Origin of the sequence: Anaerobutyricum soehngenii, assembly GCF_009697165.1 — a bacterium.
Classification (GTDB): Bacteria; Bacillota; Clostridia; order Lachnospirales; family Lachnospiraceae; genus Anaerobutyricum; species Anaerobutyricum soehngenii.
Genome location: NZ_VULP01000006.1, coordinates 1 through 57,671, shown reverse-complemented (window position 1 = coordinate 57,671; position 57,671 = coordinate 1). Strand labels below are relative to the sequence as shown.

Sequence of the window (57,671 nt, the reverse complement as noted above, 5' to 3'; positions counted from 1 at the left end):
AATTCTTGTTCTTTCTGTTTTTTCTTATCATCTAATTCTAAAAGTTGTGATTGAAGAATTGTTTTTTCCTGTTTTAAAGAACTATTTACCTGAATAAGAGAAGTCTGTTCGGATGTAAGACGTTCCGTTTCCTCTTTCATTAAATCACTGTCTAAAGTCAGTCCTTCATTTTCAAGAGATAAAGTAGTATTTTGAGATTTAAGAATCTCAGTACGTTCCATTTCTTTTTGAGTATCCTGTTCTGCCACTCTAAGTTGCTGTACAATCGCTTTTCTTTTATCAAGATTATGTTGTACATCGATTCTTGGTGTATCTTCGATTTCAATACCATGCGAACGGACAATTTCAATCCATTTTTCTCTTGCCAAGGAATCAAAAGTCATTTTTCGATTGTTGTATCTTTTGGGAATAGATGTAAGGGGCTTGTTATCTTCTCCAAGAATCAGATTACCCTCAATATCATGAATATATTGTTCGGGAAGTTCTACACCTGCCATTGCAAGAGCTTTTTCCTGTCCAAGTCTTCTGTTACCATTTTCATCTACATAAGACCAAACACGGCGAATGTGTGCTTGCGGCACTTCCTCGGCAAAATGTTCAGCAACATCTAAAATTGTAAATGGATTTCCATGAGAATCGTTCCATTCATTTTGCCATGTAAGCCATTCCGTAAAACATTCATGAAATGTTTCCATATCAGGGTGTCCAAAGGAATCCCCAATCTGCACATAACATTCCTCTGGGGCATTTTGCCGGAGATACATCCATTCTTCCATAGATTTTACCTTTTCGGGATGTCTGTTTTTTACATATTTTGCGTTGGTTTCGGCAAGTTGGTGACCGTAATTTTCTTTATAATGCTGTAATTCAGCATCCGCAAAGCTGGTATAACCTTTGTCATAGTAGCCATAAAATTTTTTATCTACACAGTTCCAATAGCGTTCATGTTTCAATTTAGACATGATAATATTATTTGCGTGAGCTACATTGAATTTTCTATCATTATGTTTTGGGTCAAATGTTTTGCCATCAGAATGTGCCCGACCTGAGTGCATAGTCAATTTATTGCTCATTGGCTTTCGTCTCCTTTCTTCCAAAATTCAATGTAATGTTATTGCTGCCACAGGGTAACAAATATTATCCCCAAATATTTGTTACTTGCGTCAGGCAATAACACCGTATGGCATAGCGAAACGCTATACCCGGTGCTCTTGCCAGAGGGGCTGCCTTCGGCACGAGTCCTGTGGACGCTTGCTGCCATTTTTGTTTATAATTCGATATACATTCTTTATATTATAATTGTACTAGATATTGAAAATAACGCAAATCTTGCAAAATTATGGCAGTGTGAAGACAGTACCCAGTAAGGGTTTTATGGAGATGCAAATAATTAATAAAAATTTAATATTTTTATAAATATGATATGACACTATAGATAAAAATGGTGTTGCAGACATGCCATAATATTGATATAATGGCAGAAGAAAATAACACTATGTTTGTTCGCAAACCTTATTATTCAGTTTTTTGTAAAAATGAATAATCTATACACTTTAAGGTTCTGAATCTACATAGTAGGTTCGGAGCCTTTTTTTGTGGGAGAAAAGAGGTTTTGTGGGGGGAAAGTAGTTCACTTTTACTGGATAATAGAAAGTGCGAAAAAGTGGATAATGGAGTGTGTTAATGAACAGAAAAATCGCGGAAAAGCCCATAAATAAAGGCTTTGCGGGGTGTCGAAAAGACCAAATGGAGTGCAAATGGAGTTTAAAAATTATTTTTTTCTCTTGTTTATATTCCAGATTCACCTGCAAATTTCGTGAAATCGGTTATTCTCATAAAATAAAATTAGAGTAAATATGAAGAACAGTTTGTTTTGATTGAAGTGATTTTCGTCAAGGCAGACTGTTTTTTTGTTGCCTGCATTTAGAAAACAGATACCACAGAAAGGTTCTTTACTTTCGATGAGCTTAAACTCCATGACACAGTAATCACACTGATGGAGAATTAAAAAACAAGAAAATTTGATAAATTTCGGAAAATGATGTCCGATTTTGCATCTGCCAGTACAGAGTATATGAAGAGATAAATATTCAAAACACAGGAGGTACTGATTATGCAGAATAAATTATTTTTAAAGGCAGCCGATATATGTGAACTTCTGGAAGTAAAACAGACATCGGCTTATGAAATCATCGGAAATCTGAACAAGGAACTGGAAGAACAGGGCTACCTGACGCTTAGAGGAAAAGTTCCGACAAAGTATTTTGTGAAGCGTTTCTACGGAGTAGAAGATACTTGTGAGATTCCACAGGAAGAGGGAAAGGAATGGTTTCATGCGTAAGAGAAAAATGTATTTATCAGTGGAAGACATTGCAGAACTCTTTGGATTATCAGTTTCGTTTGCTTACCGGGTAGTGGAAAGAATGAATGCCGATCTGGCAAGCAAGAACTATTATGTGATTCTCGGTCGGGTGCCAACCCGCTATGTAGAGGACAAGATCTATGGTCTGGAACATGTTGAGCAGTATTTGAAGGAGGATAAAGCGGTATGAGTATGATGCAGGAAAAAATGTATATGGATGTGGATGATGTGTGTGCAATTCTTGGAGTTTCAAAAACTTATGCATATAGTCTGATGCGAGAATACAACAAAGAATTGAAGGCAAAAGGCTATATTGTAGTAGCTGGAAAAATCTCTACGAAATTCCTGGCAGAAAAGATTTATGGCATGAAAGTCGAGGATTAGCAATGGGGGTTTACAAAGAAGGAAAAAACTGGAAAGTACAGGTCTATTACAAAGACTGGCAGGGAAATCGGAAAAGAAAACAGAAAAGAGGATTCAGGACCAAGGGTGAAGCTAAGGAATGGGAAAGAGATTTCCTGCAACAGCAGAGCCAGGGTGTGGATATTGAATTTGGAAATTTTCTGGAGATTTATTACAAAGATATGGATGTCCGTCTCAGAGAAAACACTATGTACACGAAGCGATATATTATTGACCTGAAAATCAAGCCTTATTTTGAAAAGAAGATTCTCAGTGAAATTACGGTGGCAGACGTCCGTGCATGGCAGAATGAGTTGCTGACGTATAAGGATAAGAATGGAAAAGGATATTCTCCTACTTATCTGAAAACAGTGAACTGCCAGCTGACTGCAATCTTCAATTATGCAATGCGGTATTATAACCTGCAGGATAATCCCTGCAGGAAGGCAGGAGCGATTGGCAAGAGTAAAGGAGAACCGAAGGACTTCTGGATGCAGGAAGAGTTCAATGCTTTTCTGGAAACAGTAAGTGATAAGCCGGAGACAAGAATGGCGTTTCTTTTGTTGTACTGGACCGGAATGCGTATCGGTGAATTGCTTGCACTTACTTATAATGACATCAATCTTGAAGAGAAAACCATATCAATCAATAAATCTTATCAGAGACTGAAAGGAAAGGATATGATCACGCAGCCGAAAACTCCAAAGAGTATCCGTGTGATTACGATGCCGGATTTTCTTGCAGAGGAATTTAGGGAGTATTGCAGTCATTTGTATGGAATTATGAAAAAGGAAAGACTTTTTCGGTTTACCAAATCGCATATGGAACATTGTATGGCTACCGGAATCGAGCGGTCTGGTGTAAAGCGGATACGACTTCATGATCTCCGCCATTCCCATGCCAGTATGCTGGTTGATATGGGGGTGGCTCCATTGGAGATTGCAGAACGCCTTGGACATGAAAAGGTGGAAACCACGTTGAACACTTATTCACATCTGTATCCGTCTACACAGAGTAAATTAGCAGGTTTGCTAGATAAGAAACATGAGGAAGAGGAGGAATAAGCGATGGCTGGTGACAGACATGGAAAACACAACACAACGACCATTTCTTTTCGGGTGAATTCTTATGAAAAAGCAACAATTGAAGAACGAGTGAAAGTGAGCGGAATGAAAAAACAGGATTATATCGTCCGATCATGCATTTACAATCATGTATGTGTTGTTGGAAAGAAAGAAACAATTGAGATTATCCGGTCAGAAATGAAGGAAATGAGTTTGGTTTTGGAGGATGTGGCAAAAGATTTGAAGTCTGAAAAACCAGTTATTTCAGAATCGGTTCTTGATAGTATGACAGAACGGTATCTTGCATTTTTGGAAGCAGCATTATGGATGCTGAAAGGTTCAAGTTATTTATGGGAGGATAAAAAGGATGGAAGAGAAAGTAATGAAGGATTGTAAAGTGCTGGCATTGTGTTCACAAAAAGGCGGGGTTGGCAAGACAACAAGTTGCGTGAATCTGGCAGTCGGACTTGCAAAAGCAGGGAAGAAAGTGCTTGTGATTGACAATGATCCGCAGGGAAGTATGACAGCAAGTCTTGGGTATCATAACCCAGATGAATTACCAATCACACTGGCTACTATTCTGACAAAGATTGTAGAAGATGAACTATTTGAAAATACACTGGGAATTTTACATCACCAGGAAGGAATTGATTTGATTCCGGCAAACATCGAACTCTCTGGAATGGAAGTTTCACTTGTAAATATTATGAGCAGGGAACTTGTCTTAAAACAATATATAGAAAGAATGAGAGAAGAATACGACTATATATTGATTGACTGTATGCCATCACTTGGAATGCTGACGATCAATGCACTTGCCAGTGTCGATGCAGTTATTATACCTGTCCAGGCGGCTTATCTTCCTGTAAAGGGTCTAGAACAGCTGATACGGACGATAGGAAAGGTGCGAAGACAGCTTAACAAACAACTGAAAATTGGAGGTATATTGATCACAATGGTGGATAACCGAACGAACTATGCAAGAGATATATCTGATCTGATTTTTGATACATATGGAAACCAGATTAAGATTTTTCCACAGAGTATTCCATTTTCAGTACGAGCAGCTGAAATCAGTGCGGAAGGAATCAGCATATTTGAGCATGATCCAAAAGGAAAAGTAGCGGCTGCATATTGGCAGATGACACAGGAGGTGCTTTTGGATGAAAGGTAGAAGTGCATCGAAGATAAAACTGACATCTTATGATGAATTACTTGGAGGAGGAGAAGAAACGAACGATATCCAGCAGGTTTCACTTGAGCATTTACATTCTTTCGAGAACCATCCATTTCAAGTAAATGATGATGAGGCAATGGCGGAACTGGTGGAAAGTGTGAAAGAAGAGGGAATTCTTACAGCATTACTGGTACGACCGCTGGGTGATGGTGAATATGAAATCATCGCCGGTCACAGAAGGAGACATGCGGCACAACTTGCTGGTCTTAAAGAGGTTCCGGTTATTATCAGAAATATGGATCAAGATACAGCTGTCCGTGCGATGGTAGACAGCAATCTGCAGAGACCTAATATACTCCCAAGTGAAAAGGCATTTGCTTACCGTATGAAGATGGAAGCAATGAATCATCAGGGAACATCAGGCGGTATCAGTGCGAAAGACATTGGAAAGAACGCAAATGACAGTGCAAGGCAGGTGTATCGCTATATCCGGCTTACTTATCTGATGAATGACCTATTAAACGCAGTAGATCGTGATGTGATCGGATTGCAGGTAGGTGTAGAGCTTTCCTACCTTACGGTTCCAGAACAGGAGATGGTGGAGGAAGTGCATGAGAGTACCGGAAAATATCCAAGTCTGGAACAGGCAAAAAAAATAAGGCAACATCGAGAAGAAAAAACGCTGACAAAAGAGATTGTGCGGCTCCTGGTTATAGGAGAGCGTAAAAAGAAAACAACGGTAACATTAAAACAGGATGAAATTAAGAAGTATTTTCCTCCAGAGTATGATGAACAGAAGATACGGACTGTTATATGTCAGCTTTTGGAGGAATGGAGCAATCAGAATCATTGATAAGTACGAAGGGAGGGATGTGTCATGAGTATAAGAGCAACATTCCATTATTTTCAAGGAATGGAATGCGATATGTACAGTTTTTATCGTATTCCCAAACTGCTGTTTACAAGTGAATATTTTAAAAATCTCTCCTGCGAAGCAAAGGTGCTGTACGGACTGATGTTAGACCGGATGTCACTGTCCATCAAGAACCGGTGGTTTGATGAAGAGGACAGGGCATATATTTTCTTTTCGGTGGAAGAGATTATGGAAATGCTTAACTGTGGCAGGAATAAGGCTGTGAATTGTCTAAAAGAGCTGGATCAGGAAAAAGGGATTGGATTGATTGAGAAGAGGCGAATCGGACTTGGAAAAACAAATGTTATTTACGTGAAAAATTTCAGCCTGACAGAATATCCAGATGAGCCAGCAATCTTTGATTCGGAAGAAACACCGGAAAATGTAGCAGAGAGAAAAGAAAATACAGAGACAGAAATAGAAGAATATGCGAAAAAAGAGCCGGAAAAGCCCGTAAATACACAGAAGTTTGAAAAACAAACTTCAGGAAGTTTGAAAAATAAACTTCAAGAAGTTTCAAAAACAAACTTCAAGGAGTTTGAAAAACAAACTTCAAGAAGTTTAGAAAACAAACTTCAAGAAGTTTCAAAAACAAACTGTAATAATACTGAATATAATTATACTGAATTTAGTGAGAATGAATCTTATCAATATCTATCTGAACAAGAGAAAGGGAGAGATAGGATACAGGAGAGAAATGAGTATCGACAGTTAATTCATGATAATATCGAATATGAGATCCTTTGTCAGAGCTATGGAACTGGACGAGTAGAAGAGCTGGTAGAGCTGATGCTGGATGCAATATGTTCGACAAAGACATATCAACAGATCAATGGGGAAGCTGTGCCTACACAAGTGGTCAAGAGCCGTTTGCTCAAAGTCGGGTATGAACACATCCAGTATGTGTTTTTCAGTCTTGACAGGAGTACAAGCAAAGTGAAGAATATCCGGCAGTATATGCTGACGGTATTGTATAACGCTCCTGCAACAATCAATCAGTTTTATGATGCTGAAGTTCGACATGACATGTACTGGGGGAAGGATATTCCAGACAGGTAAGAACTTTGTGCCCACTGGGCACGAAGTTTAAAAAGAGATAGTCATATCTGGCAGATATGCTAAAATAACCTTGTGTCCACTGGGCACAAAGTAGGAGGAAGAATTATGTTGAGATTTATGATAAAACTGCCATTTCGAATTATTGCAGCTCCTGTTTGGCTGGTACTTGCAGCGGTGAATATTGTGCTGGTGTTCCTGGTTGGGTTATCTGCTGGATTCTGCTATCTGATAGCCGGAATCTCTGTTGTGACAGAAGTTTTGAGTATTGGGTTTGGAATCAGTACGGACTGGACAATGAAATCAGCGATTATTACGACAGTAGTGTTTGTTCTACTCCCACATATCGGTATGGGGATAGTTGCAGTAATTGAAGTTGTGAAATGTGGATTACAGGAATTTATTTTTGGATGATTGTGGAAAATATAGTGGCGCTATATGGAAAGGCAGAAATAAACAATGGAAGAATTATATAAAGTGATGGATGATTTGCTTGAGGTGGAATTTCAGATGAAAGCAGGGATGGATATTCTGAAAGAACTGGAAGAGTTTTATATGCTGGAAAAAGAAACCGAAAAATCGGATGCTAGAAAAGTAGCTGTGCTGATGAAAGGATATCTGCAGTCGATGAAGTCAAATATTCGAGAAATCATTCGTTATATTGATGACACGACACTTGAAAAATCAAATGATAAAAAGAAAGATAAACAGGAATCTGCGAGCACCATATCCGAGGAAGTGCAGGAATTTGTGAATCTGACAATTACAGAGCATATGGGGAAAGCATATTCAGAATGGAAGTTAAAGCAGGATAAAGAGCCAGTAAGTGAGATTGATAAGAAATACCAGAAATTACTGGAAACGTTATCCCAAGAACAGGAAGAAGTGATTACGGAATACTGTAATGCAATTTTTAGCAGTGGAGCAGAAACAGAAGAATTTTTCTATCGAATGGGATTAAAAGATGGACTGAATCTGAAAAATACGGTAAAATCTGTATTAGAAATGATATCATGAAATCGGAAGTTGGAGGATACACGCATGAAAATTGTAATCATTAATGGAAGTGCCAGAAAAGGAAACACGCTGACAGCAATCAATGCATTTATAAAAGGAGCATCAGAAAAGAATGAAATTGAAATCATTGAACCTGACAAACTCAACATTGCACCATGCAAGGGATGTGGTGTCTGTCAATGCTCTAAGGGATGCGTCGATAAGGATGATACAAATCCTACAATTGATAAAATTGCTGCCGCAGATATGATTCTTTTTGCTACACCAGTTTATTGGTGGGGAATGTCAGCACAATTGAAACTTATCATTGATAAGTGCTACTGCCGTGGATTGCAGTTAAAAAATAAAAAAGTTGGCACGATTGTTGTAGGCGGTTCTCCCGTAGACAGTATCCAGTATGAGCTGATTGATAAGCAGTTTGACTGTATGGCAAAATATCTTTCATGGGATATGCTTTTCAAAAAATCATATTATGCAACAGCCAGAGATGAACTTGAAAAAAACAAGGATTCCATGAACGAACTTGAGGGGATCGGAAAAAATTTATAAAGCACGTTCCAAATTCCTGTTTGCATATTTCATCAAACGGTACATATTAAAATTAACACAAAGGGAGATGTTAGAATGAAAGCTCATGAATATTGGTCTGTCGGAGCATTGATAACGATGCTAGGAACTTTTTATAGCGGATATAAAGGTTCAAAATCAAGCCATAAATATTTTGCGGCAAGTTCTTTGCTTTGTATGATTATGGCTATTTACACAGGTCATAAGATGATATCTAAAAACAAGAAAACAAAGAAAGAACCAATATCATTAGGAAATGAAGAATAATACAATCAACCTTGTGCCCAGTGGGCACGAAGTTGGCATAGTCACTATGGTGTCAGGAGAAATCCTGGCATCTTTTTTTTATATCTTTTTACACTTCAAAAAATAATTTCAAAAAATTTCTAAAATCATGTCCGATTTTGTCGCTCCCAATACAGAGTATATGGAAGGCAAATTGAAAATCCTCTGATTTCCAAAAATCACAAACGTAAAAGAGGTTCAGACAGTTCTTCCGATTGCACCTTGACAATTGAAGGAGCTGATACATCTTGAGGAACATGCTTACCGGAGATAATCCGGCTCGTGCAGGCGAAGACTCCTACGGGAAGAGCGAAGCAATAATGATACCACCGAAGGGTACAGGACCTCTGCTGAAACAGAGACTGTGACTGTATTTTTACAGCCGGGTTATCTGGAATGATAACGATCAGATGTATATGTACAGACAAAGCCCAAATGTGAATACTTAGATTTTCTTATTTATATTACAGGAGAAATCCTGTAGCAAGTGGGGAATGGTTCGAATCCATTCCTCATTTTTTCGTGCAGAAAATGCACAGATTATTATCCTGTTTGAAATACCAGGGAAGGGTGTTGCAGGAAGAAAGGGAGGACAAAAAGAATGAATACGATTGTTTTAATGGGTAGACTTGCCAGAGATCCAGAAACTAAGCTGACATCTACGCAAAAGGGACAAACCAAAGTATCTAGGTTTCCACTGGTAGTAAAAAGAAATCGCACAAGCAAAGCATTTGTAGTGATGATCACAGCTTATGGAAATAATGCAGAATTTGTGGAGAAATATCTTGAAAAAGGAATTAAGATTGCTCTTTCCGGAGAGTTGGTAATCTCTCAGATCAAAGATGAACAGACTGGAACTGCATCCTATTATACCGAAGTCATTATGGATAATGTAGAGTTTGCAGAAGCCAAAACAAAAAAAGAAGAATCTGACGGATTTCAACCAGCAGAGAAGAGGAAGATTCCATTCGATATACCAGAAGAACTTGAACAAGAAATGCCATTTCGATAGGAGGACAAGATTTATGAGAAAATACTTTTTAGAATTATTTGCAATAGGATTGGTTGATTCAGAAGGAAGAATCAATACAGAACATATGACAAGCGATGCACTTATGACTTCCATGAAAACAATGGAAGAGCTGACAAAAATGAAAATGGATCGTTTAGTTTTGGAAACAACAATGGAGATGATCTTATGTATGTTTGAGTCATGTGACACAGAGGAATTTACAGAAATATTAGGCAAGCTGCTTGGCGGAAAGCAGACTTCTAAAGTGACAGCTCATTTGGAAGCACTGGAGGAATTGTTGACAGAAGAGGAATATAGTAGTTTCCTTGCAGAATATCTTGGTTATTTAACCGTGAATGTAGCAGAGTTTATTAGGAGCACAATCATTGAAAATGGTTTGATGTTACTTGCCGGTTCAGGAGGAGAAGAGGATGGAGAAGAGGATGGAGAAGACGGATTATAAAATCACAGAGTTTCACAATTCGGAGTTTGGTTCCATCCGTATGATTGAAGATGGAGGCAGACTTTTATTTTCTGGAATGGATGTAGCATTTGCTTTGGGATATGCAAAACCAAGAAATGCGATAAATGTTCATTGCAAGGGGGCCCTGAAACGGGGCGTCCTTACATCAGGTGGGGTACAGCCAATGATTTTTATTCCAGAGGGAGATGTATATCGGCTGATTACAAAAAGTCGTTTAAAGTCAGCACAGAATTTTGAGAAGTGGGTATTTGATGAGGTACTTCCGGCTATTAGGAAAACAGGCGGATATTTAGAGACCGATCTTTTAGACAGGGTAAAAGATAACCCGGAACTTCTTTTGGAATTTGCCGAGAGACTTTTGGCAGAAAACAATCGAAATCGAGAATTGCAAAATCGTGTAAAGGATATGCAGCCAAAAGCAGATTATTATGATCATTTCATGATTACAGGAGAATGCACCAATATTCGAACGACGGCAAAAGAGATTGAATTTCCAGAAAGAAAATTTGTGAAACTTCTTTTAAATAGAGGATTTCTATATAGGAGTCCATCCGGCACGCTGTTACCCTATGCGGTGGAGAAGAACAATGATCTGTTTATTGTAAAAGACTATTTTAACAATGGACATCTTGGTTCACAGACATTGGTTACACCAAAAGGAAAAGAATTTTTTAAAGCGTTGTGTGCGGAGGAAGAGTAAAGAATGAAGGAGGTGGTTGCCATGATTACAGATCTGGACAGCAGTTAAATCGCTGAAAGGAGGGAAAATCATGCAGGAAGAGGTAACTCAGAAAACGGTCACGTTCTGCATTCGGACTACCAAAGTAACAGCAGATTTATTGAAAAAGGTTCTTGCTGCTTATCTGCGTCATCAGAAGCAGAAATCGGTAGAGAAGAAAGCGAAGAAGAATCAGCCGAAACAGGGAAAGGTCACGGTAAAAGAGCTGGCAAAACAAAATGCCGGGATGGTCAATATCGAGATCACAAATAAGAATATCAAGTCCTTTGAACGTTATGCCAGAAAATACGGGATCAATTATGCTTTGAAAAAAGATAAGAGTAAAGATCCACCGATGTATCTGGTGTTTTTTAAAGGACGTGATCAGGATGCCCTCAATGCTGCTTTCCGTGAGTTTTCCCAGAAACAGATTCAAAAAGCGAATAAGCCTTCTATTCACAAGCGTCTTGCAACTTACAGAGCAATGATGCCAAAGAAATCGAAGGACAAAGTAAAGAACCGGCATCAGGAGCAGAGCCGATGAAAAAGCAAATCGGTAAAAATCTGATGCAAAAATGGAAGAATAAGATCAGGGTCAGGCTGTCCGCCCTGGATAAAAAGAAACTGGTTCTTACCAATATCCCATATATCTTAACTGCTTTTTATACAAATCGGGCATCATTTCTTTACAGAAACAGTCTGGGAGAAGATATTGGGAACAAGCTATTATATGCGATGGAACATGCAGACAGGATTCTTACTGGATTGCAGCCAAGTTTTAACTGGCGTGATATGCTGACAGGAATTGTAGCAGCTGTCATTCTGAAATTACTGGTATGGCAGAAACAGTCAGATGCAAAGAAACTCCGGAAAGGAATCGAGTATGGTTCAGCCAGATGGGGAAACGCTGAGGATATTAAACCTTATATGTCGGAAGATCCCTGGATGAATATTCCATTAACAGCAACAGAAGCATTGACTATGGAAAGTAGACCTAAACAGCCAAAGTATGCAAGAAATAAAAATATAGTGGTCATTGGCGGCAGTGGTTCCGGAAAAACTCGATTTTTCGTTAAGCCGTCAGTCATGCAGATGAACTGTTCCATGGTCATTACAGATCCGAAAGGCACTCTGATCGAGGAGTGCGGGAAGATGTTAGCAAAGGGACCACCTAAGAAAGATAAGAATGGAAATATTATGAAAGATAAATCAGGAAAAGTGGTACACGAACCATATGTGATTAAGGTTCTGAATACTATCAACTTTTCCAAATCGCTTCATTACAATCCATTTGCTTATGCGCGACACGAGGTCGCGTAATTAAACTGTTCGGCTCTGACCGAACCTGTTATTCCATTAGCAGTAGTCTATCGTCACCGAAGCGGCTGGCAACGGTCGTGAGGAAGCATGGCGAGAAAAGGTAGCCCTCCCGAAAGGGTCAAGCCGAAGTCGCGAGGCAGAGGCGAAAAGCTGGAAGCAACGTCTGGCTGGGGAGCTTGGCTTGTGTAGCATGGTGAATGTAAGTAAATCGCTGTTAAACGTCGTTAATGGGAACCAGGCTAAAGTTGCTGATAAGCCTGAACCAAAAGGTGTGCAGTCGGATGTTCCCCTGTATGCTGGGAACACATGGACAAACAGGACTGCCGGCGGATAGGCGGCACCTAACCTACACGGTTGATTACGTGAAACGTGGTAAGCCCGCGCTCTCTCCGATATTCGGAAAGCTGACCGCAAGGAAAGCCGACAGAAACGCGGGTAAGGAACGCTGGAAAAAGCGAACGCCGACCTTGTAATGAGGACGGATAGGGATTGAAACAGTATCCCACGCGAAAGCGGGCTGACTTCCAGCAGGTCTATCTTTACGAGAGAATTTATAGAACTTTTGAAAGGAGGAATCGCAAATGAACAGGAAACTGTGTGCGCCTGCTTACAGGGCACAAAGCTGGGAAACCATTGATTGGAAGAAAGCGGAGGCCTATGTTAAAAAGCTGCAAATGCGTATCGTAAAGGCTCAAAAAGACGGTCATTACAACAAGGTGAAATCCCTGCAATGGCTGTTGACACATTCTTTCTACGCCAAAGCATTGGCAGTGAAGCGTGTGACAAGTAATAAAGGCAAAAATACCGCTGGTGTAGACCATGAATTATGGAAAACGCCAAAAGGCAAATTCGAGGCGATTGATAAACTCAAGCGCCGGGGCTATAAGCCTCAACCTCTCAGACGGGTGTATATCCCGAAGAAAAACGGGAAAATGCGTCCCCTGAGTATCCCAACGATGACAGACCGTGCCATGCAGACATTATATAAGTTTGCACTGGAACCATTGGCAGAAACTCTGGCAGACCCGAACTCCTACGGCTTTAGAATCGGAAGAAGCACACACGATGCTATCGGGCAATGCTTCAACGATTTGTGCAGATCCGGTTCCCCTCAATGGATTTTGGAGGGAGACATTAAGGGTTGCTTTGACCACATCAGCCATAACTGGCTGTTGGAAAACATTCCAATGGATAAAGAGATGCTCGGAAAATGGCTGAAATGCGGCTTTGTGGAGACCAAAAAGCTCTTTCCAACAGAGGAAGGAACCCCACAGGGCGGCACAATCTCGCCAGTCTTGATGAACATGACCTTAGACGGTCTGGAGCGGATTCTAAAAGAGAGATTCCCAATGAGACGGACGGTGGCAGGTAAAACTGTTTACGACCAGATTAACTTCGTGCGATATGCCGACGACTTTATCGTTACCGGGAAAAGCCCGGAGACTCTACGCAATGAGGTTATGCCGCTCATCAAGGACTTTCTGGCGGAGCGCGGTCTGCAACTCTCAGAGGAAAAAACGGTGATCACGCACATCAGCGACGGCTTTGACTTCCTTGGGCAAAATATTCGGAAATACAACGGAAAATTGCTCATCAAGCCATCAAAGAATGCAATAAAATCCTTCCTCAAAAAAGTGCGGACTATCGTCAGGGAGAACAAAACAGCCACACAGGACTTGCTCATTCGCAAGTTAAATCCTGTCATTCGTGGTTGGGTCAACTACCACCGCTATGTAGTTTCGGCGGATATTTTTGGATTGGTTGACCACAGGATTTTCGAGTGCCTATGGAGGTGGGCTTGCCGCAGACACAAACGAAAAGGTAAGAGATGGATTGCTAATAAATACTGGCATCACATTGATAACCGGACGTGGACGTTTGCAACGGAGCCTGCTTTCCGCGGTAAAGACTTCGATGAAAAATACCTCAAACTGGAATACGCGGCAAACACTAAAATCATCCGATTCAGGAAAATCGCCGCCGAAGCCAACCCATTCGATGAGAGATGGACGGGATATTATGAGGAACGTGACGGGGAAAAAATGTTGAACAGTACCAAAGGACGAAAAAAACTCGTTAAAATCTGGAATAGCCAAAAACGATGCTGCCCTGTATGCGGAGAAAGAATTACATCCGAAACAGGATTCAAGACGCATTTTACCACCGAAAACAACAGGAAATGGCCTGCTATTATGGTACATCCCTGGTGTCATCGAAATCTGCATGAGCCAAACTACTTGATCTGAGCCGGGTTTCGTTTTACACGAGGCCTTACGATAGGCTTGAGCCGTATGACGGGAAACTGTCACGTACGGTTCTTAGGGGAGGGGCTGGCAGCAATGCCAGTCTCTTACCCGACATACGGTCTGAAAAAGATATCCTGAAGCTGGTTACAACAATTATTGTTAATACCAAAGGCGAAGGGGAAAAAGCTTCCGAAGATTTTTGGGTGAAAGCAGAGAAGCTGTTGTACACGGCATTGATTGCTTTTATCTGGTATGAAGGAGATGAAGAGGAAAAGAATCTGAATACCCTTCTGGATCTTTTGAATGAAAGCGAAACCCGTGAAGAGGATGAAACTTACCAGAATCCAGTGGATATGATGTTCCAGGAACTGGAAGAAAGAGATCCGCAGCACTTTGCGGTCAGACAGTATAAAAAATACAAAATGGCGGCTGGCAAAACAGCCAAAAGTATTCTTATTTCCTGTGGTGCGAGGCTGGCACCATTTGATATAGCAGAACTTCGTGAGATCATGTCTTATGATGAAATGGAACTGGATAAGATCGGGGACAGGAAGACAGCCTTGTTTTTGATTATGTCCGATACAGATACAACATTTAACTTTGTGATTGCCATGTTACAGTCACAGCTTTTCAATCTGCTTTGTCACAAAGCAGATGATGAATATGGTGGAAGACTGCCAGTTCATGTGCGTGTCATTGCTGATGAGTTTGCCAATATTGGACAAATTCCTCAGTTTGACAAGCTGATTGCAACCATCCGAAGCAGGGAAATCTCTGCTTCTATTATTTTGCAGTCACAGAGTCAGCTAAAGGCAATGTATAAGGATAGTGCAGATACTATTCTGGGTAACTGTGATACCACACTATTTCTTGGAGGAAAAGAGAAAACTACCTTAAAGGAAATGAGCGAGCTTCTGGGTAAGGAAACCATTGACCTGTATAACACTTCGGAAACGAGGAGCAATCAGAAGTCCTTTGGATTGAATTACCAGAAAACAGGCAAACAGCTGATGACAGAAGATGAGATTGCAGTCATGGATGGTGGAAAATGTATCCTGCAGATCCGTGGGGCCAGACCATTTTTCTCGGACAAATATGATATCACGAAACACAAAAACTATCGGCTTCTTGCAGATGAAAACGAGAAGAACCGGTACAAAGTAGAGAAAGAGTTAAATCCGCAGTACACACCGAAATCTGAAGAAGAGGTGGAAGTAATTCATGTAGAACTGTCGGAGTAACCTTGGGAATGAACAGAAAATAATGAGGAAAGGAATAACTGACATTAGGTGCACCGGCTTTTTAGTCGGTGTATTTTCGTTCCCGTAAACACCTGAAAGAAGTCAGTTTTGGTGAATGTATATGGCATTTTTTAGCAGTGCAATTACAACTTTAAAAACTCTTGTAGTCGCAATCGGCGCAGGTCTTGGCGTGTGGGGTGTCGTAAACCTTCTGGAAGGATATGGAAACGACAATCCCGGTGCTAAGAGCCAGGGCATCAAACAGCTGATGGCTGGTGCCGGAATCATGCTGCTGGGAACTACCCTGATTCCACAGCTGGCAACATTGTTCTCTTAAGAGGAGTGGTAGATGAACACCATCATTGAGAGAATTACGGAAGCGATAAAGGATATCCTGATCGGGCTTATCAAGTCCTGTTTGGATAACATGTTCACGTCTGTCAATGAGCAGGTGGGAACCATAGCCGGGCAGGTGGGACAGACACCGCAGGGATGGAATGCCGGAATCTTCAATCTGATCCAGAACATTTCCCAAACGGTGATTGTCCCCATTGCGGGACTGATCATCACATTTGTCCTGTGCTATGAACTGATTACGATGGTAACGCAGAAAAACAATTTCCATGAATTTGAGACTTACAACATTTTCCTCTGGATCTTTAAGGCGTATGTAGCCATTTATCTGGTGACGAATACGTTCAATATCACGATGGCGGTCTTTGACGTTGGCCAGCATGTGGTCAACAATGCCGCCGGAGTAATTTCCGGAAACACAGCAGTGGACGCATCGGAAGCAATCACAAGGATTGTGGATGCACTGGAAGATATGGAACTGGGGGATTTGTTCTTGTTATCCATGGAAACGCTGCTGATCAGTATTACCATGCGGATTCTGTCGATCATTATAACCGTTATTTTATACGGAAGAATGATAGAGATTTACCTTTATACTTCCATAGCACCAATTCCGTTTGCCACCATGACCAATAAGGAATGGGGCAATATCGGAAACAACTATTTAAAAGGCTTGTTCGCACTGGCATTTCAGGGATTCTTCATGATGGTCTGTGTGGGAATTTATGCAGTTTTAGTAAATGCAATGACCATATCCAGTGACCTTCATGCAGCAATGTTTTCAGTAGCGGCTTATACCGTGATTCTTGCATTTTCATTATTCAAGACCGGAAGCCTTAGCAAATCAATATTCAATGCCCACTAACGGGCAGGAAAGGAGCACATACATGGCGTATGTACCAGTACCCAAAGACCTTACAAAGGTCAAAACAAAAGTAGCGTTAAATCTGACAAAGCGGCAGCTGATTTTCTTTTCACTTGCCGCAGTTGCGGGAATTCCGTTTTATCTGTTCATGAGAAAACCAATCGGTTCCAGTATCGCAGCCATCCTGATGGTAACGATCATGCTTCCGTTTTTCTTCATGGCAATGTATGAAAAAGACGGTCTTCCCTTTGAAAAAGTGGTGGCAAATATCATTCGACAGAAGTTTATCTGTCCGGCAGTAAGACCATATAAGACAGAAAATTTTTATCAGGAGATTTCCACCCTTGTAAAAAAGGAGGGTGTGCCGGATGGCAAAAAAGACAAAGCAGGAGGCTCAGCAGGAGCGTCTGTCCCTGGCGGAAAAAAGAAACCGTCAGGAAAGAAGAAACAAAAAAAGCAGAAAAGAAAGAGAACAGGAAAAGCGTAGGAAGAAGCAGGAACGGGACCGCAGGAAACAGAAAAACATTCCTACAACAGCACAGCAGAGTATTCCGTATATTCGGATGCTGCAGGATGGTATTTGCCAGGTGACAAAGACCTTTTTCTCCAAGACGATTCAGTTTTATGACATCAACTATCAGCTTGCTTTAAATGAGGATAAGACTACGATATTTGAGAATTATTGTGATTTCTTAAATTACTTTGATTCTTCCATCAGTGTGCAGCTGTCTTTTATCAATCAGCAGGTGGATGTGGCAGAATTTGAGAAAAGCATTGACATTCCGGATCAGAACGATGACTTCAATGCCATTCGTGAAGAATACCGTACCATGTTGAAGAATCAGCTTTCCAAGGGAAATAATGGTCTGGTGAAGACAAAGTATATCACTTTTGGAATCGAAGCAGAAAGCCTGAAGGTGGCAAGGCCAAGGCTTGAAAGAGTCGAAACAGATATCTTAAATAACTTTAAGGTCCTGGGAGCACAGGCACATTCCCTGAATGGTCTGGAAAGGCTGGAGATTATGTATCATGTGTTCAACCAGGATCGGATTGAACCATTTAAGTTCCAGTATAAGATGCTTCCGGAAACCGGATTAAAGACCAAAGATTTTATTGCACCGACTTCCTTTAACTTTTCCAAGAATCAGACATTTTTGATGGGAAGAACGCTGGGAAGTGTGAGTTACCTGCAGATTCTTGCACCGGAGCTTACAGACCGGATGCTTGCAGATTTCCTGGATGTGGATGACAGCATCAATGTCAACATTCATATCCAGTCCATTGACCAGAGTTCTGCAATCAAGATGATCAAGAGTAAGATTTCAGATCTGGATAAGATGAAGATTGAAGAGCAGAAACGGGCGGTACGTTCCGGTTATGATATGGACGTGCTTCCATCGGACCTTATAACCTATGGAGAAGAGGCGAAAAACCTGCTGGAAGATCTGCAGTCCAGAAATGAGAGAATGTTCCTTGTGACGGTTCTGGTAATGAATACCGCAAAGAAGCGTCAGAAGCTGGATAACAATATTTTCCAGGTGCAGGGAATCGCACAGAAATATAACTGTTCCTTAAAACAGCTGGATTATCAGCAGGAAGCAGCACTCATGTCCTGTATTCCGCTGGGAGTCAATCGGATTGAAATTCAGAGAGGGCTTACCACATCTTCAACAGCGATCTTCGTGCCGTTTACGACACAGGAACTGTTTCAGGAAGGGGAGGCTCTTTATTATGGACTGAATGCATTATCCAACAACATGATTATGGTTGATCGAAAACGTTTGAAGAACCCGAATGGACTGATTCTTGGTACACCAGGTTCCGGTAAGTCCTTCTCAGCAAAGAGAGAAATTACAAACTGCTTCCTGATCACAGAAGATGATATCATCGTCTGCGATCCAGAAGCCGAATATTCGGCACTTGTGCAGGCACTGCACGGGCAGGTGGTACGGGTTTCTCCGGTATCTGACCAGTATATCAATCCAATGGATCTGAACCTGAACTATTCCGAGGAAGATAATCCACTGTCATTGAAAGCAGATTTTATTCTGTCGTTGTGTGAGCTGATTGTTGGAGGAAAGAATGGACTGGAGCCGGTAGAAAAAACTATCATTGACCGTTGTGTGCGGTTGGTTTATCAGGAATATCTTGCCAATCCCGTACCGGAGAAGATGCCAATCCTAGAGGATTTATATAACCTTCTGAGAAAACAGGAAGAGCCAGAAGCACAGCGACTGGCCACTTCGTTGGAAATCTATGTTACAGGTTCTTTGAATGTGTTTAACCATCAGACAAACGTGGATATCAATAACCGCATTGTCTGCTTTGATATCAAGGAACTTGGTAAGCAGTTGAAAAAGATTGGGATGCTCGTCATCCAGGATCAGGTTTGGAACAGGGTAACGATGAACCGTTCTGCCCATAAATCCACCAGATACTATGTGGACGAGTTCCATCTTCTCTTAAAAGAAGAACAAACTGCAGCCTACAGCGTGGAGATTTGGAAGCGATTCCGTAAATGGGGTGGTATTCCAACGGGCATCACCCAGAATATTAAGGATTTGCTGTCTTCCAGGGAAATCGAGAATATATTTGAAAATTCAGATTTTATTTATATGCTGAACCAGGCTTCCGGAGACAGGCAGATTCTGGCAAAACAGCTGAATATCTCACCAACTCAGCTGTCCTATGTAACCAACAGCAATGAGGGTGAAGGACTTCTGTTCTATGGAAATGTCATTATCCCATTTGTAGACAGATTCCCGAAGAATTCCCTCTATAAAATCATGACAACCCGCTTAGAGGAGACTTCTGAAGCAGGTTAAATCAAAGGAGAAAGCAATGGTACGAGCAATTTCATATGTATTAACTTTTAGTGGCGGTGCTGTATTTGGCATCGCTTTTCTCTGTTTATTACAGGCAGGGAAAGGGTATCCGAAGAAGGAGGAGTAATCAGTGGCAGAACAGAGAATGAAAGTCAGAGACAAGAAAGTCCAGAAGATGACCAAGGATGGTCTGGTGGAAGAAAACCTGACAGATAAATCTTCTGTTCGTGTCAGTAACCGTGTCGGTGATGTGCAGATGGGAAGAAAACAGGGGGAAAAAGAAGAAAACCTTGTGGATAAGTCTCCCCGCCAGTCTGAACGGAGTGGGAAAAATATTCGACCCTCTGTGCAAAAATCCAGAGATGCACCGGAACTGATACGGACAGAGAAGCAAAGTGAGGATTTTGGACAGTGTAGTAAACAGCAAAATAGAAAAAGAATCCGTGCTGAAGTCGGAAAAGAATCCAGACTTGCAGAAAAATCCGAAGCCGGACAGTCAGGGAGACTGAAAGAAAAACGTGCTGATCTATCAGAAAACAGAGGAGACAGCCGGAGAAATCAGACAGGTGGCAGCAAAAAGCCAAAACAAAAACAACGTTTGAAGTTTGCTTATGAGGAAACTGGTGCTTCTGTGAAAAATGACAAAGATATGGAGAAATTGAACCAGATGGATACGGATGGAGTCAATTTCCGCCATCAGAAACAGAAAGAAAAAGCCAAAAAGTTTTCTTATGAAGAAGCAAGAAAGAAAAAGGAAGCAAAGCAGCATTCCAAGAAAGCACAGGTCTATCAGGCAAATGAAGGGGAAGCTCCTGGAAAGAAGAAATCCCGCTTGAAGTTTGGAGAAGGGGAATCTGTGAAAACTGAAAAAACTTCTGTTGTCAAGAAAGCAGGAAGTGCAACTTCCGCAGCATTGCACCGTGAGATCAGCAAAAATGAAGATGATAATGCGGCGGTAGAAGGTGCCCATAAGTTAGAAGAAAGCGGCGAAGGTGTTTACCGGCTGGAACAGAGAAGTGCCAGACGCAGGAAACAGAGGGCATCCAGAAAAAGAAGCAGACTTGAAAGACAGGCAGAGAAACAGACACAGGCTGCAGCCCGTCAGGAGCAGAAGAAACTGAAAAAACAGATTCAGAAGCAACAGATCAAACGGGATTATGCCAAAGCGAAGAGAAGTGAACAGACAGTAGGAACAGCTACAAAAGGTACGATTGATTATATCAAGAAGATTGGCGGCAAAGTCACCAACTTCTTTAAAGAAAACCGGAAGGTGTATATCAGTGTAGCAGTTCTGATCGGATTGATGTTTCTGATCATAACGAATGTCACGTCTTGCTCTGCAGTGTTTTTACAAAATGTGATCACTTATACCGGAACCAGTTATCTGTCATCGGATCAGGCAATCCGGGAAGCGGAACTGTATTACACACAGCTGGAAGCTAATCTGCAGGAGCGGATCAACAACATGGAATCGGAAGAACCGGGGCATGATGAGTACCGCTATGATATTGGTCCGATAGAGCATGATCCGTTTATCCTGATCAGTTACCTGTCTGCAAAATATGAGGAGTTTACGTTTGAGCAGGTGAAGCCAGAACTGGATGCGTTGTTTGCAGAGCAATACCATCTGACTACTGAAGCAGTGAATGAGACTGTGACAGAGACTGCGACAGTAAGGGTTGGAGAATCTTTGGGACAGGTTGTTACCAGTGGCTATTGCAACTGCCCAATCTGTTGTGGTATTTGGAGCGGAGGACCGACTGCCAGTGGAGCATATCCAACTGCCAATCATACCTTAGCGGTAGATGCTTCCAATCCGTTTGTACCAATGGGAACAAAGGTAGTTATGAATGGTGTCGAATATACCGTAGAAGATACCGGAGCTTTCGCAAGATACGGTGTACAGTTTGATGTCTATTATGACAGTCATGCGGCAGCATCTGCACATGGACATCAAACATGGGAATGTTATCTGGCAGATGATAATGGAAGCAATGAAGTGGAAGTGACCAGGACAAGAGATGTAGATGTGCTGAATGTCACCTTAAATAGTGGAAACCTGATGTCAATCTGTCAGGACAGGTTGGGATTTTTCCAGAAAGAACTGTTCAGTGCCTACAACGATACAAAAGGCAACTTGCAGATGTTTGCAACACCGGTTGATTTTAACTGGTATTCCAGTGTGACCAGCTATTATGGATACAGGATTCATCCAATATCAGGAGCAAATCAGCTTCATAATGGTATGGATATCGGAGCACCGGAAGGGACAAAAGTAATGGCAGGGCTGACCGGAACGGTTACAACTTCTGCTTATAACGACAGCTATGGCAATTATGTTGTGATCAAGGACAGTAAAGGCTATGAACTGCGGTATGCACATTTAAGCAGCCGGAGTGTATCTGCAGGAGCATCCGTCACGAAAGGTGATGAGATAGGGCTTGTAGGAAATACTGGAAATTCTACAGGAAGCCATCTTCACATTGAACTTCTGAAAAATGGAGAGCGGTTAAACCCGATCTTTTATCTGGAAACAGGAGAAGGGGCAGGATTTGGCGGCAATGAATATACCAGTGAAGCAGCACAGCGTTTGTTAAATGAAGCAGCGAGATATCTTGGGACACCGTATGTGTGGGGTGGATATTCGCCAAGTGGATTTGACTGTTCTGGATTCGTAAGTTACTGCCTGACACATTCAGGTGTAAGGAATACAGGAAGATTAACGGCACAGGGATTGTATGACATTTGTACGCCGGTATCTCAGTCAGAAGCACAGCCAGGAGATCTGATCTTCTTTACAGGTACTTACGATGCAGGAGTTCCGGTAACGCATATCGGAATCTATGTGGGCAATGGTCAGATGATCCATTGTGGGCATCCGGTGCAGTATACGTCCATCAACTCTCCATACTGGCAGAGTCATTTCTATGGATTCGGACGATGGTAAGGAAAAGGGCGGTGTAACAGCCGTCCGGAAAGGAGAAGCGATGAAAAGTCTTGAAAAAGCAACGGCAGATTATGAGAAAGCCAAGGAAAAAATGGAAGCATCCAAAGCCAGATATGAAGCAGATTTAAAGCGTTTCAAGGCTGCGGAGATAGCAAAAACAGAAGCGGAAAATCTGGAAATTGTAAAAATTATCCGTGCAATGGATATGAGCATTCCAGAGCTGGAAGCTTTCAAAAAGAGAATGAAAAATGAACTGCCCGGCAGGGTAGAAATACAGAAGGAGGAAACAAGGTCTGATGATGAATTTAGAGAAGATGAAACAGAAGAAATCTAAAAATAGCGTGAAAAAAGGATTGCTTGCGGCAACAACGATTCTTTGCTTGACATCGCCTATGTTGCAGACACAGAGTGTGTTAGCGGCAGAGAATACAGCACCCGCAATTACGATTGAAAAGCCAGATGGCTGGAGACAGGGGGAAACGGCAGTCGCAATTACTGTGGATGCCAGTCATATGCCAGAAGGATTTTCTATCACAAAAATTGAAGCGAAAGCTGGGAAAGACGGAAGCTGGCAGGATGTGACAGGGAATGGAAGTATTTCCATTACTGGTAATCAGACGGTCTATGTGCGTGTGACAGATGGTGAGGGGAAGGTCTATGAGCAGAATCGCTCTATTAAGTGTTATGACACAGAAAAGCCTACGCTTTCTGCATCTCTGACAGATGGTGTACTGACGATTCAGGGAAATGATACCGTTTCCGGCATTACTTCTGTGACAGTTAATGGCACCACTTATACAGATCTGAAGGATGGAATGCTGAGAGTGCAACTGACACAGAAAGATTTTACAACAAAACAGATTGAAATCACGGTAACGGATGGTGCCGGAAATACTTCTGAAAAGTATGTGTTGCAGAATCCTTATTATGAATGGGCAAAGAAGCAGGCAGAGAAACAGAAAACTTCAGGTGACAGCAATGGTGCGATGGCAACCACGACCAGTGCAGATGCAACTGGGACTGAGAAAACAACGACTTCACCACTTCCGCAGGATGCACAGGCTTCTGAGCCAACAGATGCAAAAGGAACTGTGGATGATCGGACAGTGACAGGTATTGAGGAACAGCTTAATAAAGAAGGCGAGACAGCAGATTCTGTTACCAAAACAGCTACGGAAGGCACAAAAGAGTTTTATACCATTTCAACTAAGAGTGGTAAGATTTTTTATCTGATCATCGACAATTCAAAATCTCAGGATAATGTGTATTTCCTTACCGAAGTCAGTGAGAAAGACCTGATGAACTTCACACTTTCTGATTCTGTGACACTTCCGGAAGTAGATATTGTTTATGCAGAACCAGAGAAACAGGCTGAAGAAGAAAAGCCGGAAACGACAGAGACAGATGAGAAAGATAAGGTAGAGGATGAAATTCAGATGCCAGAAGACAAAAGTTTGGCAGGGACTTATCTACTGATCGGATTGGTTGCTGTTGGAGCTGCGGCAGGTGGTTATTACTTGAAAGTCTACAAACCGAAACATGAATATGATGATGAAGATGAGATGGAAGAGGATGAAAATGAATCCGAAGATTCAGAGTCAGAAAAACGGGAGGTAGACGATGCAGATGAGCAGGAAGAACAGGAAAATGCAGGGACAGAAGTTTTGAAAGATGAAGATTTCAATGATGAGGTACTAGAAGATGAAGAAGAGGAGCAGGAGTAAATGAAATTAGTGATTGCAGAAAAGCCATCGGTTGCGATGGCACTGGCTTCCGTGCTTGGAGCCAGAACAAGAAAAGATGGCTACGTGGAGGGAAACGGTTATATCGTTTCCTGGTGCGTAGGACATCTGGTTGGATTATGTGATGCATCGGAATACGATGAAAAATATAAAAAATGGAGATATGATGATCTGCCGATTGTGCCAGAATGTTGGAAACATAAGGTATTGGAAGGTACGAAAAAGCAGTTTGGAATCTTAAAGAAACTTATGAGAGATTCCAAAGTAGATGAAGTGATCTGTGCCACTGATGCAGGACGTGAAGGTGAGCTGATCTTCCGTCTGGTGTATGAGCAGGCAGGATGTAAAAAGCCGATGAAGCGACTCTGGATCTCTTCCATGGAAGAACAGGCAATTAAAGATGGATTTGCGTCATTAAAAGACGGTTCGTGTTATGACAGTCTCTATCAGTCAGCTCTTTGCAGGGCAAAGGCTGACTGGCTGGTGGGAATCAATGCGAGCCGTCTTTTTTCTGTTCTGTATAACCAGAATCTGAAAGTTGGAAGAGTACAGACACCAACACTTGCCATGATCGTGGATCGAAATCAGAAGATCAAGGAATTTACCAAAGAGAAATATTATATGGCTCATATCAAATTTGACGATATGGATGCGGTCACAGAGAATTTTCAGAAAAAAGAAGATGCAGATAAAGTGGCTGCAGAGTGTCAGGAGCGCATGTGCGAAGTGGAGAAGGATGATGTGAAAGAGAAAACGGTCCGCCCTCCGAAGCTTTATGATCTGACCACCCTGCAGAGGGAAGCTAACAGAATGTTTGGCTATACCGCACAGCAGACATTGGATGCTGTGCAGGAGATGTATGAGCAGAAGCTTGTCACTTATCCGAGAACAGACAGCCAGTATCTGACAGATGAGATGGGAGAAAGTACAGAAACTCTGATTCAGATGTTATTTGGGAAAATGCCTTATGCTGAAGGTCTGGAATATCAACCGGACGTGAGTAAGGTATTAAATTCAAAGAAAGTATCCGATCACCATGCGATTATCCCAACCATGGAAGTAGCCAAAGCAGATATTGGTGAACTGAAAGAACGAAGCCGCAAGATTTTGTATTTGATCAGTGCCAGGGTTCTGACAGCAACTGCAGATCCTTATATTTATGAGAGTCATAAATGTCAGATTACCTGCAATTATCATACGTTTTATCTCAATGCAAAGAAAACAAAACAGGAAGGGTTCAAGACAATTGAGAAAAAACTGAAACAGTTCTTTGGAATCATTGCAGAAAAAGAAGAGCCGGAGTTGGATATCTGGGCAGGCAAGCATTATGGTCCCTGTGATTCTTTTGTATCGGAGCATTTTACACAGCCACCGAAACAGTACACAGAAGATACCCTGCTTTCTGCGATGGAACGTGCAGGGAATGAAGAGCTGACCGAAGATACAGAAAAGAAAGGACTTGGTACTCCTGCAACAAGGGCAGCAATCATTGAAAAACTGATTCAGTCTGGCTTTGTGAAAAGGGAAAAGAAAAATCTGGTGCCGACAGATGATGGAAATGTGCTGATTACGGTTCTACCGGATGAGATTAAATCTCCGAAGATGACCGCAGAGTGGGAAATGGCATTGAATCATATTGCCCAGAATACAGAGACAGCAGATGAATTCCTAAATGGGATTACAGAGCTGATGCAGGAACTGGTTGCCAGGTATCAGGGGATTTCAGAAGAGAAGAAAAATCAGTTTCAGGGAAAGGCAAAAGGAGAAGTCATTGGCAAATGTCCCCGCTGTGGAGCAGATGTCAGGGAAGGAAAAGTAAATTTTTACTGTTCTGACCGGAAATGTGCTTTTACCTTATGGAAAAATGATAAATTTCTTGCAAGCCAGGGAAAAAAGATGGATAAGGTGGCAGCAAAGAAGTTCCTGTCTAAAGGAAAAATCCATTATAAGGATCTGGTATCAAGAAAAACAGGGAGACAGTATGAAGCAACTGTGGAGATGGTCGATCCCGGAGAGGGAAATGTACAGTTCAATCTTATTTTTCCACAACGATAAGTAGTGTATTGCAGGCAGTCTAAGGACTGTCTGTTTTAATACAAATATATGAAAGAGAGGACCTTAGCATGAAGAAAAAAGGTAATTTTAGAAAAGTAGTATCTGGCTTGCTGGCAGGCATGACAATGCTTAGTACAGTGCTGTCTCCGATGACGGCATATGCAGCGGAGATCCAGCCAGAGGAAAAACCTCCACTTTATGAGGAAGTGAAAGACCTTCTGGATGAAGATGAGGTGGTGACTGCCAAAGATTATGAAATTGAAACAGGCAGTGTATTTGATGTGAAATCAGATTACACGGGACTGGAAATCAAGGATGATAACAAGGTCAAAGTCACATTTGAGGAAGCAAAGAATGACAAGGATGAGGATTTTACGACAGATCATGCGGACACTTACAAAGCGGTCTATTATGTGGAACCGGTAAATCAAGAGCATCCGAAGTACCAGATCAGCCGAAAACTGATTGTGCGTGAGAAAGCAACAGAAGCTCAGACTGAAACTGCAGGGAGTGAAGCAGTGACCGAATCAGAAACCGCTGGCAGTGAACAGCAGACAGAGGAAGCGGAGGATTCAGAAGCAGACTCGGAGATTACCGATATTGACGCTGATGAATTTGATGATTTAGTAGAGCAGGCACAGAATCAGGATACCTATGATGAAGAATCAGGGTTAGAGCTTCATGATGTTTTGGAACAGGCAGGAGACGAAGGTGTGGATCTTGATGCTATGGAAGAGGGAGAGATTGCAACATTTGAAGCAGTTTCAGCTTATTCAGCAAGAAGTACACAGCAGGTAACAATTGAAAAAGGACCACTGTATAGATATGCAGATTATAATCTTGGAACCTATCTGACAGAGCCGTACTATATCAGCTACGGAAACGTCAGAGCAATTGCGTATTGTGTACAGCCAGCTAAGCCAGGACCTGGATCTGGAAATTATACAATTACAAAGATTGGAGACAATCAGGCGTTAGCAAAAGTGTGTTATTACGGCACAGATGCCGCAGGGAGCGAAAGCTTTTTTGCGAATAAACACACGGATTTTTCAGAAGGAAAAAGATTCATCATCATTCACATGGCTGCATCATATGCCAACGGAAGCAGTGATGCATTTTACGGAACCAATGCTACAGGAGAGGCTTTGGCAAAAGAACTCTATAATTATTGTGTGAATAAGCCGGAAATACCAGATGTAGCGATGTCATTTTCAAAGCCGGATGTAAAAGCTTATGTAGATAGAAATGTTCAGAGAACGGAGAACATTAAGTTCAACGCATCTTCCCAGCAGAAAATCACAATGGACTTACCAAAAGGAGTAAAGCTCCATAATGTATCTACTGGAACCGTAAGTGCGGCAGGTGCAAGCGTAACAATTGGAGGAGGAACCACGTTTTATCTCTCAGCTCCTCTGACACAGACAAGAGATGTAAGTGATACTTTTTCTGCAAAAATGAAGGGAAGTATTACAAAAGATTATTCAGCATATAAATTGACTACGAATGCAAGTGTTCAGGATCTGGCATTTGTATTTGGAGAAGGTGTTGCTGATGAAAAATATGTAAGCTTAAAGGTGTCATGGATTGAACAGGCTACGATCGAAATCGTAAAGAAAGACGATACAGCGAATGTCAATCTTGCAGGTGCAGTATTTGGCGTTTACAGCGATGAGGCTTGTACAAAGCTGATCACTCAGATGCCTGCAACAGATAAGAATGGAAAATCCTCTGTTACGATTATCAAGACACAGGATACCGTTTATCTGAAAGAAATCACAGCACCACAGGGATATGTAGTAAATGCAACGGCAACAAATGTAAAACTGGTAGCAAGTAAGACCTCAGCTGTAACCGTGGAAAATAAGGAGCAGCTTGCAGAGCTTACTGTTTATAAAGAAGGTCAGGTGCTTACCGGAGCAGAAGTCAGTGAGAGTGGAACCGTATTCCATTATGAGAACCGCAGACAAAAAAATGCTGTTTACAACGTGTATGCCGGAGCAGATATTGTGACTGCGTATGGTACAAAAGTGTACAGCAAAGGTGATCTGGTGAAAGAAAATCTGACAACAGGTGAGAACGGCTCTGTTACCCTGAAGAATCTCCATCTAGGAACTTATGTGGTAAAAGAAGCAAAAGCACCGGACAACTTCTATAATGGCGGCGAAGAAAAGACAGTGACGCTGACTTATGCCGGACAGAATAAAGAAGTTGTATTTGCGGATGTCACCTTCAACAATGAGCGTCAGAAAGCAGAAGTCACTGTAGTAAAACAGGATAAAGATACAAAGAAACCGCTGGAAGGTGGTATTTTCGCCCTGTATGCGGCAGACGATATCAAAAATGCAGATGGTGTAGTTGTTGTAAAGAAAGGCACCCTGATTGAGAAAGCCACTACCGGTGAGGATGGAAAGGCAAAATTCACAGCAGATCTGCCTATCAATCATTCCTATTCCGTAAAAGAAGACCAGGCACCAGAAGGCTATGTAAGAAATACAGAAGACGTGTATACGTTCAAGTTCTCTTACACCAATGATAAAGAAGCAACCGTATCTTTCGCCCATACCTTCAGCAATGACCGTGTGACAGCAAAAATCAATTTATTCAAAGTTGATAAAGAAACAGGAAAAGCCGTTCCGCAGGGCGATGCAACACTGAAAGGTGCAGTCTACGGATTATATGCCCGTGAAGATATCGTGCATCCGGATGGAGCAACCGGTGTGATTTATAAAGCAGGGGAACAGGTGGCTTCTCTTACAACGGATGAAAAAGGACAGGCTTCTGTAGATGGCTTATATCTTGGCAAATATTACGTCAAGGAGATCACACCACCGACCGGATACCTGGCAGATACAGAAGAACATGATCTTGAATGTAGTTATGAAGGTGATATGACTGCAGAAGTAAAAAGAGAATGCATTTCCAGTGAACAGGTGATCAAGCAGCCGTTCCAGATTATCAAAGCAGCCAACAATGGAAAGACCGATGCAGATCTGTTATCCGGAGCCGGATTTACAGTTTATCTGAAATCTTCCCTTACAAAGAAAGCAGATGGAAGCTATGATTTTGATTCTGCTAAACCAGTAGTGAGTGGAGAAAACGGAGCTACTGAGATTTTTACAGATGAAAAAGGTTATGCCTGCAGTATTCCATTACCATTTGGAAGCTATATTGTCCGTGAAACAACAACACCACACAATTACAAGCCAGTCGATGATTTTGAAGTGAATATCACAGAGAACCATCCGAATGAGCCACAGATCTGGCGTGTGCTTCTGGACAAAGAGTTCAAGGCAAAATTGAAAATTGTGAAAAAAGACGATGAAACAAAGAAATCCGTCCTGATTGCAGGAACAGAATTTAAGGTATATGACCTGGATAACAAAAAATACGTGGAGCAGGTAACTACTTATCCTGTGACAACCACACACAAGTCCTATTTTACAGACAGTCAGGGTTATCTGATCATGCCAAAGAACCTGAAAATCGGACATTACCGGATTGAGGAAGTCAACGCACCGGAAGGGTACACAATCAACAAGAATTATATGGAGATTGCTGTTGATGCAAACACTGCTTATCAGATGGATTCAGAAAGCGGCGATGCCATTATCACAGTTGATTACGAGAATCATCCGGTAAAAGGAAAGCTGACGATCTATAAAAAAGGTGAGATGCTGAGTGGATTCAAAAAGGATTTTGTTTATGAAGAAAAATATCTGAAAGGTGCAGAGTTTAACGTCTATGCAGCGGAAAATATCTACACACCGGATTATCAGAAAGATGAAAATGGAAACAGACAGCTGATTTATGCAAAAGATGCTCTGGTAACAACGGTAACGACCGGGGAAGACGGAAAAGCAGTTGCAGATAACCTGCCGCTTGGTTCTTACTATGTGGTAGAAAAAACAGCACCGGAAGGATTTGTTCTGAACCATGACAGATCGGATGTAGCATTTGTCTATGCAGATCAGGATACACCTGTGATCGAACAGGAAGTGACTGTTGGTGATGACAGACAGAAAGTTGCAATCCAGGTAGAAAAACAGGATGCAGAAAACGGAGCAACGGTAGAAGGTGCAGTCTTTGGCATTTATAACAAAGATGATATCAAAGCAGAAGGCAAAGTCATTGTCAACGCTGATACCCTGTTACAGGAAATGACTTCTGATAAAGATGGAATTGCTTCCTGTACGCTGGATCTGCCACTCGGACAGTATTATGTAAAAGAGTTAAAGGCACCGGCAGGATTCGTTTCTTCCGATGAAGTTCTGAATCTGGATGCTTCTTATCAGGGACAGGACGTGAAGACAGTAAAACTGAAAACAGTGAAGAAGAATCAGCCGACAACGGTTGAAATTACAAAATCAGATGTGACAACAGGTGTGGAACTGGATGGAGCAAAACTCACCGTTCTTGATAGAGAGGGGAATGTCGTAGATCAGTGGACTTCTGTAAAAGACCAGCCACATGTGATTAAACGACTGACCGTTGGGGAGGAATATACCCTTCGTGAAGAAATCGCACCGTATGGATATCTGAAAGCAACGGATGTGAAGTTCACACTGGAAGATACCGCAGAGATTCAGAAGGTAGAGATGAAAGATGAAGTGCCGACAGGACTTTTAATCATCAACAAAAATGGAGAATTTTTGGATAAAGTGACACTTCTGGACAATGTAAAAGGCACTGTGGAGCATCTCTTCGAATATGTAACCGGAAGCCTTACAGATGTGACTTTCGATGTATTTGCTGCGGAAGATATCAAAGCGGCAGATGGTGTCAGCAAAGATTATTACAAAGCAGATGAAAAAGTAGGAACTATTACTACAGATTCCAATGGTATTGCACAGATGGATAATCTCCCGGCAGGCAAATACTATGTGAAAGAAGTTAAAACTGCCCATGGCTATGTATTGGATGGAGAACCGAGATATGTTGATCTTTCCTACCGTGATCAGGACACACCGGTAATCACTTATGATGAAAAATGGCAGAATACCCGTCAGAAAGTAAAGGTTACTGTTCTGAAGAAAGAAAAAGATACAGACCGTGTTCTTGCAGGCGGCGTCTTCGGCCTTTATACCAGTGAAGATATCAAAAATGTAAACGGAGATGTGTTGCTTGAGAAAGATTCCCTCATCGAGCAGAAAGCAACCGATGAGAAAGGACAGATCACTTTTGCGGCAGATCTTCCAGTAGATGGAAAATATTATGTAAAAGAGAACAGTGCACCGGACGGATTTGTGACAACGGAAGAAGTGCAGGAGTTTACCTTTGAATATGCCGGAGAAGATCAGGCAGAAGTAAGCTATGATTTTACGTTTGAAAATCAGCCGACCACAGTGGAACTGACAAAAACAGACCTGACCACAGGCAAAGAACTTCCAGGTGCACACCTGAAAGTGACGGATGCAGATGGAAATGTTGTGGATGAATGGACTTCTACAGAAGGATCTCATGTGATCAAAGAACTTGTTGTAGGTAATGAGTATACCATGACGGAAACAAAACCGGCAGACGGATATGTTACTGCAGAGAGCATTACCTTTACGGTTGAGAATACAGCTGAGATTCAGAAGCATGAGATGAAAGATGATGTGACCAAGGTTCAGATCAGCAAGACAGATATCACAGGAGATACAGAGATTCCTGGTGCAAAACTAACGATTCTTGATAAGGACGATCAGGTAGTAGAGAGCTGGACTTCCACAGAGGAGGCACACTATATTGAAAAACTGCCAATTGGTAGATACACCTTACGAGAGGAACAGGCACCAAAAGGATATCTTCTGACATCGGATGTGACATTTGAGGTGAAGGATACTGGAGAAATCCAGAAAGTGGTTATGAAAGATGATACTGCCAAGGGAAAAGTCATTCTCAATAAGACAGATAAATCATCTGGGGAACCGCTGAAAGGAGTAGAATTTGAATTCCGTGACAGCAAAGGAAAGGTCCTGGAAACCTTAAAAACAGATGCTGCCGGTCATGCCGAGAGTAAGCTGTATGAGATTGCCGCATTCAAGAACGGCAAATATGATACAGCAATCAAGTATTATCTGGTGGAGACAAAAACACTGGATGGATACACACTGGATCAGACCAAGCATGAAGTGACATTTGCCTACGCAGACGACAGTACGCCGGTTGTAGAAGTTACTTTCAATCTGACAAATGAGAAACCGGAAGTTCCGGAAACACCAAGCACACCAGATGTGCCGCAGTCCCATGAAGAGACGAAGGTATCAGATGCACCGAAGACAGGAGATAACACAAATATCTGGCTGCCGATTCTGCTTCTGCTTATCTCTACCGGAGGCATGGCAGGACTTTATATCAGCAGAAAGAAAATCAGAAAACAGTAATCCTCAGTAAAGGGGGCCCTGAATCAGGGCTCCCTTTAAAATACAAAAATTCACAGAAAGGGACAGAAAAATATGATGAAAACAATGGAAAAGAGACAGGAAGCAAGAAAGAACCAGGAGAGAACTTTAAAAAGAATGATGGCTTATCAGAAAAAAGCCGAGCAGATGGTCAGCAGGAAAAGAATGAACCATCACATGATCAGAAAGGGGTAAAAGCGTATGATGAACAGAAAAGAATTTTATGAATATGTCAAAGATAATGTAAAAGACTATTTGCCGGATTCATATCAGAATGGAGAAATCCGTATTGAAGAAGTTGCAAAAAATAATGGATTAAGGTTGACTGGCATTTCAATTCCACAGGGTGATCAAAGAGCTGTGCCGATGGTATATCTGGATTCTCTTTATATGGAATATGTCAATGGAAAAAATCTGGATTCCTGTGTGGGTGATGTGGCAGATATGCGTATTGAAGTGCAGGACAAAGCGGCATTTATCAATATGGGTCTTCCGGATATTTTGGATTATGAAAAAATGAAGGACAAATTACAGGTGAGAATCTGTGACCGGGAATGGAATGAAGAACGCCTGGCTGATAAAGTTGTTACCGAACATGGAGATTTTGCAGCATATTACGCAGTGAATGTGGAAGAAAACGAGGGAGGAATTGGTAGTATTCCGGTTACTGTCAATCTTATGAATGAATGGGGTGTGACAGCAGAACAAATCCAGGCAGATGCAGTGGCGGCAGACAGAAATCGTGGTGTTGTTTTGATGGACATGAATGAAATGATAAAATCCATGATTTTTGGTGAAGAAGCAGAAAATCTTTTGAATGAAAAACTGAATGTTGAAGCAATGGAAAATCCAATGTTCTGTCTTTCAAATGCACAAAAAATGAATGGTGCATCACTGTTACTGCAGGAAGATATTCGTAAGCAGATCGGTGAATGCCTGGGAAGTGATTATTTTGTTCTTCCCTCTTCAATTCATGAGGTGCTGATTCTTCCTGATAACGGAATGTTTGAAGTACCGGAATTAAATGCCATGGTACAGGAAGTCAATGAGACGCAGGTAGAGAGGCAGGAACAGCTTTCGGATAAGGTTCAGTTCTGTGATGGAAAGACAGCAGTTATGGAAAATGCCGAACGCAGGGAAGCACGTCTGGAGAAAGAAAAAGCAGCAGAAAAAGCAACTGGGAGAACAGAAGCAAAAGGTGGAATCCATGGAAAACTGGAGAAAGCCAAGGCGGAGATCAAAGCAAAAGGGACAGATACAATCCCAAAGAATAGGGCGAAAGACCTTGCCTCAGTATTATAACGAGAAATAACGATGATTTTGAGGGGACTGTGTGAGCAGTCCCTAATTTTATGAAGATGGAGGAGAAAAGAATATGGACTGGTGTTTATATGGTGATGATAAAAGAAAGGAAATGGATAGAGATTTAAAACCGGAATATCTTTTGGATGACTTACGGAGATATCAGGATGTATTTGGTGAAGAATTTGGTGTAAAAGAGCTTCTTATGCTGGAGGATATCCGGGTAAAGGCTATGATTGCCGGAGCACTTGCAGATATGCCGGAATTTCTTATTGATCAGATTGGAAAAGCAAGTAACAGTAGTAATTTTCCTTCTATGACAAGGGCAATGGAACGGATTGCCGATGTTGTAGAAGAAAAGTGGGAAGAAGAAAGGGAGTAACAGATGGCAAATAAATTATATGCAATGGAACTTCTGACGGAGGAAGTGGCAAAGGATGTTGCTGCCAATCCGCAGGAATGGATGCGGTTTCTAAATACTGCATCCAGGCTGTACCGGTACACTTTTCCGGAACAGCTCTTGATCTATGCACAGCGTCCGGGAGCAACAGCCGTGGCATCCATGGAAATCTGGAACCAGAAGATGTACCGATGGATTAAAAAGGGTTCTAAAGGAATTGCCCTGATAGATAACACATCCGGACCAAAAACGAAACTCCGATATGTTTTTGATGTGCAGGATACTTATAAGGTAAAAAATCTGGGCAGAGATCCGCAGTTATGGAATCTTAATCCAGAAGGAGAACAACTGGTGGCAGATTATCTGCAGGAGCGGCTGGCACTGGAAGCAACAGAGGGAGGATTAGCAGAGGTTCTTCACCAGGCGGCAGAAGAAAGTGTGCAGGCCTGGTTGCCGGATGCTTTCGACGAACTGCAAATGGATGTAGCCGGCACTTTTCTGGAAGATCTGGATGAACAGAATCAGAAAGTGGAGTTCCGGGAACTGATGACAAACAGTGTCTGGTATGTGTTACTGAACCGATGCGGACTGGATGTGCAGGAATATCTTGATGCAGAGGATTTTCGTCATATTACAGATTTTAACCAGTTAAAGGTTATTGGACACCTTGGAAGTTCTGTGAATGAGATCAGCAGACCGGTATTGATGCAGATTGGACGATATGTGTTGAATGACTTGGAAAAAGATCTGAAAACGGTTGCAAAAGAAAAAGAAGTAGCTTATAATGAATTTAACACGTTAATTCGTGAAAGCAAAACAAGGAACACAGAAGATAGAGGAGAAAATAAGGAGGAAACAGAGCATGAGAGAGATCACTTACAGCCAGAATGGAGAGTACCAGATTCCGGATATCAGTCTGGAGGAGACGAGAGGAACGATCGGGAAGTACGGATTGATGAGGAAAGAGTATCTGAGAAACCACAAAGTAGCCAGATTCAACATTCTGACCTTACAGAACCGTCTGGACAGTCATCTGATGGAAATCGACAGCCAGGCAAGGCAGAGAGTAGACAACCTGATGTCAGAACTTCTGGAGAAAAACCCGGCACCGGACAAAATGGCAGACGGGATGGCATGGACCAGACACATGAACCAGATCAAAGCACAGGCAGAGGAACTGGTAATTCAGGAGATTATTTACAATTAAGTCTGTTCCCGACAGAAGAGGAACAGTTAGGAGAAATAAGGAAAGCGGTAGCTGCATTAGAACAGCCAGCCGCTTTTCTTATTTCTGATGAAGTAGTAGATGATATTCTCCGCACGGGAAGTGGACAGAAAAATACACTGTTTCATATTACGGCAAGACTGATTGAAGGTCTGGATAATGAAGAAATGCAGAACTTCCTGAAGGAGGAATATGAAACAGGTGGAAAAGGATTTACCATAGATGGACAGAAAATCAGTATCTGGTATGACAATGATGGTATCCGTATCCGACGGGGAGATTCCGCCAGAAGAAACTTTGATCGCATGGTTACGTGGGAAGAAGCGGCGGACAGAATCCGGGATATGTATGAGGATAGAAGTTACGTGGATAATCTGATTTCCAATAACGCCATTGAACAGGAGCAGGAAGAAATGACCAATCTTCTTGCACTCCATTTTCGGGATACCAGCAGAAACCGGGAGGAGCAGCAATCATATTCGGATTGGCAGGATGTCGTGCGGGAAGCTTGGACAGATTCAGCGGAAGCAGATGCAATTGCCCATCGCTTTGAATGGCTGCAGAAAGATATGGATGAGAATCCAGAAGATTATCGCAGGTGGGAGATTCAGCATAATCCGGAATATTTCCAGCGTTTTCAGGATCTCCAGAGGGAGCGTTCCTGGGTAGACCAGAAATTTACGGTCGAACGTCCGGCCCTTTCCTTTATCACACAGGATGAGATAGATGCAGTCCTTAGAAGAGGCGGGATCACTGCCGGAGGACGGAATCGGATCTATGAGTATTTCATGGAACATCACGATATAAAGGATGCAGCTGAGTTTCTGAAAAATGAGTATGGTACAGGTGGAGCAGCACCTGGGATACCGGGAGCGTATGAATCCGATGCTTCCCATGATGCGAAAGGATTAAAACTTGCGAAAGGGAAGATTGGCAGTCCAGATGTAGAAGTTCTATTAAAGTGGAATAAGGTTGCAGAACGTGTCCGTCAGCTGATTCGCACCGATGATTTCTTATCACCGGAAGAACTGGAAAAGTATGAAGAACGGCAGGAAGCACAGAGACAGGCGGATCTGGAAGGAGCTCAGCAGGCTTTGGAAGTGGAGCAGGAAGGCTCTGATCAGCAGGAAATACGAGAGGAAAATCAGGAACCGTCGGAGGTTGAGACACAACCGGAAGCAGTAGAAGATGCAGAAAAAAAGGAAGATATAACACCAGAACAGTCTGATATTCCAGCAACAAACTTCCATATCACAGATGATGAACTGGGACAGGGAACACCAAAGGAAAAGTTCCGTGCTAATATCATGGCAATCCAGCTTTTAAAGAAATGCGAGGAAGAAAACCGCAATGCCACACCAGACGAACAGGAGATTTTATCCCGATATGTAGGCTGGGGAGGTCTTGCTGATGCTTTCGATGAAACAAAATCCGCATGGGAGACGGAATATCTGGAATTAAAGACAGTCCTTACACCGGAAGAATATGCAGCAGCCAGAGCTTCTACCTTAAATGCCCATTACACACAGCCAATCGTGATTGAAAGTATGTATCAGGCGTTGGAAAATCTGGGATTTACAAAAGGAAATATCCTGGAGCCATCCATGGGTGTTGGTAACTTCTTTGGAATGCTTCCTGAGAAGCTGAACCAGTCAAAACTCTATGGTGTGGAACTGGACAGTATCAGCGGTAGAATTGCAAAACTGCTTTACCCAGATGCCAATATCCAGATTAAAGGTTTTGAGAAGACAGATTATCCGAATGATTTCTTCGATGTGGCAATCGGAAATGTGCCATTTGGAGCTTATAAAGTGAATGACAGGCAATATGACCGCTATAATTTTATGATTCACGATTATTTTCTGGCAAAGACAATCGACCAGTTGCGTCCGGGTGGTGTGGCAGCTTTGATCACAACAAAAGGAACCATGGATAAAGCATCACCGGAAGTCCGAAAGTATCTGGCAGAACGTGCCGATCTCCTTGGAGCCATCCGCCTGCCGAACACAGCATTCAAAGCAAATGCAGGAACGGAAGTCAGTGCAGATATTTTATTCTTCCAGAAGCGTGACAGCATGACAAAAGAGATGCCGGAGTGGGTGAATCTTGGAAGTGATGCCAATGGAATTACGGTCAATCAGTATTTTGCAGACCATCCGGAAATGATTCTGGGTGAGATGAAAGAGGTATCCGGTCCGTATGGTATGGAAACAACCTGTATGCCGATAGAAGGTGCTGATCTTGAAGTCCAGCTTGCAGAAGCTGTCAGGAATATTCATGGAAATATGGCACCTGCAGTTGATGTGGATGCAGAACTGGATGATGTACCAGAGAGTATCCCGGCAGATCCGAATGTTCGTAATTACAGTTATGCGGTTGTAGATGATCAGGTATATTACCGTGTTAACTCTCTGATGAATCAGGTAAAGATGCCTGCCGCTACTGCAGAACGTGTAAAAGGTATGGTGGAGATCCGAGACACGGTGCGTGAACTGATTGCCATGCAGATGGAAGAATCCGTAACAGATGAAGAAATTCACAAACAGCAGGAGAAATTGAATCAAGTATATGATGCTTACACAGCAAAGTATGGAGTCATCGGAAGTAATGCAAACAAGCGGGCGTTTTCTGATGACGCTTCTTATTGTCTGTTGTGTTCTCTGGAAGACCTGAACGAAGATGGAACATTGAAGCGAAAAGCAGACATGTTTACGAAACGAACCATCAAAAAGGCAGTGGCGGTAACCAGTGTGGAAACTGCGACAGAAGCCTTAGCATTATCATTGAATGAAAGAGCAAAGGTGGATCTGTCCTATATGGCACAGCTGACAGGAAAGACAGAAGAAAAAATCACGGAGGAACTGGTTGGAGTTATATTTAAGAACCCACTGACAGACCAGTGGGAGAGTGGAGATGAGTATTTATCTGGAAATGTCAGGGAGAAGTTAAACACAGCAAGAACCTTTGCAGAGAATCACCCGGAATTCACACCGAATGTCCGTGCATTGGAAGCAGTTCAGCCAAGAGAACTGGAAGCATCTGAAATCGAAGTAAGGATTGGGGCAACCTGGATTGAACCATCGGATTATCAGGACTTTATGAGGGAACTGCTTCATACTCCGTGGTATCTTGCACAGAAGGAGATACAGGTAAAATATTCTGAGGTGAATGGTGAGTGGCGGATTACCGGGAAAAATGCAGACAGTCCAAGAAATGCGTTTGCCTATGCAACGTATGGAACCGAGAGGGCAAATGCTTACCGGATTCTGGAAGATACACTGAATCTGAAAGATGTTCGTATCTATGATAAGAGTGTCAATGAAAATGGGGATGAGATTCGTGTCCTCAATAAAAAAGAAACTATGCTGGCATCACAGAAACAGGATGCCATGAAAGCAGCATTTAAGGATTGGATTTTCAAAGATCAACAGAGACGTGAAAGACTGGTAAGAGTTTATAATGAACGGTTTAACAGTATCCGTCCCCGTGAATACGATGGCAGTCATCTGACTTTCCCAGGAATGAACCCGGAAATTGAACTTCGCCCACATCAGAAAAATGCTGTCGCACATCAGCTTTACGGGGATAATGTGCTTCTGGCTCATGTAGTAGGAGCTGGGAAGACCTACGAGATGGTAGCGGCTGCAATGGAGAGCAAACGTCTGGGATTATCACAAAAGAATCTATTTGTCGTGCCGAACCATCTGACAGAGCAGTGGGGAGCCGAGTTCCTGCAGTTATATCCGGGAGCCAATATCCTGGTGGCAACCAAGAAAGATTTTGAACCGGCGAACCGGAAAAAGTTCTGTGCCAGAATCGCTATGGGAAACTATGATGCGATTATCATCGGTCATTCCCAGTTTGAGCGTATCCCAATCTCTGATGAGAGGCAGGAAGCCATGCTGCGGAAGCAGATTGACGATCTGGAAATCGCAATCCAGAGTGCAAGATATGAGCAGGATGGCGGCCGCTATACGGTAAAGCAGATTGAAAAGACCAGAAAAACGCTGATGACAAGACTGGAGAAGCTGAATCAGAAAGAGAAAAAGGATAATGTAGTTACCTTTGAAGAACTGGGAGTGGATCATCTGTATGTAGACGAGGCACACAGTTATAAAAATGCGTTCCTTTATACAAAAATGAGAAATGTAGCCGGAATTGCCCAGAACGAAGCACAGAAATCAGCAGATATGTTTAATAAATGTCAGTATCTGGATGAGATTACCGGTGGAAAAGGCATTACCTTTGCAACGGGCACACCGATCAGCAACAGCATGACGGAACTTTATGTCATGCAGAGATATCTGCAGAACAGCAAATTACAGAATATGGGCTTGGGATTATTTGATTCCTGGGCATCCACGTTTGGAGAGGTTGTGACCAGCATTGAACTTGCACCGGAAGGAACCGGATACCGAGCAAAATCCAGATTCGCCAGATTCTATAATATCCCGGAACTGATGAATATGTTCAAGGAGATTGCAGATATCAAGACTTCGGATCAGTTGAATCTTCCAGTACCGGAAGCGGAATACGAAACTGTAGTATTGAAACCAACAGAACAGCAGAAAGAAATCGTAGCAAGCCTAGGAGAGCGTGCGGAAGTGGTAAGAAACGGTGGCGTAGATGCTAGTGTAGACAATATGCTGAAAATTACCAATGACGGAAGAAAACTGGCACTGGATCAGCGATTGGTCAATGAACTATTGCCAGACGATCCGGGCAGTAAAGTGTCGGTCTGTGCAGAAAAAAGCTATGAAATCTGGAAAGATACAGTTGTACAGAAATCGGCGCAGATCATTTTTTGTGACTTGAGCACACCGAAAGGCGATGGCAGTTTCAATGTTTACGATGACTTGAAACAGAAGCTGATGGCGAAAGGTGTACCGGAAAAAGAAATTGCATTCATTCATGATGCAAATACCGAAGCAAAGAAGACGGAGCTGTTTGGAAAAGTAAAATCTGGGCAGGTTCGTTTTTTGATTGGTTCAACAGCAAAGATGGGTGCCGGTACCAACGTGCAGGATCGTCTGATTGCTCTGCATCATCTGGATATTGGCTGGAAACCGTCTGATCTGGAGCAGAGGGAAGGACGTATCATCCGGCAGGGAAATCACAATAAAAAGGTTCATATCTTTCGGTATGTGACAGAATCCACCTTCGACAGCTACATGTGGCAGTTGATCGAAAATAAACAGAAGTTCATCTCCCAGATTATGACGAGCAAAGCACCGGTCAGAAGCTGCGAAGATGTGGACGAAGCGGCACTGTCCTATGCAGAGGTTAAGGCACTGGCAACTGGAAATCCGGCAGTAAAAGAAAAGATGGCACTGGACGTGGATGTGGCAAAACTGAAACTTTTAAAAGCCAATCACATGAATAACCAGTACCGTCTGGAAGATGATATTGCAAGAAATTTTCCACAGCAGATTGCAAAATTGACCGAGACTATTGATAGCTACAAAGCGGATATTGCCCATTATCAGGAGCATAAAATCACAGATCCAGAACAGTTTTCCATGGAGATCAGCGGCAAAGTATTTACAGAAAAGAAAGAAGCAGGAGCGGCACTACTGGCAGTCTGCAAGGACATGAAAGCAGTCGATGCAGCAATGGATATCGGAAACTATCAGGGATTCAACATGAGAATCCAGTTCGACAGCTGGAGTAAGGAGTTTATCCTGTCTGTGAAGCATGAATCGGTATCGAAAGTTCATCTGGGAGCAGATGCCCTGGGAAATATCACCCGTATCAATAATCTTCTGGAAAGCTATCCGGAGAAACTGGCAGAAGCGGAGCAACGATTGGAAACGGTACAGGAGCAGCTTACAAATGCCAAAGAGGAAGTTGGAAAGCCATTCACAAAAGAAGAGGAACTGAACCAGAAACTGGAGCGACTGTCAGAACTAAATGCCCTTCTTAATATGGATGAACGGGAAGACACAGAAGCAGAGCAGTCAGAATCGAAAGAGAAAGAAGAACGACCGGCACGTGGTTCTATCCATGAGAAATTGCAGATTTATAAAGAAAAAAGCCAGCGGGAAAGCGAGAATGGCAGGGAAGATAGAAAAAGGGACTTCGGTCTGGAATAAGAAAACAGGAAAGATGGCATAATTTGGTAGAAAGAATGTTCTGCCGGTTATGCCACTTTTGGGAATACAGGAGGAACTTATATGGCGAGAAACATGATAACAGGAATAGAAACGCAGAAAATGCAGGAATATACACAGGAACAAATAGACCGTGCAGAACACATGGGAATAGCAATTCCAGCGGACGTAAAAGAACAGATTTTTGAATATGCAAATCTGGTTGGCGAAGAAGAGAAAGTAAGGACGCTGGTAAGAAATCTGGCAGATGCAGTCAATCGGTCAGATGAAGATAGAGTAGAGGAACTTCTGGATGATGCCCAAATGGATATTCAGGACTTACCAGATCCAACCATAGGCAAGCTGGAACTTCGGGATTATGGATATACAGCAGAGGATATGGTGCCGCTTAGAAAAGCAGCAGCCCTGGATTATCACAGAATGGGTTCTAAAATCTATTGCCTGGGTAGTGATGGCAGCAAGGGAGAGTATGCAAGTAAAGAAATGATACAGGCACATGAAGGGCTGTTTGGCATGGAATCACAGATGTGGGAACGGATAAGGGATCAGGATCTGGATTATGCAGATGAAGATTTTGGAGCATTTCAGGAGCCGATGAATGTGATTGGACAGGAAGAAGCTCTGAAATTATATGATGCCGGAGCAGATATCTATCTGATTACCAATTTTTCATCACCAATCTATGTTACAGAGCGAATGGAGATTGAACGAGGTCCGGAGCATTATCAGATGTCTACAGAAGAACTGGAACGATTCCGCAATTTGGAATGGGAGATGCAGAAATATCCGCAGATTCAGTCTTTGAAAGAGGCAAATCTGCTATTAGGGACAAGACGAACATTCGGTATTTATCAAATAAGAGATGGTTTGCCAGGTGAAAACTATGCGTTTATGAATATGAGCTTCATTGAAAGTCACGGGATGCAGATTAAAAAAGAAGACTATGAACTGGTCTATGTGGGAGAATTATTTGGAAATATGTCGCTAGATGATATATTTGAACGATTCAACATCGACAGACCAGAAGACTTTCGAGGACATTCCCTGTCTGTCAGTGATATCGTAGTTCTGAATGAGGGGGGAAAGGTAACCGCTCATTTTGTAGACAGTATCAGTTTTGAACAGCTAGATTCTTTCCTGAATCTGGAAGAACAGGTTCTTAGTGAACTGGCATATGAGGTAGGAGAACGTTACTTTGCTATTCAGAGAACAGAAGGAGGATATGATTATTCCTTTTACGATGAAGATTTCCGCCTGATGGATGGTGGCGTCTATGAAAATGGTGAAATTTCTATTGAAGAAGCGGCAGAGGAACTTTTGGAAGACGAAGGATGGACTGGAGAACGCATCCGTGGGGATTATGATCAGTTGATGGAAAAGGTAGAAGAAATGGATGAGGTTGTAATGGCAGAGATTCAGAAAAGCCAGGGCGAATATAAGCCATTGGCAAAGGTAGAAGAACTGGAAGAGGCAAATTATAACATGATTGATAATGTCCTCAATAATATGCCACCGAAGAAAGAACCGTATCTGGAATACTTTGCCGCAGAATGTGATGAGTTCCATGATATGGGAGCTTATGAAAAAAGTACCGATGTTAATCAGATTGCTGCGGTTTATGAAAAATATAGGGAGAATCCTGAGAATGCCTATCGAGTATGCAGTATGGGGATTATCTATCGTGATCCGGAAGACAGTTACTATGATGATGCTGAATTTGCAATCGTAAAAGGAAATACAGTACTTGGAAATCTGATGGACGATGTTCGATTTTATGGAGAACTTGCACTGATACGGGAAGGGATTGAGAAAATTCATGATGCATTGCCGGACTATAAGTATGTACCAATGCGGGATGTTCGGGAAGCAATGTATCCAGAGAAGATGACCACAGAACAGTTGGCAGAGGCATTGGATGAGATTGCAGAAGCTTTTGATCCGTATGAGTATCGAGATAATGTGGAGACGGGAGAAAATACGGTACAAGAGGTGATGTTGGATTTGCAGAGTGGCAATACACATTCTTATATTTCTTATCTGAAGGATATTGTAGACGAAGAATGTGACCAGTCTGTGCGTGCAGGTGTATTGATTGAAAGACTGAAAGTCTATGAGCCGGAGTTTCCAAAGAATCTGGAACCAATGGTGTATGTAAACTATTGTGAAGAAAGTGCTCTCATGAATCCAAGATGTCAGAAGTTATCCGAGCTGGATGCAAAAACAGCAGAAATGGATAAAGAATGGTATGCAAAACGTGATTCGAAGACAGAGGAACCTACAAAAATCACAAAGATATATGTGACTGTATATTATGCGGAAAAAGGTGAACAGATGCTGCATCATTTCAAGAAGTCAATAGATATTGGAAATGGACATGGCGGTATTGTGAGTCAGTTGAAGTATGATAATGAAATGAAGCTTACAGATGAGTATTGGATCAATTACCAGAAAGGTAAAGGAAGTGAAGAGTTCCAAAAATATATGGAAGATCTGACAGACATGCAGAATCATGTGCTTCCGTATCTGCAGAGCTTTTGCAATCTGGAAGAAAAAGGTGTGAAAGAGAGACGAGAACAGCAGATAACGGAAAGAAATGAAGGAAGAGCAGATGAGCGGGGAACAAGTACCGAAGCGAATGCAGTGGTCAAGGATGCAGGAAAAGCAGATAGGAAACAGGTACAACAGAAGCAGGCGGTAGTTGGAAAAGATAAGAAATTATCCATTCATGAACGGCTTGAGATTAATAAGAGGATTATTCAAGAAAAGCAGGGAAAAGATAAGCCGGAGAGAGGGGCTGATCGGGGTGTGAGATAAGTATAATATTATAATTCTAATGAAGGATGTAGGGAGTCAATCCCTGCATCCTTTTTTAATGCGTAAATATGGATTGAACGTTATAATGAAAGCAGATTGGAGATGTTTTTCTTCTAACCACATCAATTAGGAAAAGAGTATCTGTAGCAGATAAATTCAAAAGGTTTGTGAATAAATTAAAAAAGATATTCAATATTTGAAAAAAGATATGTGATATTTGTAAATGCGAATTGTACAAGGAGTTTTTTGTGTGATAAAATAATTTTGATATTGATTGCACATTAAACGGAGGAAAAGAGGATGGCAATTAGTTATAATGGATTATGGAAACAGTTAATTGACCACGGAATGAAAAAAGGAGATTTGTGTGCCAAGACTGGTCTTAGCTCCAGTACAATAGCAAAGATGACAAACTGCGAGTCGGTGAAACTATCTGTTTTGGAAAAAATCTGCAAAGAGTTGGATTGTAACTTTGGAGATTTGATTGACTATGTACCAGATAACAAAGAAAAGTAAATTACCTTATGGAGGAAAATGTAAATGGCTACGAGAAGTGCAAAAATAGATCAGAAAGCAGACCTAATATGGGCAATAGCAGATAAGCTTACCGGTGTATATAAACCACATGAATATGGAGATGTTATATTACCACTTACAGTAATCAGACGTTTTGACTGTATTCTCTCAGATACGAAGGATGCGGTATTACAGAAATACGATGAAGTAAAGAATCTTCCAATGAAAGATATTTTACTTCGTAAGGCTTCAAAAAAGGATTTTTACAATACAAGTAAATATACATTTGAAAGACTTATGGATGATCCTGACCACATTGAGGAGAATTTTAGAGAGTATCTGAATAAATTTTCAGCAAATGTGCGGGATATTCTGGAAAAATTTAAGTTTGATGGACACATCACAACGATGGCAAATAAGGGGATTCTGTATATTGTTTTAAAGGAATATACAACAGACAGAGGAAATCTTCATCCGAATGAAATCTCTAACCTTGAAATGGGATATATTTTTGAAGAAATTATAAGAAGATTCTCTGAGTCTCATAATGAAGATGCAGGACAGCATTACACTCCAAGAGAAGTTATCCAACTTATGGTTAATATTCTCTTCTATGATGATAATGACATCCTTTCTGGCAATAATGTGGCAAAGACGATTTATGATCCTGCCTGTGGAACCGGAGGTATGCTTTCTGTAGCAGAGGAATATTTACATAGTCTGAATGCATCTACAGAGCTTGTATCGTTCGGTCAGGAAATCAATGACCAGACATTTGCAATCTGTAAGGCTGATATGCTGATTAAGGGTAACAATGCTGATTACATTAAGGATGGCAACACATTATCGGATGACCAGTTTGCAGGCAGTACATTTGACTATATCCTTTCAAATCCTCCGTTTGGACGTGAGTGGAAGAATGAAAAGGCAAAAGTAGAGGAAGAGGCAAAGCTTGGCTTCGGAGGAAGATTTGGAGCAGGACTTCCGGCTACAAGTGACGGACAGATGCTTTTTCTTATGACAGCAATATCAAAGATGAAAGATATTGATAAAGGTGGAAGCAGAATTGCAATCATTCATAATGGTTCCCCACTTTTTACAGGAGATGCAGGAAGCGGACCTTCTGAAATCAGAAGATATATTCTTGAAAATGATCTGCTTGAGGCAATCATTGCTTTACCGAATGATATTTTCTATAACACAGGAATTGCAACCTATATCTGGGTATTGTCAAATAAAAAGGCAGGTACAGTCAGAGAAGGAAAAGTGCAGCTGATCAATGCCAATGAGATGTTCGTGAAGAGAAGAAAGGCATTAGGAAATAAGCGAAATGATATCTCTAAGGAAGATATTGCAGAGATTACAAAGATATATGGTGATTTTAAAGAGAGTGAAATCAGCCAGATTTATGATGACGAGGATTTTGGTTATACCAAGATTACAGTAGAAAGACCGCTTCGTGATGAAGAAGGCAATCTGGTATTGAAAAAGGGAAAGAAACAGCCGGATACCAGTCTTCGTGATACAGAAAATGTTCCGTTAAAAGAGGATATCAAAGAGTACTTTGAAAGAGAAGTACTTCCATTTGCACCGGATGCATGGGTAGATGAGAAAAAGTCAAAGGTGGGATATGAGATTCCGTTTACGAGATATTTCTATAAGTATGAAGCTCCAAGACCATCAGCAGAAATTATGGCAGAGATTATGGATTTAGAGACAGAACTATCTGGAAGTCTTGAGGAGGTATTTGACCTATGAGAGAGATGAAGGATAGTGGAGTGGAATGGATTGGGAAGATACCAAAAGATTGGGAGATTGTTCCCTTAACAAAGCAATTAGATTCAATTGTCGATTATAGGGGAAAAACACCAGAAAAAACAGAAGAAGGAACTTTTTTAGTAACTGCAAAGAATATAAAAGATGGGAAAATATGCTATGAGTTATCAAAAGAATACGTTCGTGAAGCCGATTATGAGGAGATAATGCATCGAGGAATACCACAAATTGGCGATATACTATTTACTACAGAGGCTCCATTGGGGCAAGTGGCTAATGTAGATAGAACTGATATTGCCTTAGCACAACGTATTATAAAATTTAGAGCATTAAGTACTGTTAATAACTATTATTTGAAGTATTGGATGTTGAACGAGGGATTCCAGCAGTTTTTACATTCATTATCTACTGGTTCAACAGCAACTGGAATAAAATCAAGCAAGTTATTTTTACTTCCGTTGGTTAGACCAAATATAGAACAACAAAATAAAATAGTTGAATATCTGGATGCCAAGTGTTCAAAGATTGATGAAATTGTAGAAAAGCAGAAGGTGATAATTGAAAAATTAGAGGAATACAAATTATCAATTATTACGGAAGCAGTAACCAGTGGAATAAATCCAGATGTAGAGATGAAGGATAGCGGAAGTGTATGGTTTGGAAATATTCCTATAAATTGGGAAATGAAAAGATTAAAGTATGTATTCCATATTCAGAAAGATATTGCAGGAGAAGAAGGACATACTGTTTTGTCAATTACACAAAGAGGAATAATTCCTAAAGATTTTTCTAACAATGAAGGACAGTTTGCAAATAGCTATGCAAATTATCAGTTAGTCCATAAAGGTGATTTCGCAATGAATCATATGGATTTGCTGACCGGTTGGGTAGATATTTCAAAGTACGAAGGAGTTACAAGTCCTGATTATAGGGTTTTTGTATTAAATGATAAGAATGGTATGTGTCCAAAGTATTATTTGTATATGATGCAAATGTGTTATAGTGCACGAATTTTTTATGGATTAGGACAAGGTGTAAGTGGTATGGGAAGATGGAGACTACAAGCAGATAAGTTTTTGAATTTTTATATTCCTATTCCACCATATGATGAGCAGAAGAAAATAGCTGATTACATAACTGATAAGGTAAATCATATTGAAGTTGAGATTGATAAAAGAAATAAACTTATTAAGAAATATCAAGAATACAAAAAATCCCTCATTTACGAAGTTGTCACAGGCAAAAAGGAGGTGTAGCTCATGTCTGATTTTGATGTAAAAGAGAAACGATTTGAGGAAGATATCGAAGACTATCTGACTCATCATGGTGGATATACCAAAGGTGATCCAAAGAAATTTAATCGTGAATCAGGACTTGAAGAAGATACTTTTGTTGAGTTTATTAAGACAAGTCAGCCTAAGAAATGGGAAAGATATGTAAAAATTTATGCGGAGAATTCCGAGAAACAGATCATCGAACGTTTTAAAAGAGAAGTAAAGACAACGAATCTTTTGAATGTGATGCGGCATGGATTTATGGACAGAGGAATCAAGTTTTATCCGATTTTCTGGAAGCCGGAGACCTCTTTGAATGAGACTACACAGATGCAGTATGATGCGAATATCCTTCATTGTACCAGACAGCTTCATTATTCTGTACATAATGAAAACAGCATTGATATTGTTCTTTTTGCAAACGGCATTCCGGTGGTATCTATGGAATTGAAATGTCAGTTTACAGGACAGGATACAACAAATGCGATTAATCAGTATAAGTTTGATCGTGCCGGTAAGGATGCGATTTTTGCCTTTAAGGAAAGGGTATTGGTACATTTCGCTGTAGACCTTACCAATGTTTATATGACTACAAGACTTGAGGGCGCACACACTTATTTCCTGCCATTTAATCAGGGAAGTAATGGCGCCGGAAAAGTAGGTGGCAAAGGTAATCCGGTAAATCCAAATGGATATGATACAGCTTATCTTTGGGAAAGAGTACTCTGCAAAGACAGTCTGATGGAAATTTTACAGAAATATATGCACTTGCAGCAGGAGTACGATAAAAATGGAAATCTTGTGAAAGAGACTATGATTTTCCCAAGGTATCATCAGCTTGATGTTGTTACAAAGCTGTTGGAAGATGTAAAAAAGAATGGTTCAGGTAAGAGTTATCTGATCCAGCATAGTGCAGGCTCAGGAAAGTCCAATTCGATTGCATGGCTGGCACACAGACTTACCGGACTCCATGATTATGAAGACAATAAGATTTTCCAGTCAGTAATCATCGTTACTGACAGACGAGTGTTGGACAGTCAGTTACAGTCTACAGTATATCAGTTTGACCATGTGGAAGGTGTGGTTAAGAAAGTAGATAAAAATTCGGGACAGCTTAGAGATGCAATCAATGATGGTGTAGGCATTATTATTACTACATTACAGAAATTCCCGGTAATCTATAAAGAAGTGGATTCTGCAAAAAAAAGATTTGCGATTATTATTGATGAGGCACATTCTTCGCAGACCGGAGATGCAGCGAAAAAGTTAAAAAGAGCATTAGCTGATACTGAAGAAATTCTGAAAGAGTATGCCGAGATGGAAGATGAGGACGAGAGAAACCGCAAGGATGATGAGGACAAGCTATTAGACGAACTGGCAGCACAGGGGATGCATAAGAACTTATCATTCTTTGCATTTACAGCAACGCCAAAAGGAAAAACATTGCAGCTGTTTGGTCAGAAGGATGCGGAAGGAATCTACAGACCTTTCCATATTTATTCTATGAGACAGGCAATAGAGGAGCATTTCATCTTGGATGTTTTGCAGAACTATATGACCTACAAAATGTACTATAAGATTGCCAAGATTATTGAGGATAATCCGGAATTTGATACAACAGCTGGTTCAAAGGCAATTATAAATTATGAGACACTGCATCCACATAATATCTCTCAGAAGACTGCCATTATGCTGGAACATTTTATGAATGTCACAAGACATAAGATAGGTGGCAGAGCGAAGGCTATGGTTGTTACACCATCCAGACTTCATGCAGTACGATATGTGCAGGAATTTAAGAGACAGATAAAAGAAAAAGGACTGAATGACCTTGAAGTGTTAGTCGCTTTTTCCGGTGAAGTGAAAGATAACGATGATGTGTTTACCGAAGAGGGAATGAACAAGGATAAAGAAGGCAAGACAATAAAAGAAAAGGCTTTGCCGGAAACATTCCATGCAGATGATTATGGAATCCTTGTTGTTGCAGAAAAATATCAGACAGGCTTTGATGAACCACTACTTCACACCATGTTTGTGGATAAGAAATTGTCCGGTGTAAAGGCAGTACAGACTTTATCAAGACTGAATCGTACTACAAGAGGAAAAGTAGATACCTTTGTACTTGATTTTGTGAATTCAGCAGAGGATATCAAAGCATCTTTTGAGCCATTCTATGAGGAAACTGTGCTCTTGGAGGAAACAGATCCTAATGTTGTATATGATATGAAGAATACCTTGGATGATTTCAGGGTATATCAGAAATCAGAAGTGGATAAATTTGCGGATATTTTCTATCAGAATGAGAATCAATCAGCTGGTGATCTTGGAAAGCTTCAGGGACAGTTAAGACCAGCAATAGACAGATATGAAGTGCTTGAGGTTGAAAAACAGGATATATTTAAGTCTACCTTGGCAAGTTTTAACCGTGTGTATGCCTATATTACACAGGTATGCAGATTATTTGACAAGGATATTCATAGATTCAGTATTTATTCAAAATTCTTATACACAATGCTTCCTAAGGGACATGGTGGAGAGAAGATAAATATTGATGACAAAGTTCTTCTTGAATACTATAAGCTGGAAAAAGACTTTGAAGGTCCGATAGAGCTTGAAAGCACAGAAGGCGGATATACACCTATCTCCGGTGATTCCGGTCATAGAGAGCCTAAGAAAGACCCGTTGACAGTAATCATTGATAAGATAAACGAAAAGTATGGCACTCATTTTACAGAGATGGATAAAGTTCTTGTTCAGATGGAAAATGATTATGCCAATCAGGAGAAATGGCAGAGCTACGCAAAGAACAATGACAGGGCAACATTTATGCTGTTATTTGAAAAGGATTTTCCGAATATGGCAGCAGACAGATATGAGCAGAATGACCAGTTTTTCAGAAAACTGTTTGATGATCCTGATATGATGAGGCAGGTAATGGAGACTGTAGGTTCTGTATTGTATGAGAGATTGAAGAAGAAATATATCTTTGATCCAAAGTCGGGAGTAATTGAAGAGGCGACACCGGAGACTTATGTGGAAGATACATATTTGACGAAGAAATAAGGAAGTGAAAACATGCAGTTAGGATGGATAGATTTTTCAAAAGAAGACCGGCAGAAGGCATTCGATGTGATTAACCTTCTGAGTGAACAGGGAGCAGTCGATGAACTTGGAATCGGCGTTATTCGTGATGCTTTTGCCAATTATTTCTTTCCGGGGACATCTACCATCCAGACTAGAGCAAAGTACTTCCTTATTGTTCCATATATGTTAAGGGAGGCTGTTGATGGCAGGTATGGAAAGGATGCAAATAGAGTTTTAAGAGCTATAGATTCTGCTGAAAAAGATTGTGGCATCAGATTGTTAGAAGCAGATCCCAAGGCAGAAGGTGTTATTGGAAGTCGTGTATTGCCAAAGGGCTGGGTGGCAAGAAAACCATCAGATATCTACTGGAATGGAATTCGTACCTTTGGAATATTCTGTGATTATGGTCTGTCTATACCGGAGTATGTTTCATTGGCGGTAAAGCTAAAAGAACAGAAGTCTGTCAGCCGGTTGGGAAACAGGAATGATGATGCAGAGGAAAATGATAAGGATGATTCGGATGCAGGAGACATCGGCAATATTAGATTCTGGAATCTTCCGATTTATCATGATGATTGGAGAGACAACCTTACAATAGAGCTGACGCAGGAGGAAGCATTCTATCTGGATAAGCAGATTCAGAAGTCAACGAAAGGGTCTCTTTTGGAATATGTATTGAAAAATCGTATTGATTTGAATGAATATGATGATTTTGCTTCTTTAACGGCTGAACTATCGGAAAAAGTAGGTGAAAAGCTGGCATATATGATGAAGCTTGCCTGCGATTTTAATAATCTGGTGTATATGGCGAGAGTAAGATACAATGTCATGCTTTCAGAAGACGAGAATACATACGCAAATGATGAATGGAGCAGGTTGCTTCCGGATATAAGGCATAATGCGACAGTAGATCTGGATGCAGTGTTTGGAGAATTCCAGTTGATCAATCCAAGGGCAAAGAGCTTTCTATGTGGGATACAAGCAGCATTTATTACATTAGATATTGATATGGCTGATGAACTGATTCGCAAGAGGGAACGGAGCCTGAAAGGAGCAGCCAGAGCGAAGTTAAGCAGAACAAAGGAATTTGATCATTCAAAATGGGTAGGCGGTGGAATGCTCGATTACAGATTCTCGAATGCCAGAAGAATTGTGAATGACATCTATGCCGGGGAGGTGAGTGCTGATGTTTAGACCGGATTCAAACCGAGATAGAACGGATTACAGCGGTATTTTGATGCCTCCGGACGGATATAGATTGGACAGAGCAGTAGGCACTACATATTCACTTGACCTGGAAGCACTCACAGCTGTGGCGATATGTCTTGGATTATCTGAAGAAACAGATAGTAAGCTTATGCAAAATCCAATTGGTATGCTGAATGCATTGCAGAAGGTATCAGATAAAATCGTGCTGTTTTGTGAAGCAGGACAGATTAAAGTGCCAACAAAACCGACTGCACTATCTATTTTATTAGAGAAAATGGTAGTAGAGGTCGCACTGCCAAAAGATAGACAGCTTGGTCGATATCCGTCATTTCATCCGAAAACATGGGTATTAGCATATGTAAACGCTGATGGAGATAAAAAATATCGTTTTGTGGTAATGAGCAGAAATCTGACTTTTGACAGGAGCTGGGATATCAGCTTTGCAATGGATAGCAGTAAAAATGTCAGACAGAAGAAAAAGACTCAGCCTATCTGTGATTTTCTGGATTATCTTGTAATGAATGTGCATAATACCAGCAATAATGCCGGAAAGAAAAGAAACCTGATTCGTGGATTATGTGCAGACATTAAGGATGTATCCTTTTCACTTGATAGTAAAATATTTGGAGAGGATTTTGAAGTGCTTCCACTTGGTATTGGAAAAAATGCTTACCGGATGCAGGAGGATATCCTATTCTGCAAGGAAAGAGGAAATGCCAATTCGACATTTAATGAGCTTGTAGTGATGTCTCCGTTTTTATCAGAAAGTGTGATTGCAGATTTTAACCTGACAGACAGGGCATTGTCGGACTGTAAGAGAACACTTGTTACGAGACGTTCTGAGCTTGGAAAACTCAAAGCATCAGATGTAGATAATTTTACCATCTATGCATTAAAGGATGAGATTATAGATGGTGAGGAAGAAATTTCAGATGAACTCGCAGATAAAAAGAAACAGGATATTCATGCAAAAATCTATCTGAGAAGGAAATATTCAGATGTTGACCTGTATCTTGGTTCCATGAATGCTTCCTATTCTGCAATTAATAAAAATGTTGAAATGATGCTGTGGCTTGGTACAAAGAATATGTATCTGAATGGGGATAAATTCTTAGAGGATATATTCTGTGGACCGGTAGGAGATGCAAAGAATCCATTTGAGCAGGTTACAGTAGCGGATGCTGTTTTGGAAACAGAAAGTGACAATAGAAATCTGCTGGAGCAGAAAATTAAGGACTTGTGCCGAGTGAAAAGGCAGGCTGTAATTTCAGAAGATAATGAGAATGCTGGAAAGTACAAGATAGAGGTTGAGTTCAGTGGTATTGAATCAGGGAGTCAGCAGGACAGAGCGTATATCTGTCATGGATTCCGGTGATTATACGGATGACAGCAGCGTGAAGCATCATTTGCAGATAGATGAAAATGACATAAACTCCTATATACAGATGTCACGATTGTTGTCAAAAACGGATTCAAATCATTCTTTACCGGTAGATTATGCAAAGAGCTGTCCGTATCTTATGTCCTTTATGAAGAAATATAAGATTAAAGAGCAGATTGAAAAATATTATATAAAACATCCAGATGAATTTGGAAGTGAAAGAGAACAATGTCTCTTGTGGCTGAATCGCAATAAAATCAATAAATATGATGAACTGCCGAAAACCAATGCAAGGCTTTCCTGCAACAGTTCATAAACAGCCATAAGAAGTGGTTCAATGTCCGTAATATCCATAATTGCCATATTAGAAACTGCTTTCGTAAAGGCTCGATTTCTTTTTAATTCTAATATACTTTTTCTATCGGTCGCATCCGCCACACAAAATTCAATTTGTTTTGCATATTGTGATTGCCGTCTTTTAGCCAATTCTATCATTTTTTTGCTGTAATCAAAAGCGACAACCGAAGCACCTCTTTGTGCAAGATACGAAGAATAATTTCCATTGCCACACGCAATATCCAAAATGTAATCCGCAGGATTAGGAGATAGAAGTTCCGTTACTTTGGGGCGCACTACCTCTCTGTGAAATTCATTAGATTCGTCACCCATTGCATTATCCCAAAATTGTGCGTTCTCCTCCCAGATTTTTTTACTTTCCTCTGTTCCCATGTTCTCTCCCACTCCCAAAATTTGCTTTTTTGCTTCCATTAAATCTTCCTTACTATATTCCATTGTTACCCTCCATAACTTCTGATTGTTGTCGTCTTGACTATTATGTATCTTTTCTTTCCAAAATGGTATAGGCTTTTATTTTTGTAATGCTGCAAAACTTTTCTTCTGTAAGGTATTCAAAGGATATTTCCCTTTGCCGCCGCTTGCATTAAGCCGCCGCTATTGGAAAGCCAAAAGCAGCGGCTTTTTTTACTCGGTATTACCGAAAAGTATAGAAAGCAGGATATGTCATCATTTGTCATTTCTTCTCAATGTAATAACTGCATGGCATATCAAGCCAAATACAAGAGAAAAACAGCCACCGCCAAATAGTGATGCTCCCCACCCTGCACCTGACATTGTCATAAAACCGCCAACAAAGAAAATACCAATGCCAAGAAATATACCAACACCATAAAAAAGTCCAATTGCCATATCGTACTTATTAAATTGTCGTTTCTCCTTTTTTTCATATGTTTCCATCTTTGTTATTACCTCCTTCGCAAAATCGTCCATGTTGACTCCAAAAAGAAAGCAAATTTTTTTCAACATATTTAAATCGGGTTCATTAACATCTCTCTCCCAATTCGATAGTGCCTGCCGGGTAACATTCAATTCCCCGGCTAGTTCTTCCTGTGTCATTCCCAATTGTGTTCGCAGATGACGTATTTGCTTTCCTGTTGTAATATTCGTCTGTTCCTGGTTCAAAATAGTTTCTCCTCTCTGATACTGATTTTATCAATGATATTTCGCAATAGCCAGCAATGAACGCTTGCATTGCGCAAGACGTTACATTATCTTCTGAAACATATAGCGCACCTTGTCCAGGCGGCTGTTTGGACGGCGGGGCTGGATGACTGGCTTGCCGACAGCGGCCTGATACCCTTTCAGTTCTGTAAGGCATACGCTCTGCCCGTTGGTGTAAAAGGCCAGATCAGTACGGTATGCCTGTATACAGCGGGCGGGAATCTCGCCAGTAAAGACAACTTCATCCTTTTTTACCTGGACCGTTTCGATGGTGGCACAGTATTTCGGTGCATCATGATAAGCCCTGGAAAGATATTCCCGGGGCGCATAGAGGGTGAAGGAGAGATAAGGTTCCAGCAGTTGCGTCCCTGATTCCTTCAATGCCTGTTCCAATACAATCGGGGCCAATGAGCGGAAGTCCGCCGGCGTGCTGACCGGACTGTAATAAAGCCCGTATTCAAAGCAAATCTTACAGTCCGTTACGTTCCAGCCGAACAAGCCCTGCTCCAGCCCGTAACGGATACCATCCCTGACAGCGTTTTGAAAACTCTGGTTCAAGTATCCCAGCGAAACCCGGCTCTCGTATTGTACACCGGAGCCAAGCGGGAGTGGTGTAACAGACAGTCCGATGGATGCCCAAAACGGGTTGGGCGGCACCTCGATATGGATGGTGTGGCTGGCTGCTTTGAGCGGCCGCTCCATATAAATGACGGTGGGTTCCTTTACCACTGTTTCAAGCTTGTATTTTTCCGACAGCAAAGCGGAAACAACCTCCAACTGCACCCGGCCCAAAAAAGAAAGAATGATCTCATGGGTGATGGAATCCACCTCGCAGCGCAAAAGCGGGTCAGTATCCGCAAGTTGCGTAAGAGCGTCCAGCAGCCGTTCTCTTTGCGCTGCCGTTTTCGGCGCAATCGACGTCCGCAGCATGGGGAGGGGGTCCTCACGCCACCTTTTACGAGGGAGCCGGGTTGGGTCCCCTAATACATCGTTTAACCTCACGCTGTCGCTGGGAAGGATAACAATTTCACCCGGATAAGCGGTGTCTGTCCGAACAATTTCCCCTTTGGATGGAATACGCATCTCTGTGATTTTCAGCTTTTCTCTCCCGGCCAGGGCCACCGTATCCCGCAGGCGCAGCGTTCCGCTGTATAGCCGTAGATAGACACGCCGCTGGCCGCAATCTGTATACTCCACCTTGAAAACGCTGCCGCATAGGGCGGCGCTCCCCTGTTCCCCAATCGGTTGGAACAGCCCTGTCACCGCATCCATCAACGGTTGAATGCCAAGGCCCTTTTTGGCGCTGCCATAATAGACCGGGAACAGGGAGGCGTCTTGAACCCGCCGCTGTTCCTCCCGCACAAGTTTTTCCCGGCTGATTGGTTCTCCTGCGATATACTTTTCCAATAATTTATCGTTATTTTCGATGACCGCATCCCATGCTTCTATGTCGGTATTTTCCTCCAGGACTATTTCCGGGGACAGCGACACCGTCTGCTTGATGATAATATCGGCGGAGAGCTTATCCCGAACAGACTGAACCACGCTCTGCAAATCAACGCCAGCCTGGTCGATCTTGTTGATAAAGATAACGGTGGGAATGTTCATTTTCCGCAGGGCATGGAACAGAATACGGGTCTGGGCCTGCACGCCATCTTTAGCGGAGATCACCAAGATGGCCCCATCTAAAACAGCCAAAGAGCGGTACACCTCCGCCAAAAAATCCATGTGGCCGGGCGTATCCACAATGTTGACTTTTACATCCTCCCACTGAAAAGATGTCACTGCTGTCTGGATAGTGATTCCCCTTTGACGCTCCAAATTCATTGTATCTGTCCTTGTTGTGCCTTCATCTACGCTCCCTAGTTCTGCAATTGCACCACTGGTATACAATAAACTTTCCGTTAATGTTGTCTTTCCTGCGTCAACGTGAGCCAGAATGCCTAAGTTAATTATTTTCATGTGATTTTCCTCCTATCAACACCCAAAAAAGGGCATAAAAATACCCAGTGATAAATACTCCTATC

Annotated in this window: 41 protein-coding genes and 3 pseudogenes (1 of these 44 running past the window's edge); 40 read left to right on the top strand and 4 right to left on the bottom strand. The window is 41.6% G+C overall.

Going from position 1 to position 57,671, the window contains the following annotated elements; translation table 11 throughout:
• Window positions 1-1,073 carry the 5' portion of a hypothetical protein gene (locus FYJ25_RS04615; protein WP_154580647.1) on the bottom strand. It extends 337 nt beyond the left edge of the window, so only the first 1,073 of its 1,410 coding nucleotides appear in the window; it begins with the start codon at window positions 1,071-1,073; its stop codon lies beyond the left edge, outside the window.
• 1,040 nt (window positions 1,074-2,113) lie between these two features.
• Between FYJ25_RS04615 and FYJ25_RS04610 the strand changes: the two genes are divergently transcribed.
• The 40 genes and pseudogenes from FYJ25_RS04610 to FYJ25_RS04420 all read left to right on the top strand — a co-directional run bounded on the left by FYJ25_RS04610 (window position 2,114) and on the right by FYJ25_RS04420 (window position 54,120).
• Window positions 2,114-2,341 carry a hypothetical protein gene (locus FYJ25_RS04610; RefSeq protein ID WP_008705329.1) on the top strand — a complete coding sequence of 76 codons (228 nt, stop codon included), beginning with the start codon at window positions 2,114-2,116 and terminating at the stop codon, window positions 2,339-2,341.
• Window positions 2,334-2,552, top strand: coding sequence for a hypothetical protein (locus tag FYJ25_RS04605; RefSeq protein WP_008393122.1), 219 nt, complete (start codon window positions 2,334-2,336; stop codon window positions 2,550-2,552). The genes FYJ25_RS04610 and FYJ25_RS04605 overlap by 8 nt, the downstream gene beginning before the upstream one ends.
• Complete coding sequence (locus tag FYJ25_RS04600) at window positions 2,549-2,746, top strand: MerR family transcriptional regulator (protein WP_024853999.1); 198 nt, start codon at window positions 2,549-2,551, stop codon at window positions 2,744-2,746. Before FYJ25_RS04605 ends, FYJ25_RS04600 begins: the two co-directional genes overlap by 4 nt.
• 2 nt (window positions 2,747-2,748) lie before the next feature.
• A complete protein-coding gene (locus FYJ25_RS04595; RefSeq protein ID WP_024854000.1) occupies window positions 2,749-3,828 on the top strand; it encodes a site-specific integrase in 1,080 nt (359 codons plus the stop codon).
• Between the two features lie 3 nt (window positions 3,829-3,831).
• Window positions 3,832-4,224, top strand: a complete 393-nt coding sequence (locus tag FYJ25_RS04590; RefSeq protein WP_073113076.1) for a plasmid mobilization protein — start codon at window positions 3,832-3,834, stop codon at window positions 4,222-4,224.
• On the top strand, window positions 4,196-5,002 hold the full coding sequence (locus FYJ25_RS04585) for a ParA family protein (protein WP_026650281.1): 807 nt from the start codon (window positions 4,196-4,198) through the stop codon (window positions 5,000-5,002). The genes FYJ25_RS04590 and FYJ25_RS04585 overlap by 29 nt, the downstream gene beginning before the upstream one ends.
• On the top strand, window positions 4,992-5,858 hold the full coding sequence (locus FYJ25_RS04580) for a ParB/RepB/Spo0J family partition protein (RefSeq protein WP_026650282.1): 867 nt from the start codon (window positions 4,992-4,994) through the stop codon (window positions 5,856-5,858). Before FYJ25_RS04585 ends, FYJ25_RS04580 begins: the two co-directional genes overlap by 11 nt.
• Window positions 5,859-5,882: 24 nt before the next feature.
• Window positions 5,883-6,977, top strand: coding sequence for a replication initiator protein A (locus FYJ25_RS04575; protein ID WP_028087787.1), 1,095 nt, complete (start codon window positions 5,883-5,885; stop codon window positions 6,975-6,977).
• Window positions 6,978-7,082: 105 nt separating this feature from the next.
• On the top strand, window positions 7,083-7,388 hold the full coding sequence (locus FYJ25_RS04570; RefSeq protein WP_028087788.1) for a hypothetical protein: 306 nt from the start codon (window positions 7,083-7,085) through the stop codon (window positions 7,386-7,388).
• A 45-nt stretch (window positions 7,389-7,433) separates the two neighbouring features.
• Window positions 7,434-7,991 carry a hypothetical protein gene (locus FYJ25_RS04565; protein WP_118726028.1) on the top strand — a complete coding sequence of 186 codons (558 nt, stop codon included), beginning with the start codon at window positions 7,434-7,436 and terminating at the stop codon, window positions 7,989-7,991.
• Between the two features lie 24 nt (window positions 7,992-8,015).
• A complete protein-coding gene (locus FYJ25_RS04560; protein WP_008119059.1) occupies window positions 8,016-8,540 on the top strand; it encodes a flavodoxin family protein in 525 nt (174 codons plus the stop codon).
• 75 nt (window positions 8,541-8,615) lie between these two features.
• On the top strand, window positions 8,616-8,825 hold the full coding sequence (locus tag FYJ25_RS04555; protein ID WP_009300563.1) for a DUF6219 family protein: 210 nt from the start codon (window positions 8,616-8,618) through the stop codon (window positions 8,823-8,825).
• 619 nt (window positions 8,826-9,444) lie between these two features.
• Window positions 9,445-9,855 carry a single-stranded DNA-binding protein gene (locus tag FYJ25_RS04550; protein ID WP_049946959.1) on the top strand — a complete coding sequence of 137 codons (411 nt, stop codon included), beginning with the start codon at window positions 9,445-9,447 and terminating at the stop codon, window positions 9,853-9,855.
• 13 nt (window positions 9,856-9,868) lie between these two features.
• Window positions 9,869-10,318, top strand: a complete 450-nt coding sequence (locus tag FYJ25_RS04545; RefSeq protein WP_118726027.1) for a hypothetical protein — start codon at window positions 9,869-9,871, stop codon at window positions 10,316-10,318.
• Entirely contained in the window at window positions 10,287-11,039 is a 753-nt protein-coding gene (locus FYJ25_RS04540) for a phage antirepressor KilAC domain-containing protein (protein WP_227147546.1), read from the top strand. Before FYJ25_RS04545 ends, FYJ25_RS04540 begins: the two co-directional genes overlap by 32 nt.
• Window positions 11,040-11,109: 70 nt before the next feature.
• Window positions 11,110-11,601 (top strand): PcfB family protein, encoded by a 492-nt coding sequence (locus tag FYJ25_RS04535; RefSeq protein ID WP_026650181.1) that lies wholly within the window; start codon window positions 11,110-11,112, stop codon window positions 11,599-11,601.
• Window positions 11,598-12,368 (top strand): annotated as a pseudogene (locus tag FYJ25_RS04530) (type IV secretory system conjugative DNA transfer family protein); the annotation flags it as partial. The gene FYJ25_RS04535 and the pseudogene FYJ25_RS04530, both read left to right, overlap by 4 nt.
• Window positions 12,369-12,958: 590 nt before the next feature.
• Window positions 12,959-14,623: a group II intron reverse transcriptase/maturase gene (gene ltrA, locus FYJ25_RS04525; RefSeq protein WP_154580646.1), complete on the top strand. Its 1,665-nt coding sequence runs from the start codon at window positions 12,959-12,961 to the stop codon at window positions 14,621-14,623.
• Between the two features lie 113 nt (window positions 14,624-14,736).
• A pseudogene (locus FYJ25_RS04520) lies at window positions 14,737-15,864 on the top strand (VirD4-like conjugal transfer protein, CD1115 family); the annotation flags it as partial.
• Window positions 15,865-15,985: 121 nt separating this feature from the next.
• The gene (locus FYJ25_RS04515) at window positions 15,986-16,201 is read left to right on the top strand and encodes a Maff2 family mobile element protein (RefSeq protein ID WP_017144663.1); all 216 of its coding nucleotides are present in this window, start codon (window positions 15,986-15,988) and stop codon (window positions 16,199-16,201) included.
• Between the two features lie 12 nt (window positions 16,202-16,213).
• Window positions 16,214-17,083 carry a VirB6/TrbL-like conjugal transfer protein, CD1112 family gene (locus FYJ25_RS04510; RefSeq protein WP_005344182.1) on the top strand — a complete coding sequence of 290 codons (870 nt, stop codon included), beginning with the start codon at window positions 16,214-16,216 and terminating at the stop codon, window positions 17,081-17,083.
• 22 nt (window positions 17,084-17,105) lie between these two features.
• Entirely contained in the window at window positions 17,106-17,570 is a 465-nt protein-coding gene (locus FYJ25_RS04505; RefSeq protein ID WP_044956137.1) for a PrgI family protein, read from the top strand.
• A complete protein-coding gene (locus FYJ25_RS04500) occupies window positions 17,452-19,908 on the top strand; it encodes a VirB4-like conjugal transfer ATPase, CD1110 family (RefSeq protein ID WP_173705535.1) in 2,457 nt (818 codons plus the stop codon). Before FYJ25_RS04505 ends, FYJ25_RS04500 begins: the two co-directional genes overlap by 119 nt.
• A 16-nt stretch (window positions 19,909-19,924) precedes the next feature.
• Window positions 19,925-20,035 carry a DUF3789 domain-containing protein gene (locus tag FYJ25_RS04495; protein ID WP_118440830.1) on the top strand — a complete coding sequence of 37 codons (111 nt, stop codon included), beginning with the start codon at window positions 19,925-19,927 and terminating at the stop codon, window positions 20,033-20,035.
• An 18-nt stretch (window positions 20,036-20,053) separates the two neighbouring features.
• Window positions 20,054-22,855: a CD1108 family mobile element protein gene (locus FYJ25_RS04490; RefSeq protein ID WP_118440831.1), complete on the top strand. Its 2,802-nt coding sequence runs from the start codon at window positions 20,054-20,056 to the stop codon at window positions 22,853-22,855.
• Complete coding sequence (locus FYJ25_RS04485; protein WP_227163109.1) at window positions 22,836-23,189, top strand: DUF4315 family protein; 354 nt, start codon at window positions 22,836-22,838, stop codon at window positions 23,187-23,189. The genes FYJ25_RS04490 and FYJ25_RS04485 overlap by 20 nt, the downstream gene beginning before the upstream one ends.
• Window positions 23,152-24,579: a CD1107 family mobile element protein gene (locus FYJ25_RS04480; protein ID WP_028086446.1), complete on the top strand. Its 1,428-nt coding sequence runs from the start codon at window positions 23,152-23,154 to the stop codon at window positions 24,577-24,579. Before FYJ25_RS04485 ends, FYJ25_RS04480 begins: the two co-directional genes overlap by 38 nt.
• Window positions 24,580-26,652, top strand: coding sequence for a DNA topoisomerase 3 (locus tag FYJ25_RS04475; protein ID WP_055195143.1), 2,073 nt, complete (start codon window positions 24,580-24,582; stop codon window positions 26,650-26,652). It abuts the gene before it with no gap.
• A 68-nt stretch (window positions 26,653-26,720) separates the two neighbouring features.
• The gene (locus tag FYJ25_RS04470; protein ID WP_073106996.1) at window positions 26,721-33,017 is read left to right on the top strand and encodes a SpaA isopeptide-forming pilin-related protein; all 6,297 of its coding nucleotides are present in this window, start codon (window positions 26,721-26,723) and stop codon (window positions 33,015-33,017) included.
• Window positions 33,018-33,089: 72 nt separating this feature from the next.
• A complete protein-coding gene (locus tag FYJ25_RS14380; RefSeq protein WP_164651566.1) occupies window positions 33,090-33,230 on the top strand; it encodes a hypothetical protein in 141 nt (46 codons plus the stop codon).
• Window positions 33,231-33,236: 6 nt separating this feature from the next.
• Entirely contained in the window at window positions 33,237-34,337 is a 1,101-nt protein-coding gene (locus FYJ25_RS04465; RefSeq protein ID WP_026648906.1) for a DUF5688 family protein, read from the top strand.
• A gap of 73 nt (window positions 34,338-34,410) precedes the next feature.
• Window positions 34,411-34,719: a hypothetical protein gene (locus tag FYJ25_RS04460; protein WP_026648905.1), complete on the top strand. Its 309-nt coding sequence runs from the start codon at window positions 34,411-34,413 to the stop codon at window positions 34,717-34,719.
• Between the two features lie 3 nt (window positions 34,720-34,722).
• The gene (locus tag FYJ25_RS04455) at window positions 34,723-42,054 is read left to right on the top strand and encodes a helicase-like domain-containing protein (protein WP_028086449.1); all 7,332 of its coding nucleotides are present in this window, start codon (window positions 34,723-34,725) and stop codon (window positions 42,052-42,054) included.
• Between the two features lie 81 nt (window positions 42,055-42,135).
• Entirely contained in the window at window positions 42,136-44,886 is a 2,751-nt protein-coding gene (locus tag FYJ25_RS04450) for a YodL domain-containing protein (protein ID WP_028086450.1), read from the top strand.
• Window positions 44,887-45,186: 300 nt separating this feature from the next.
• Window positions 45,187-45,402 carry a helix-turn-helix domain-containing protein gene (locus FYJ25_RS04445; RefSeq protein WP_028086451.1) on the top strand — a complete coding sequence of 72 codons (216 nt, stop codon included), beginning with the start codon at window positions 45,187-45,189 and terminating at the stop codon, window positions 45,400-45,402.
• Window positions 45,403-45,426: 24 nt separating this feature from the next.
• A complete protein-coding gene (locus FYJ25_RS04440; RefSeq protein WP_073106993.1) occupies window positions 45,427-47,160 on the top strand; it encodes a type I restriction-modification system subunit M in 1,734 nt (577 codons plus the stop codon).
• The gene (locus FYJ25_RS04435; protein WP_073106989.1) at window positions 47,157-48,434 is read left to right on the top strand and encodes a restriction endonuclease subunit S; all 1,278 of its coding nucleotides are present in this window, start codon (window positions 47,157-47,159) and stop codon (window positions 48,432-48,434) included. The genes FYJ25_RS04440 and FYJ25_RS04435 overlap by 4 nt, the downstream gene beginning before the upstream one ends.
• A gap of 3 nt (window positions 48,435-48,437) precedes the next feature.
• A complete protein-coding gene (locus tag FYJ25_RS04430) occupies window positions 48,438-51,515 on the top strand; it encodes a type I restriction endonuclease subunit R (RefSeq protein ID WP_073106987.1) in 3,078 nt (1,025 codons plus the stop codon).
• A gap of 12 nt (window positions 51,516-51,527) precedes the next feature.
• Window positions 51,528-52,730 carry a DUF6361 family protein gene (locus FYJ25_RS04425; RefSeq protein ID WP_073106984.1) on the top strand — a complete coding sequence of 401 codons (1,203 nt, stop codon included), beginning with the start codon at window positions 51,528-51,530 and terminating at the stop codon, window positions 52,728-52,730.
• Window positions 52,723-54,120: a phospholipase D family protein gene (locus tag FYJ25_RS04420; protein WP_243145682.1), complete on the top strand. Its 1,398-nt coding sequence runs from the start codon at window positions 52,723-52,725 to the stop codon at window positions 54,118-54,120. The genes FYJ25_RS04425 and FYJ25_RS04420 overlap by 8 nt, the downstream gene beginning before the upstream one ends.
• Before the next feature lie 255 nt (window positions 54,121-54,375).
• On the opposite strand, the pseudogene FYJ25_RS04415 reads toward FYJ25_RS04420, so the two are convergent.
• The 3 genes and pseudogenes from FYJ25_RS04415 to tet(W) all read right to left on the bottom strand — a co-directional run.
• Window positions 54,376-54,918 (bottom strand): annotated as a pseudogene (locus FYJ25_RS04415) (class I SAM-dependent methyltransferase); the annotation flags it as partial.
• Between the two features lie 231 nt (window positions 54,919-55,149).
• Window positions 55,150-55,605 carry an XRE family transcriptional regulator gene (locus FYJ25_RS04410; protein ID WP_001071126.1) on the bottom strand — a complete coding sequence of 152 codons (456 nt, stop codon included), beginning with the start codon at window positions 55,603-55,605 and terminating at the stop codon, window positions 55,150-55,152.
• Between the two features lie 81 nt (window positions 55,606-55,686).
• On the bottom strand, window positions 55,687-57,606 hold the full coding sequence (tet(W), locus tag FYJ25_RS04405) for a tetracycline resistance ribosomal protection protein Tet(W) (RefSeq protein ID WP_154580645.1): 1,920 nt from the start codon (window positions 57,604-57,606) through the stop codon (window positions 55,687-55,689).
• Between the last annotated feature and the right edge of the window lie 65 nt (window positions 57,607-57,671).

What these genes read in the sequence shown, in the direction of transcription:
- FYJ25_RS04610 (WP_008705329.1), top strand. Translation starts at nt 2,114, where the DNA reads ATGCAGAATAAATTATTTTTAAAGGCAGCCGATATATGTGAACTTCTG.
- FYJ25_RS04605 (WP_008393122.1), top strand. Translation starts at nt 2,334, where the DNA reads ATGCGTAAGAGAAAAATGTATTTATCAGTGGAAGACATTGCAGAACTC.
- FYJ25_RS04600 (WP_024853999.1), top strand. Translation starts at nt 2,549, where the DNA reads ATGAGTATGATGCAGGAAAAAATGTATATGGATGTGGATGATGTGTGT.
- FYJ25_RS04595 (WP_024854000.1), top strand. Translation starts at nt 2,749, where the DNA reads ATGGGGGTTTACAAAGAAGGAAAAAACTGGAAAGTACAGGTCTATTAC.
- FYJ25_RS04590 (WP_073113076.1), top strand. Translation starts at nt 3,832, where the DNA reads ATGGCTGGTGACAGACATGGAAAACACAACACAACGACCATTTCTTTT.
- FYJ25_RS04585 (WP_026650281.1), top strand. Translation starts at nt 4,196, where the DNA reads ATGGAAGAGAAAGTAATGAAGGATTGTAAAGTGCTGGCATTGTGTTCA.
- FYJ25_RS04580 (WP_026650282.1), top strand. Translation starts at nt 4,992, where the DNA reads ATGAAAGGTAGAAGTGCATCGAAGATAAAACTGACATCTTATGATGAA.
- FYJ25_RS04575 (WP_028087787.1), top strand. Translation starts at nt 5,883, where the DNA reads ATGAGTATAAGAGCAACATTCCATTATTTTCAAGGAATGGAATGCGAT.
- FYJ25_RS04570 (WP_028087788.1), top strand. Translation starts at nt 7,083, where the DNA reads ATGTTGAGATTTATGATAAAACTGCCATTTCGAATTATTGCAGCTCCT.
- FYJ25_RS04565 (WP_118726028.1), top strand. Translation starts at nt 7,434, where the DNA reads ATGGAAGAATTATATAAAGTGATGGATGATTTGCTTGAGGTGGAATTT.
- FYJ25_RS04560 (WP_008119059.1), top strand. Translation starts at nt 8,016, where the DNA reads ATGAAAATTGTAATCATTAATGGAAGTGCCAGAAAAGGAAACACGCTG.
- FYJ25_RS04555 (WP_009300563.1), top strand. Translation starts at nt 8,616, where the DNA reads ATGAAAGCTCATGAATATTGGTCTGTCGGAGCATTGATAACGATGCTA.
- FYJ25_RS04550 (WP_049946959.1), top strand. Translation starts at nt 9,445, where the DNA reads ATGAATACGATTGTTTTAATGGGTAGACTTGCCAGAGATCCAGAAACT.
- FYJ25_RS04545 (WP_118726027.1), top strand. Translation starts at nt 9,869, where the DNA reads ATGAGAAAATACTTTTTAGAATTATTTGCAATAGGATTGGTTGATTCA.
- FYJ25_RS04540 (WP_227147546.1), top strand. Translation starts at nt 10,287, where the DNA reads ATGGAGAAGAGGATGGAGAAGACGGATTATAAAATCACAGAGTTTCAC.
- FYJ25_RS04535 (WP_026650181.1), top strand. Translation starts at nt 11,110, where the DNA reads ATGCAGGAAGAGGTAACTCAGAAAACGGTCACGTTCTGCATTCGGACT.
- ltrA (WP_154580646.1), top strand. Translation starts at nt 12,959, where the DNA reads ATGAACAGGAAACTGTGTGCGCCTGCTTACAGGGCACAAAGCTGGGAA.
- FYJ25_RS04515 (WP_017144663.1), top strand. Translation starts at nt 15,986, where the DNA reads ATGGCATTTTTTAGCAGTGCAATTACAACTTTAAAAACTCTTGTAGTC.
- FYJ25_RS04510 (WP_005344182.1), top strand. Translation starts at nt 16,214, where the DNA reads ATGAACACCATCATTGAGAGAATTACGGAAGCGATAAAGGATATCCTG.
- FYJ25_RS04505 (WP_044956137.1), top strand. Translation starts at nt 17,106, where the DNA reads ATGGCGTATGTACCAGTACCCAAAGACCTTACAAAGGTCAAAACAAAA.
- FYJ25_RS04500 (WP_173705535.1), top strand. Translation starts at nt 17,452, where the DNA reads ATGGCAAAAAAGACAAAGCAGGAGGCTCAGCAGGAGCGTCTGTCCCTG.
- FYJ25_RS04495 (WP_118440830.1), top strand. Translation starts at nt 19,925, where the DNA reads ATGGTACGAGCAATTTCATATGTATTAACTTTTAGTGGCGGTGCTGTA.
- FYJ25_RS04490 (WP_118440831.1), top strand. Translation starts at nt 20,054, where the DNA reads ATGAAAGTCAGAGACAAGAAAGTCCAGAAGATGACCAAGGATGGTCTG.
- FYJ25_RS04485 (WP_227163109.1), top strand. Translation starts at nt 22,836, where the DNA reads ATGGATTCGGACGATGGTAAGGAAAAGGGCGGTGTAACAGCCGTCCGG.
- FYJ25_RS04480 (WP_028086446.1), top strand. Translation starts at nt 23,152, where the DNA reads ATGATGAATTTAGAGAAGATGAAACAGAAGAAATCTAAAAATAGCGTG.
- FYJ25_RS04475 (WP_055195143.1), top strand. Translation starts at nt 24,580, where the DNA reads ATGAAATTAGTGATTGCAGAAAAGCCATCGGTTGCGATGGCACTGGCT.
- FYJ25_RS04470 (WP_073106996.1), top strand. Translation starts at nt 26,721, where the DNA reads ATGAAGAAAAAAGGTAATTTTAGAAAAGTAGTATCTGGCTTGCTGGCA.
- FYJ25_RS14380 (WP_164651566.1), top strand. Translation starts at nt 33,090, where the DNA reads ATGATGAAAACAATGGAAAAGAGACAGGAAGCAAGAAAGAACCAGGAG.
- FYJ25_RS04465 (WP_026648906.1), top strand. Translation starts at nt 33,237, where the DNA reads ATGATGAACAGAAAAGAATTTTATGAATATGTCAAAGATAATGTAAAA.
- FYJ25_RS04460 (WP_026648905.1), top strand. Translation starts at nt 34,411, where the DNA reads ATGGACTGGTGTTTATATGGTGATGATAAAAGAAAGGAAATGGATAGA.
- FYJ25_RS04455 (WP_028086449.1), top strand. Translation starts at nt 34,723, where the DNA reads ATGGCAAATAAATTATATGCAATGGAACTTCTGACGGAGGAAGTGGCA.
- FYJ25_RS04450 (WP_028086450.1), top strand. Translation starts at nt 42,136, where the DNA reads ATGGCGAGAAACATGATAACAGGAATAGAAACGCAGAAAATGCAGGAA.
- FYJ25_RS04445 (WP_028086451.1), top strand. Translation starts at nt 45,187, where the DNA reads ATGGCAATTAGTTATAATGGATTATGGAAACAGTTAATTGACCACGGA.
- FYJ25_RS04440 (WP_073106993.1), top strand. Translation starts at nt 45,427, where the DNA reads ATGGCTACGAGAAGTGCAAAAATAGATCAGAAAGCAGACCTAATATGG.
- FYJ25_RS04435 (WP_073106989.1), top strand. Translation starts at nt 47,157, where the DNA reads ATGAGAGAGATGAAGGATAGTGGAGTGGAATGGATTGGGAAGATACCA.
- FYJ25_RS04430 (WP_073106987.1), top strand. Translation starts at nt 48,438, where the DNA reads ATGTCTGATTTTGATGTAAAAGAGAAACGATTTGAGGAAGATATCGAA.
- FYJ25_RS04425 (WP_073106984.1), top strand. Translation starts at nt 51,528, where the DNA reads ATGCAGTTAGGATGGATAGATTTTTCAAAAGAAGACCGGCAGAAGGCA.
- FYJ25_RS04420 (WP_243145682.1), top strand. Translation starts at nt 52,723, where the DNA reads ATGTTTAGACCGGATTCAAACCGAGATAGAACGGATTACAGCGGTATT.